The sequence below is a fragment of the Ramlibacter sp. G4-7 genome (genome assembly GCF_057784995.1).
Genome location: NZ_JBYNTT010000006.1, coordinates 222,550 through 279,816, shown reverse-complemented (window position 1 = coordinate 279,816; position 57,267 = coordinate 222,550). Strand labels below are relative to the sequence as shown.

Here is a 57,267-nt window from a genome sequence, read left to right as displayed (position 1 = left end):
CCGCCGCCACCGCCGCCGCCGCCGCCGCCACCACCGCCACCGCCGGGACCACCGCCGCCGCCGGGACCACCGCCGCCGGGGCCACCACCGCCACCGGGGCCACCACCGCCACCGCCAGGGCCTCCGCTGCTTCCGGAACTGCCGGACGACCCCGAGCTGCCGGACGTGCCGCTGCCCGAACTCGAACCGCTCGAGCCACTGTTGCCGCTGCTGCCGCTGTTCCCGCCGGGCCCGCTGGACCCGTGTCCGGAGCTCGAACCGTGCCCTGACGCGCCGCCCGCCGGCCCGCTCGGCCCGCCCGGGGAAATCTGGACCCGGTCGATCACGATGCGCCGCTCGGCATCCATGCGTCCGCTCACGCGGACGAACTGGTTGACCGCCAGGCCGGCTGCACCGCCGCCCAGGACTTGCGCCCCGGCGTCGAGTTGCACGCTCTCCTGTCCGAGGCGCATGGAGCCCGCATCGAGTTCCTGCACGTAGCCTTCGAGCACCACCTGGCGCACGAGGCCGATGTCGTCGCGCGGCGCCGCGGTCGCCAGCGTTTGCGCGAGCACGCTGGTCCCGTCCCATGGACCAGCCACCCGCACCGGCTGGCCGCGCACCAGTCCGGGCGGTGCCGTGCCCGCGTCGAGGCGGACGAGCGTGCCGTTCACTTGGATCGCGTCCGCGCCGATCGCGGTCACGCGCCCGGAAACCTGCGCCAGGCGTGGCGCAGCAGGGGGCAGGGCCTCGACGCTCGTCGCGGTGAGCACGCCATCCGCCTGGCGGTGCCCGCTGATGCGCACCCACTCGCCGGTGCGCACGGCGAGCGGCGTCCGCACGCTGACGTCCTGGCCCAGAACCCGGATCGTCTGGCCCCCGTTTTCGATCGCATCGATCGGGCCGACGAGGGCGTGCCGCACGACGATGGATTCGGCGCGCAGGTCCTTGCCTTCGCCTGCGGCGCGCACGGCGACCACCTGGCCCACGGCGAGTTCGCTGGCGGAGCTCGGCTGCCCGTTGTCGGACACCGGCGTGTCGCGATCGAACTGCACCTCCAGCCCGTTGACGCAGATGCTGGCGAAGCCGGTGATGACGCCCACGATGCCCGTGCCTCCGATGCCGCCGCCGGGGGTGCTGGCGCCCGCCGTCACTCCGGTTCCCCCGATCCCGCCGCGCCCCCCTCCCGCGCCACCGCCGCCCCCGGTTCCACCAATCCCGCCGGCACCGCCGGCACCGCCGGTGCCTGTGCCGCCGGTGCCGCCCGCGGCCGACACCGCGGCCGGGTTCACCCGCGACCCACCCGAGCTGCAGTTGTCCTGGGCCGCCGCGGGCAGGGCCAGGCCCGCGCAGAGCAGGGCGCTGCACAGCGCCGCGGCGAGACGATGCGGCCGCCGGGTGCTCATTTCGACGCCTTCTTGCGCGCTGGCGCGCGCGTGGGCTTGGATGCGGCGGCTTTTCGGCCGGCGCGTGGAGCAGCCGGCGCGCTTGCGTCCGCCGTCTCGGCGTAGAAGTACACGCCGAACGTCATGCGTTGGCGCGGCAGCGAAGTGGTCCCGCCACGCTTGGCAAGGGACAGCGCGTTCTTGTTGACGGCCACCAGCGTGTCCATTCCGAGCGTGCTTGCCTGCCGCGCGAGCTGCGCCACGGCGTCCGCACTCAGCCCGTCGTAGTGCACGCTGCGCTCCAGGAACGGCGGTTCGCCACCCAGCAGGTTGTGCGCGGCGGCGGCTGCATGGTCGTGGACGTTGTGGCCGAAATAGAAGCTCATCTCGTCGAAGCCCTTGCTGGGGACGAAGGCGCCGGCATGCAGGCGCAGGAGGCCATCGTCGTCGATGTTCACGACGCCCAGGCGCAGCCACTCGTCCAGCACCACGCGCGGCCGGATGTCGCGATTCACCCGCGCCACCAGCGCCTCGAAGGACAACTCCGCCCCCTCGCTCGCGAAGCGGGCCAGGGGCCGGGGCTGCCCTGCTTCGTCCACATAGGGAGCGGCCCCCATCCACTGTGCGACCACTTGCGCGCCAAGGGAGATCACCTCGGGCATGGTCTCTTCACCCGATTCCAGCACTTCGCGCAGGCGACTGACTTCCTTGCGATGCACGCCGGAGACGAGGCTCACGCGGCTGTCGGTCGGCACCTTGCCGTCCAGCCGGAAGTCCCGGTCCGCCACTTCGACGAACAGCGACTTCAGGAGTTCGCTGGCATAGGTGAACGTGATGCCGCGCGCGAGCATGAGCTTCACCAGCGGACGCAACGCATGGCGCAGCGCGCGGGTGAGCGCGCGCGGCGGTGCGGCATGGGACGGTGAGCTCTCGGGCATATCGCTTCGGGCAGGTGACGACGATCCGGCCAGGCCGGGTGCGTGGGAAATTGTCACACAAGAGTTTTGGACGTGGGAAAAAATCCCACCTATTGTTGGCCCCAGGTGTGGGAAATATTCCCACGCCGGCAGAGGCGAACGGGGTTTGCCGAGGGCAGACCGGTTCGAAACGGCTTGGGTCCTGACAGGAGATAGACATGATCGGCTTGAGGAAGATGGCAGGCAACGGACTCGTTGCGTTGACCTTGTGCGTGTACGCGGCCTCCGCACTGGCGCATGGCGGCGGCGGTGGCGGTGGCGGGGGTGGTGGAGGAGGAGGCGGCGGCGGCGGCGGCGGCGGTAGCGCGGGTTCCTCCGGCAGCGCGGGGAGTTCGGGCAGCTCGGGGTCCTCGGGCAGCTCCGGGTCTTCGGCAAGCTCGGGCTCGTCGGGGAGTTCGGGCAGTTCGGGCAATTCAGGCGCTTCGGCAAGCTCCGGTTCCTCCGGGAATTCAGGTCCGTCGGCAAGCTCGGGTCCGGGCAGTGGCGGCACGGGCAGCGTGGGTGGCGGCCATGGCGGCGGCCACGGCGGCGGCCACGGGGCGGACGATGCGGCCGGTCACGGAGCAGCCGGCCACGGCATCGGCCACGGCGCGGACGACGCGCCAGGTCACGACGCGGCCGAGGCCGGCGGCCACGGCGTCGGCCATGGTGCCGACGACGCGGCAGGGCATCGCTGATCCAGCGCAAACTTCCACGCCGGACCCCGGGAACGCCGACAGGCTGTCCCGGGGTTTTTCCTTGCGGCAGCGGCCGTGCTGGCGCGGCGCGTGGGACCTAGGTCCAATTCGACGCGAAGCGGCGAGTCCGAACAATGCACCGGCGGAGCGCGCGCCCGGGCGCGGCCGCCAGCACCATTCCTTTCACAGCCAACGTCCCCTGGAGGGCTCATGCAACGACGCACGTTCCTCATCGCCGGTCCTTCGCTTGTCGCCGTGGGCACGCACGCCCACGCACAAGGGGACAAGAGCGCCAAGCAGTCCGAGATCAAGAAGAAGGCCATGCAGGCCCTCGACGACTTCTACAAGGCCGATCCCAAGCTCAAGGACACCGTGGCGAAGGCTCCCGGGTTCGCGGTGTTCACCACGTACGGACTCAGCTTCGGCCTGGGCGGTGCGGGCGGCAAGGGCATCGCGCACGACAACAAGACCGGCAAGGATACGTACATGAACATCGGGCAGGCGAGTGCGGGCCTGCAGCTGGGTGCATCCAACACCCGCTACCTGTTCGTCTTCGACAGCCAGAAGGCCCTGGCCGACTTCATCGAAAACGGCTGGGACGCCTCCGCCGGCGCCGCCGCCGGCGTCGGTGCGGGCGGCAGTGCGGCGAACGTCGGAGCCGGCGCCGGCAACGTGCAGGGAGGCCGGTTCTTCGCGCTGACGAAGTCGGGCCTGCAGGCGGGCGCTGCCGTATCGGGCCTGAAGGCCTGGAAGGACGGCGACCTGAACTAGGCCGCCGGGCGGCGGCACGGCGACTGGGACGTCCCCGCGCTTCCCTTCGCCCCAATTGGCCGCCGCGAGCAGGGCCTGCACAGTCGTGCAGGCCCTCCCATGCGATTCCTGCTCGCCCTCCTGCTCGCGGTGTTCGCCGGCGCGGCGCCGGCGGCAGACGCACCGGCGCCGGACGAGGCCGTCCTCTCGGTCTGGAACCGGCCGGTCACCGTCTTCCGCAGCAACTTCCTGGGTGTTTCCCCCGCCGAGCGGGCCCGGCGCGCCCAACGCGCCATCGAGGAGTCGTTGGCGGCCGGCGGCCCCGGCGCAGTGACGGTGCAGCAGGAACCCCAGGGTCGCGTGGTCCTGGTCGACGGCACCATGGTCCTCCTGCTCACCCCGGCCGACGTGGACCCGCTGCGCGGCGAGAACCTCGACCGGGCGACGCGCGCCACGGTGGCGGCGCTGGCGCGCGTCATTGCGGAAACGAACGAGGCGCGGGACCGCGGGCGGCTGCTGCGCGCCGCGGCGTTCGCGCTGGGGGCCACGGCGCTCTACTTGCTTGCGGTCTGGATCGTGGTGCGCATCCGCCGCGCCTTGTTCGCGCGCACGGGCGCCTGGGTGGACGCGGCCGCGTCACACACGACGGTCGCGCGCTCGCCCTTGTGGCAGGGCCCGCGGGTGCAGCGGGCGGCCCAGTGGCTGCTGCGGATCGCCTCCTGGCTGGTGCTGCTGCCCCTGACCTACGAATGGCTGGTGTTCGTGCTGGAGCGCTTCCCGCAGACGCGTGCCGCCGGCGAGCAACTGGGCGCCTTCGTGCTGGGCGTGGGCGAGCGCATCGGCGGCGGCATCGTGCATTCGCTGCCCGACCTGGTGGTTGCGGCGGTGATCTTCCTGCTCGCGCGCGCGGCCGTCGGCCTGCTGCGGCCGGTGTTCGACCGCGCGGAGCAGGGGGTCGCCCAGCCCGCATGGCTCGACCGCGACCTGGTGCGGCCGACGCGCCGGCTGGTGAACCTGGCGGTCTGGCTGTTCGCGGTCGTCATGGCCTATCCCTACCTGCCCGGGTCGCAGACCGAGGCCTTCAAGGGCATGTCGGTGCTGGTCGGCCTCATGGTCACGCTGGGCGGCTCCAGCCTCTTCGGGCAGGCGGCCAGCGGCATGATCCTGATGTACACGCGCACCATGCGCAGCGGCGAGTACGTGCGCGTGGGCAGCACCGACGGAACCGTCGTCGGCGTCGGCACGTTCACCACCCGCATCCGCACGGGGCTGGGCGAGGAGGTGACCTTGCCGAACGCGGTGGTGATGGGCAGCGTCATCTGCAATTTCTCGCGCGCAGCCGAAGGGCCGGGCTACATGGTGGAGACCGGCGTCACCATCGGCTACGACACGCCCTGGCGCGAGGTGCAGGCGATGCTGCTGGAGGCGGCGCAGCGCACCCCGGGCGTGCTGGCGCAGCCCGCGCCGCGCGTGCTGCAGCGGGCGCTGGGCGACTTCTACGTCGACTACCGGCTGGTGTGCCAGGCAACGCCCGAGACGCCGCAGGCGCGCGCCGACCTGCTCGCTGCGCTGCACGCCAACGTGCTGGACGTGTTCAACGAACACGGCGTGCAGATCATGTCGCCGCACTACATGGCAGACCCCGCGGAGGCGAAGGTGGTGCCGGCGGGGCGGCGCCATGGCGGGCCGGCTGCGGGTGGGTCATAGCCGGGGCGCGTCGCCTGCCTCGGCCTGCCGGCCGAGGCCCACGTGTGCTACGGTCGGGCATAAGGGTTAAACCCCGGCGCGGGGGTGGTGGCCCCTCCTAGAATCTGCTGCATTGCAATACGCAGGACCCCGGTCCCGCCAGGAGCCCCGTTCGTGACGAGCAAGAAAGCCAACGGCCAGCCGAAGCCGGCCCAGCGCGTGATCAAGAAGTACCCGAACCGGCGGCTCTACGACACCGACACGTCCACCTACATCACGCTCGCGGACGTGAAGCAGCTCGTGATGGACGCCGAGTCCTTCGTGGTGCGCGACGCCAAGACCAACGAGGACCTCACGCGCAGCATCCTGTTGCAGATCATCCTGGAGGAAGAGGCCGGCGGGGCGCCCATGTTCAGCGAGGCCGCGCTGGCCAACATCATCCGTTTCTACGGCCACGCCATGCAGGGCTTCATGGGCAGCTACCTCGAGCGCAACGTGCAGGCGTTCACCGACATCCAGAAGCAACTCGCCGACCAGACGAACACCTTCACGCCGGAGATGTGGACGCAGTTCATGAACATGCAGAACCCGCTTGCCAGCGGCGTGGGCACCTACGCGGAGCAGTCCCGGGCCATGTTCGAGAAGATGCAGCAGCAGATGCTCGGGGCGTTCGGCATCAAGAAGTGACCCGCGGGCGGCAATCCGGACGGGGCCTGCCGCGCCCGCGATCCGGGGGATCCCGTCGCCGAGCCGGGTCATAGCCCGCCCCCCGAGCCCGCGCAGCCAGGGTCTGGGACAATAGTGGGATGAGCGACATCCTCGCGGCGGACGCCCCCGCCTCTGCCGTGCCCAAGGTGGGCTTCGTCAGCCTGGGCTGCCCCAAGGCCCTCACCGATTCCGAACTGATCCTCACGCAACTGAGCGCCGAGGGCTATGCCACGTCCAAGACCTTCGAGGGCGCGGACCTGGTGATCGTCAACACCTGCGGCTTCATCGACGATGCGGTCCGGGAGAGCCTCGACACCATCGGCGAGGCACTGGCGGCCAACGGCAAGGTGATCGTCACCGGCTGCCTGGGCGCGCGCGCGGGCGACAAGACGGACAACATGGTTCGCGAGGTGCACCCCTCCGTGCTGGCCGTGACCGGCCCGCACGCGACGCAGGAGGTGATGGACGCGGTGCATGCCCACCTGCCGAAGCCGCACGACCCGTTCGTGGACCTGGTGCCGGCCGCGGGCATCAAGCTCACGCCCAGGCACTACGCGTACCTGAAGATCAGCGAAGGCTGCAACCACCGCTGCACCTTCTGCATCATCCCGTCCATGCGCGGCGACCTGGTCAGCCGGCCGATCGGCGACGTGCTGAAGGAAGCGAAGGCGCTCTTCGAAGGCGGCGTGAAGGAGCTGCTGGTGGTGAGCCAGGACACGTCGGCCTACGGCGTGGACGTCAAGTACCGCACCGGCTTCCACGAAGGCCGCCCCGTGCGCACGCGCATGCTGGACCTGGTGCAGTCGCTCGGCGAACTGGCGGAGCCTTTCGGCGCCTGGGTGCGGCTGCACTACGTGTACCCGTACCCGCACGTCGACGAGATCATCCCGCTGATGGCGCAGGGCCTGGTGCTGCCTTACCTGGACGTGCCGTTCCAGCACAGCCACCCGGACGTGCTGCGCCGGATGAAGCGGCCCGCCAGCGGCGAGCGCAACCTGGAGCGCATCGCGCGCTGGCGCGAGATGTGTCCCGAGCTCGTGGTGCGCAGCACCTTCATCGCCGGCTTTCCGGGCGAGACGGAGCAGGAGTTCCAGCACCTGCTGGACTTCGTGCGCGAGGCGCAGATCGATCGTGCGGGCTGCTTCGCCTACAGCCCGGTCGAAGGCGCGGCCGCCAACGAGCTGCCCGGCATGCTGCCGCAGCAAGTGCGCGAGGAACGCCGCGCCCGCTTCATGCAGGTGGCGGAGCAGGTCTCGGCCGAACGGCTCAAGCGCCGCGTGGGCGCGACCATGCAGGTGCTGGTGGATTCCGCGCCGGCGCTGGGCCGCAAGGGCGGGGTGGGCCGCAGCTATGCGGACGCGCCCGAGATCGACGGCACCGTTCGCCTGCTGCCGCCGCAAAAGCTCAGCAAACGGCTGGCCGTGGGCGAGTTCACGCAGGCGCGCATCGTGGCCACCGACGGGCACGACCTCGTGGCCGAGCCCATCTGAGCACCATCGTCCCCATGCGACAAAGCCGCCCTCGGGCGGCCTTCCATCCTCAATATCTCCACTACAAACAACAAAGCCGGCGATGCCGGCTTTATGATGCCTCCCGGTGTTCCGAGAGTTGGTGCCCAGGAGAGGACTCGAACCTCCACGATGTTACTCGCTAGTACCTGAAACTAGTGCGTCTACCAATTCCGCCACCTGGGCATTTCAGGAAAAACAAGATTGTATATCAAAAACGTAGAGCGAAACAATGGTGCCGGCCTCCTCGATGAGATCGAGGGCGTGATCCAGGGACACCGCGATGGCCACGGATACGTGGCGCGCGACGACGGCGAAGCCGACATCTACCTTCCACCCAACGAGATGCGCGCGGTGCTGCACCGCGACCGCGTGCGCGCGCGCATCGTGCGGCACGACCGCAAGGGCCGGCCCGAAGGCCGCGTGGTGGAGATCATCGAGCGGCCGCCGCATCCCATCATCGGCCGCCTTCTGCACGAAAGCGGCGTCTGGCTGGTGGCGCCGGAAGACAAGCGTTACGGCCAGGACGTGCTGATCCCCAAGGGCGCCACGGGGCTGGCCAAGGCAGGCCAGGTGGTCGTGGTCGAACTCACCGAGCCGCCCAGCCTGTATGGCCAGCCGGTGGGCCGCGTGAAGGAGGTGCTGGGCGAGGTCGACGACCCCGGCATGGAAATCGAGATCGCGGTGCGCAAGTACGGCGTGCCGCACGAGTTCTCCGAAGCCTGCATCGCGCAGGCCCGGTCGCTGCCGGACAAGGTGCGCCCGCAGGACCACAGGGGCCGCGTCGACCTCACGGACGTGCCCCTGGTCACCATCGACGGCGAGGATGCGCGCGACTTCGACGACGCGGTGTACTGCGAACCGGCCAAGGTGGGCCGCGGCAAGGGCTGGCGCCTGCTGGTCGCGATCGCCGACGTGAGCAACTACGTGGAGACCGGCGGCGCGCTCGACATCGATGCCTACGATCGGGCGACCAGCGTGTACTTCCCGCGGCGGGTGATCCCCATGCTGCCGGAGAAACTATCGAACGGCCTGTGCTCGCTGAACCCCGAGGTCGAGCGGCTGTGCATGGTTTGCGACATGCTGATCACAGCGGCCGGCGAGATCCACGCTTACCAGTTCTATCCCGCCGTCATGTACAGCCATGCGCGCATGACCTACAACGAGGTCGCCGCGATCCTGGGCAACACGCGCGGGCCGGAAGCGGTGCGGCGCAAGGAACTGGTGCCGCACTTCCTGAACCTGCACGACGTGTACCGCGCGCTGCTCAAGGCGCGCAACGCGCGCGGCGCCGTGGACTTCGACACGGTGGAGACGCAGATCGTCTGCGACGAGAACGGCCGCATCGAGCAGATCGTGCCGCGCGTGCGCAACGACGCGCACAAGCTGATCGAGGAGGCGATGCTGGCGGCCAACGTGTGTTCGGCCGACTTCATCCAGCAGGCCGAGGTCCCCGGCCTGTACCGGGTGCACGAGGGCCCGACGCCGGAGAAGAAGGAGATCCTACGCACCTACCTCAAGACGATGGGCGTGGGCGTGACGATCTCCGACGACCCCACCCCGATGGAGTTCCAGAAGATCGCCGCGGCCACCAAGGACCGCCCGGACGCGCAGCAGATCCAGACCATGCTGCTGCGGTCCATGCAGCAGGCGATCTACACGCCGTACAACAGCGGCCACTTCGGCCTGGCCTACGAGGCCTACACGCACTTCACCAGTCCGATCCGCCGTTATCCGGACCTGCTGGTGCACCGCGTGATCAAGGCGATCCTGGCCAAGGAGCGCTACCAGCTGCCGGCGCTGCCGACGCCGGGCGAGGCGCACGAGAAGCTGGCGCGCCGCCTGGCCAGCCGGGTGGCGCCGCCCACGCAGAAGCCGCGCCCCAAGGTCGTCGCGTCGCCGCGCGAGATGCAGGCCTGGGAAGCCGCGGGCCTGCACTGCAGCGCCAACGAGCGCCGGGCCGACGAGGCCAGCCGCGACGTCGAGGCCTGGCTCAAGTGCAAGTACATGCGCGACCACCTCGGCGAGGAGTACTCGGGCGTGGTCACCGCGGCCACGTCGTTCGGCATCTTCGTCACGCTGGACGCGATGTATGTCGAGGGGCTGGTGCACATCACCGAGCTGGGCGGGGAGTACTTCAAGTTCGACGAGGCGCGGCAGGAACTGCGCGGCGAGCGCACCGGCATCCGCTACGCCATCGGCACGCGGCTGCGCGTGCAGGTCAGCCGCGTGGACCTGGACGGACGCAAGATCGACTTCCGCTTGGTGCGCGAGGACGAGGAGTTCCTGGCGCGCGCGATGAAGGAAAAGGGCGTTGCTGCCGGCGAGGCGCCGAAGGCCACCGCCAAGCGCGCTGCGAAGAAGGCGGCGGGCAAGATCGCCAAGGCGCCCAAGCAGGTCGTGCGCGCCGCCAAGAAGGCGGCGGCCAAGGCCAAGCCGCCGCGCAAGACGCGCCGTTGATCACGACATGACCAAAGAGGAGACTTCCATGGCAAACACGCAGGCGGCCGGCAAGGTCGCGATCGTCACCGGTGGCGGCACCGGGATCGGCAAGGCCGCGGCGCTGGCCTTGCTCGGAGCGGGCTGGCGCGTGGCCCTGGCCGGCCGCCGCCCCGAACCGCTGCAGGAGGTGGCGAAGGAGTTCGGCGAGCGCGTGCTTGCCGTACCGACCGACATGACGGACCCGGACGCCGTGCGCGCGCTGTTCGACCAGGTCGTGAAGGCCTGGGGCCGCGTGGACCTGTTGTTCAACAACGCCGGCCGGGGCCTGCCGGCCAGCCCGTTGGAAGACATGTCCGTGGCGGACTGGAAGGCCGTGGTGGACACCAACCTCAACGGCATGTTCTACGGCATCCAGAACGCCTTCCGCGTGATGAAGTCGCAGCAGCCCATGGGCGGCCGCATCATCAACAACGGCTCGATCTCCGCCCACGCGCCGCGGCCGCACTCCATTGCCTACACGGCCACCAAGCACGCCGTGTCGGGGCTGACCAAGGCAGCCTCGCTCGACGGCCGCCGCTACGACATCGCCGTGGGCCAGATCGACATCGGCAACGCGCTGACGGAGCTGGCCGCGCGCATGGCCAAGGGCGTGCCGCAGGCCAACGGCGAAATCGCGGTGGAGCCGCTGATGGACGTGGGCATCGTCGGCCAGTCGGTGCTGTACATGGCCAGCCTGCCGCTGGAGGCGAACGTCCTGTTCCACACCGTGATGGCGACCAAGATGCCGTTCGTGGGGCGGGGCTAGGCCCGATCGGCGGGGTTCGCTTCGCTCACCTTCCGCGGCGGCCGCCGCGCCGCCCTGCATGCAGGGTGGTGGTGAGCCGGCGCAGCGGCGAACCCCTTCGTTCACGCCCAGCGTGAGGCCAACGCCGCCGCCGTCAACGGCTCATCCTGCGGCCACCGATCCGCCGCCAACCCGTGCAGGTACGCGGCCGCGCTCGCGGCCTCGAAGGCATCTTCCCCGTTGGCCAGCCTGGCAGCGACCATGCCCGCCAGCACGTCGCCCGTTCCCGCGATCGCCAGGCGCGCGTTGCCCGTCGGGTTGATCCGCACGCGCCCGTCGGCTGCCGCGATCACCGTCCCTGAACCCTTCAGGAGCACGACGGCGCCGTAGCGCCGCGCAAGGTCCCGCGCGGCCGCGAGCCGGTTCGCCTGGACCTCGGCGGTCGGCAGTTCCAGCAGGCGCGCCGCCTCCAGCGGGTGGGGGGTGAGCACCGTCGGTGCTGCGCCGCGCCCGCGGGCTTCCAGCAGCGCCTGCCCCTGCGCATCGGCCGCGATGGCGTTGAGGGCATCCGCGTCGAGGACCAGCGCCCGCGCGTGCAGCACGCCCGGCAGCGCCGAGCGCACCGCATCGCCGCCGCCGCAGCCGCAGGCCACGGTCATCTCGGCGAACGCGAGGCTGTCCCAGGGGCGCACCATGAGATCCGGCTGCTGCGCGTCCAGTGCGGCCGCCGCGGGATCGAGGAAGCCCACGTACACGCGCCCGGCACCGTGGTGCAGGGCCGCGCGCGCGCAGAGCAGGACGGCCCCGGCCATGCCGGGCGCGCCCCCGATGGCGGCGACGTCGCCGTAACTGCCCTTGTGGCTCGCGTGCAGGCGCTGCGCCACCGCAGGCGGGGCGCAGAGCTGGGCGACGGGAGCACCGGCCGGGTCCACCTGCAGGTCCTCGAACCAGACCTGGCCGGCCGCATCGCGCCCTTGCGCCGTGAAGAGGCCGGGCTTGAGCGCCAGCAGTGCCAGCGTGTGGTCGGCGCGGACGCAATGGGTGGCATGGCCCGTGTCGGCATTCAGCGCCGAGGGCACGTCGACGGCGAGCACCGGAGCCGCCCCTGCGTTCATGCGCTCCATCCACCGCAGCAGCGCTCCTTCGGGACTGCGCGTCGCGCCGATTCCCAGCAGCGCGTCGATCGCGAGGTCGAAGCTGGCGGGAGGGTCCGCTGCGAAGGCCACGCCCGCGGCGCGCGCGCGCAGCAGCGAGGCGCGCGCGTCGTCCGGTGCGCGGGCTTCCTCGCCCAGCCAGGTCACGACGGGGTCCTTGCCCCAGCGTTTGAGGTGCAGCGCCGCTTCGAAGCCGTCGCCCCCGTTGTTGCCGGGACCGCAGGCGATCCAGACCGTGCGCGCGTGCGGCGCGACGGCCAGGGCGAGCCGGGCGACCGCGAGGCCCGCACGCTGCATGAGCGTGTGCGGGGGCAGGGCGCCGGTGGCACGCTGCTCGAGGCGGCGGATGGCCGCGACGTCGTGGAGGGGCCAGGGCCGGTCGGGCGTGACGCGCTGCATGCGGGGGATTGTGAACGAGCGGCCGCGGGTGAAGTGGTGGGCTTCGCTGCGCTCCCCTGCCGGCGCCGCCACCCTAGGTGGCGAGGCGCTCCACGCCCAGGCCCTCGAGGTCCACCTCCGGCGCCTTGGCGCCCATCAGGTCCGCGACGGCGCGCGCGCTGCCGCAGGCCAGTGCCCAGCCGCTGGAGCCGTGGCCGATGTTGATCCAGACGCCGGGGATGCCGGTGGCGCCCAGCACGGGCGGGCCGTCCGGCAGCATGGGGCGCGCGCCCTTCCACTCCTGCACGGCCGCCCCCGTGTTGGCCAGCTGCGCGGCGCCCGGGAACCAGTCGTGCAGCACCTTGTAGAGGGTCTGGATCGCGCCCGGCCGCTTGTGGCTCGGCTCGCCGCCGATCTCGGCGCTGCCGGCGACGCGCACCCGGTTGCCCAGGCGCGAGATCGCCACCTTGTAGCGGTCGTCCATCACGCCGCTGCGCGGCGCGTTCAGCGGCTCGCGGATGGGCGCGCTGATCGAGTAGCCATGCACGGCGGCCAGTGGAATGTGCAGGCCCACCGGGCGCAGCAGCGAGGCCGACGCCATGCCGCTGCACACCACCACCGCATCGAAGCGCTGCGCCGCGGGAACCGCATCGCCGCCGCGCGTGATGCGCAGCACCGTGGGCTGGGCGGTGTCCAGCGGCGCGACCGAGCAGTTGAACTCGAAACGGGCGCCCATCGCCTGGGTCTGGTTCTTCAGCAGCAGGGCGAACTGGCGGCAGTTGCCCACCTGGTCCTCGGGGAGGTGGATCGCGCCGGCGAAATCGGTGTCCGGGTTCAGCGCCGGCTCCAGGCTGCGTGCCTTCTCGGCGTCGACCTCCTGGAACTTCACGCCCGCGTCGCGCAGCACCTGCAGGCCCGCCTGCACCATCTTGCGGTCCTTGTCGGAGCGCAGCAGCACCATGTAGCCCTGCGAGCGGTCGTATTCGAGCTGCAGGTCCTCGGTCAGGCGGTCGAGCCGGGCGCGGCTGTAGAAGGCCAGGCGCTGCAGCCGCGCGCGGTTGGCGAGGTAGGTGTCGAGCTCGCACGCGCGGCGCCAGCGCATCATCCAGCGCACTTCGTGCGCGGCGAGGGGCCAGCACAGGCGCACCGGCGCATGGCGGCTGAACAGGTAGCGGGCCACCTTGCCCGTCATGCCGGGCGCGGCCCAGGGGGTGACGTAGCCGGGGGCGACCACGCCGGCGTTGGCAAAGCTCGTTTCGAGCGCGGCGGCGCCGTGTCGTTCGAACACGGTCACCTCATGGCCGTCGGCGGTCAGCTCGTACGCTGTGGTCACGCCGATGATGCCGGCGCCCACGATGGCGATTTTCATCAGTTCGGGAGGGCGGAAGACAGCAGATGTTCGATCTGCAGGGAGAGGTTCAGGACCGTATCGTCGCGCATCGCGCCGTGCCACGCCATCAGGCCCACGGGCAATTCGCCCGGAGCGTGGCAAGGCAGCGACAGCGCGCATCCATCGAGCATGTTGACGACGCTGGTGTTGCGCAGCAGGAGCGCGTTGGTGCGGAAGAAGGCCTCGTCGCGTTCGGCGCCGGGGGCGATGTCCGCGATGGCAGGGGCCACCATGGGCACGGTGGGAGACAGCACCGCGTCGTAGCCGGCCAGGGCCTCTTCGACTTCGGCGATCCAGGCGCTGCGCGCCTGCTGCAGGTCGATGTATTCCCAGGCCTTCATGTGGCCGCCGCGCTCGATGCGCACGCGCACGCGGGGGTCGTAGTGGCTGCCTTCCTGGGCCAGCAGCTGCCGGTGCCAGGCGTAGCTCTCGGCCGCCGCGAAGCCCCCGGTGGCCTGGAGGCTGCCCAGGTCCTGGATCTGCGTGAGCGCAATCTCCTCGACGTGCGCACCCGCGGCGCGCAGGACCCCGACCGCGCGCTCGAAAGCGCGGGCGACGGTGTCGTCCAGGCCGTCGAGCATCTGCGTGCGCGCGATCGCCAGCCGGCAGGCGGACAAGGGCTTGTCGCTGCGCGCGACCCGGCGGCCGGCCAGGATCTCGTGCGCCAGGATCGCGTCGCGCACCGAGAGCGTCATGGCGCACACCGTATCGAGGGTGGCGGACAGCGGATAAGCCCCTTGCAAGGGCGTCAGGCGCGCGGTGTTCTTGAACCCCACGATGCCGCAGAGGGCCGCGGGGATGCGGATCGAGCCGCCCGTGTCCGAGCCCAGGGCGAGGAGGGCGGATCCGTTGGCCACCGACACGGCGCCGCCGGAGCTGGAGCCGCCGGGAATGCGGGGCGTGCCGGCGTCGCAGGGGTTGGCGGGGGTGCCGTGGTGCGGATTGATGCCGACGCCGGAGAAGGCGAACTCGCTCATGTTGGTCCGGCCCACGACCACCCCGCCGGCGGCGCGCAGGCGGGCCACGGACAGGGCGTCGGACGCAGCCGGCTTTGCGTGCTTCAGGGCCACCGAGCCCGCGGTGGTGACCTCGCCGGCGCAGTCGAACAGGTCCTTCACCGACACCGGCAGGCCTGCCAGTTCCGTGGCGGGCGCGACGCGCTGCGCCTCGGTGCGGGCCGCGTCGAAGCGGGTCTTCAGGAAGGTGTGGCGGGCGGCGGGCGCACTTGCTGCCGCCTCGGCGGCGGCAATGGCGTCGACGGCGCTGGCCTGTCCCGCGCGGATGCGCTCTCGGGTGCTGTGGAGGTCGGGGAGCGGCATGGATGAGGCAGGGGTGGCGGAGAGGGGCCTGTGCTAGAATCTCGCGGTTTTGCGGGCGGCACGCGCAGTTGCGGTGCACGTTGTCGGCAAGACAAATCGCGGATCCCGCCCCTCGAGGTGTCGCAAACGAACCGTTGCGATTCAGGCCGGGATTCTAGACCCAACCTTCGGAGCTCCCCAATGACCGTATCCATGCGTGAAATGCTGGAAGCCGGTGTCCATTTCGGACACCAGACGCGCTTCTGGAACCCCAAGATGGCCCCGTTCATCTTCGGCCATCGCAACAAGATCCACATCATCAACCTCGAAAAGACGTTGCCGATGTTCGAGGAGGCGACCAAGTTCGCCCGGCAACTCGCCGCCAACCGCGGCACCATCCTGATGGTGGGCACCAAGCGCCAGGCGCGCGAGCTGGTCTCGTCGGAAGCCGGCCGTGCCGGCATGCCCTTCGTGAACCAGCGCTGGCTGGGCGGCATGCTGACGAACTTCAAGACCGTGAAGACCTCGCTCAAGCGCCTGAAGGACATGAAGGCCCAGCAGGAAGGCGGCCTCGAGGCCATGTCGAAGAAGGAACAGCTGATGTTCCAGCGCGAGCTGGACAAGCTGGAGAAGGACATCGGCGGCATCCAGGACATGAACACCCTGCCAGACGCGCTGTTCATCGTCGACGTGGGCTACCACAAGATCGCCGTCGCCGAGGCCCAGAAGCTGGGCATCCCGATCATCGCCGTGGTGGACTCCAACCACTCGCCCGAGGGCATCGACTACGTGATCCCGGGCAACGACGACTCCGCCAAGGCCGTGACGCTGTACGTGCGCGGCATGGCTGACGCCATCCTCGAGGGCAAGAACAACGCCGTCAACGACGTGCAGCGCGCCGTCGCCGAGGGCAGCGACGAGTTCGTCGAGGTCAAGGAAGGCGCTGCCTCCTGATCTTCCGGCCCCGAGCCGCGACAGAGGGGGCTTTCGGGCCCCCTTTGCACAAGAAGATCCAACTGAACAGACACCGATAGAGGAAAAGATGGCTGCAATCACCGCAAGCATGGTCGCCGAACTGCGCGCCAAGACCGACGCCCCGATGATGGAGTGCAAGAGGGCCCTGACCGAGGCCGCCGGCGACATGGACAAGGCCGAGGAAATCCTGCGCGTGAAGCTGGGCGGCAAGGCCGCCAAGGCCGGCTCCCGCGTGACCGCCGAAGGCGTCGTCGCCGCTTCGATCGAAGGCACCACCGGCGCCCTGGTCGAAGTCAACTGCGAAACCGACTTCGTCACCAAGAACGACAGCTTCCTGGCGATGGCCCGTGCCGCCGCCGAACTGATCGCCAAGAACAAGCCGGCGGACGTCGCCGCGCTGGGCGCGCTGGCGTACAGCCAGGACGGCTTCGGCCCGACCCTGGAAGACGTGCGCAAGGGCCTGATCGGCAAGATCGGCGAGAACATGAGCTTCCGCCGCTTCAAGCGCTTCGAAGGCGGCAACAAGCTGGTGAGCTACCTGCACGGCACGCGCATCGGCGTGGTGGTCGAGTACACGGGCGACGAGGTCGCCGCCAAGGACGTGGCGATGCACGTGGCCGCGATGAAGCCGGTGGCGCTGTCGTCGGCCGACGTGCCCGCCGACCTGATCGAGAAGGAACGCAACGTCGCCACCGCCAAGGCCGCCGAATCCGGCAAGCCGGCCGACATTGCCGCCAAGATGATCGAGGGCTCCGTCCAGAAGTACCTCAAGGAAGTCTCGCTGCTGAACCAGGCGTTCGTGAAGAACGACAAGCAGACGGTCGAGGCCATGCTCAAGGCCGCCAACACCCAGGTGAAGGGCTTCACCCTGTACGTGGTGGGCGAGGGCATCGAGAAGAAGGCCGACGACTTCGCCGCCGAAGTGGCGGCCCAGGTCGCCGCCGCCAAGCAGGCCGCCTGAGGCCGACCTACGGCGTCCGGGAGAGCCCTCCCGGAGGCCGTCGGCCGATCCGCCCCGTTACACTCACCGAAGTTCCAAGGAGACCCGTTCCCATGCCCGCCCAGCCAGCCCACAAGCGCATCCTGCTCAAGCTGTCCGGGGAGGCCCTGATGGGCGACGACGCCTTCGGCATCAACCGCGCGACCATCGTGCGGATGGTGCAGGAGGTCGCCGAAGTGGTGAACATGGGCGTGCAGGTCGCGGTGGTCATCGGCGGCGGCAACATCTTCCGCGGCGTCGCCGGCGGCTCGGTCGGCATGGACCGGGCGACCGCCGACTACATGGGCATGCTGGCCACCGTGATGAACGCGCTGGCGCTGTCCGACGCGATGAACAAGCAGGGCCTGGTGTCGCGCGTGATGTCGGCCATCAACATCGAGCAGGTGGTCGAGCCCTACATCCGGCCCAAGGCGCTGCAGTACCTGGAAGAGGGCAAGGTCGTGATCTTCGCCGCCGGTACCGGCAACCCCTTCTTCACCACCGACACCGCCGCCGCCTTGCGCGGCGCGGAGATCGGCGCCGAGATGGTGCTCAAGGCGACCAAGGTGGACGGCGTGTACTCCGCCGACCCGCAGAAGGACCCTTCCGCGGAACGCTATTCCCGCATCAGCTTCGACGAGGCCATGGCGAAGAACCTGGGCATCCTGGATGCGACCGCCTTCGCTCTGTGCCGTGACCAGAAGCTGCCGATCAAGGTGTTCTCGATCTTCAAGCACGGCGCGCTCAAGCGGGTGGTGCTCGGCGAGGACGAGGGCACCCTGGTGTACGCCTGATCGGCGCAAGAGAGGAGACGACAGAAATGGCAACGATCCCCGAAATCAAGCAGACGACGCAAGTCAAGATGGACCAGACCATCGCCGCGTTCAAGACCACCTTGTCCAAGATCCGCACCGGCCGCGCCAACCCGGGCCTGCTGGACACCGTGCACGTCGACTACTACGGCTCCTCGGTTCCGATCTCGCAGGTGGCCAACGTCTCGCTGCTCGACGCGCGCACGATCTCCGTGCAGCCCTGGGAAAAAGGGCTGGGTGCCAAGATCGAGAAGGCCATCCGCGACAGCGACCTGGGCCTCAACCCCGCGTCCATGGGCGACCTGATCCGCGTGCCGATGCCGCCGATGTCGGAGGAGCGCCGCAAGGAGATGACCAAGCTGGTCCGGCACGAAGGCGAGAACGCCAAGATCGCGATCCGCAACCTGCGCCGCGACGCCAACGAGCACGTGAAGAAGCTGGTCAAGGACAAGGTCGCGACCGAAGACGACCACAAGCGCGCCGAAGGCGACGTGCAGAAGGCGACCGACAAGCACATCAACGAGATCGATTCGCTCGTCGCCGCCAAGGAAAAGGAGATCATGGAGGTCTGACCTCCATGTCCGCATGACCAGCAAGAAGCCGCGCGCCGTCCCGCATCACATCGCCATCGTCATGGATGGCAACGGCCGCTGGGCCACCAAACGCTTCCTGCCCCGGGTCGCCGGGCACAAGAAGGGCGTCGACGCCTTGCGCGCATGCGTGCGCCATTGCGGCGACATCGGCGTGAAGGTGCTCACCGTCTTCGCCTTTTCCTCCGAGAACTGGAACCGTCCGGCCGAGGAGGTCTCGGGGCTGATGGAGCTGCTGGCCGCCGCGCTCGCGCGCGAGGTGCCGCAGCTGCAGGCCGAGGGCGTGCGCATCCACTTCGTGGGCGAGCGCCGGGCCTTGTCGGAAAAGGTGCGCACCGGCCTGGCGCAGGCCGAGGCGAGCACGGCCGGCAACGAGCGGCTGGTGCTGAACATCTGCTTCAACTACGGCGGGCGCTGGGACATCGCCCAGGCCGCGGCGCAGCTCGCCGCGCGCGGCGAGCCCATCACCGAACAGGCCCTGGACCGCGCCATGGCGCTGGCGCACGTGCCGGACCCGGACCTCGTGATCCGCACGGGCGGGGAACTGCGCATCAGCAACTTCCTGCTCTGGCAGGGCGCCTACAGCGAGCTGTACTTCACCGACAAGCTCTGGCCGGAGTTCGATGCCGCCGCCGTGGACGCGGCGATCGCCGAGTACAGCCAGCGCGAGCGCCGCTTCGGCAAGACGTCCGAGCAGGTCGGCGCGCAGGCCAAGGACTCGGGCCGCAAGGCGGCCTGAGGCACGCGATGCTCAAGCAGCGCGTCATCACCGCCATCGTCCTGCTGGCCATCCTGCTGCCGGCGCTGTTCTGGCACACGCCGGAGCCCTTCCTGGGCATCACCCTGGTCCTGATCGCCGCCGGCGGCTGGGAGTGGGGACGCCTCAATGGCCTGTCGCAGGGGCTGAACGTCGCGCTCGGCGTGATCACGCTGGCGCTGTGCGCCGGGACCTGGGCGCTGGGGTGGCCGCAGAACCCATCGGTCATGCTGTGGCTGGTGGTGGGCGCGCTGTGGGTGCTCGCCGGTGCCGCGCTGGTCAAGGGCGGCGTGGACGGGTGGCCGCGCATTCCGCGCGGGGTGCGCGTGGTGGGCGGCGTGCTGGCCCTGGTGCTCGCCTGGCTGGCGATGGCGCAGGCCCGCGTCATCGGCGTCAACTTCCTGCTGTCCATCCTGGTGCTGGTGTGGGTGGCGGACATCTTTGCCTACTTCGCCGGCCGCGCCTTCGGCGGCCGCTTCACGCAGCGCAAGCTGGCCCCGGTCATCAGCCCGAAGAAAAGCTGGGAAGGCGTGTGGGGCGGCATGGCCGGCGTGGTGGTGCTGGCCATCGCCTGGACGCTGGCCGACCAGGCCGCGCACGCCGCGGTGCCGTCCCTGTACTCCCGGCTCGCGTCGCTGAACTGGCTGGTGCTGGTGCTCGCCGCGGTCTTCCTGGGCGCCATGAGCGTCGTCGGCGACCTCGCCGAATCGCTGGTCAAGCGCAGCGCCGGCATCAAGGATTCGAGCCAGCTCCTGCCCGGGCACGGCGGCGTGCTGGACCGGGTCGATGCCCTGCTGCCGACGCTGCCCCTGGCGATGATGCTGGCCACCCTGGCCACCGCCCTGGCCTCGCGATGAAGCAGCGACTCGCCGTCCTCGGGTCCACCGGTTCGATCGGGGCCAACACGCTGGACGTGGCCGCCCGCCATCCGGAGCGCTTCGAGGTGTTCGCGCTCAGCGCCGCTTCGCAAGTGGACACCATGCTGCAGCAGTGCCTGCAGTTCCGCCCGGCCTTCGCCGTGATGGCGCAGGAGGACGCGGGCCGTGCGCTTGCCGCCCGCATCGAGTCCAGCGGATTGAAGACGCGCGTGCTCTGGGGCGCCTCCGCCCTCGACACGGTCGCCGGCCACGAGCAGGTGGACACCGTGATGGCGTCCATCGTCGGTGCCGCCGGGCTGTCGTCGTGCATCGCCGCGGCCCGCGCGGGCAAGAAGCTGCTGCTGGCGAACAAGGAGGCGCTGGTGGTCGGCGGCGAGCTGTTCATGGCCGCGGTGCGGCAGGGCGGGGCGCGCCTGCTGCCCATCGACAGCGAGCATTCGGCCATCTTCCAGTCGCTGCCCGAAGACGCGGCGACGTGGGACGCGCGCGTGGAGAAGATCATCCTCACGGCCTCCGGCGGGCCCTTCCGCACCCGCGAACCCGCCACCCTGCGCGAGGTGACGCCGGAGCAGGCCTGCGCCCATCCGAACTGGGTGATGGGGCGCAAGATCTCGGTCGACTCGGCCACCATGATGAACAAGGCGCTGGAGGTGATCGAGGCGCGCTACCTGTTCGGCCTGCCACCCGAACGGCTGCAGGTGGTGATCCATCCGCAAAGCGTCGTCCATTCGATGGTGCAGTACCGCGACACCTCCGTGGTGGCGCAGCTGGGCACCCCCGACATGCGCGTGCCGATCGCGTTCGGCCTCGCCTGGCCGGAGCGGGTCGCCTCCGGCGCGCAGCCGCTGGACTTCGGCACGCTGGCCGACATGAGTTTCGAATCGCTGGACAGCCGCGGGCACCGCGCGCGCTTCCCCGGGCTGCAGCTCGCGTGGGACGCGCTGGCCGCGGCGCCGGGAACCACCGCGGTGCTCAATGCCGCCAACGAGATGGCGGTGGCGGCCTTCCTGGAGCGCCGCATCCGCTTCGACCAGATCCACTCGGTAAACCTTGCAACTTTGGAAGGGGTGGTCCCTTCCAAGCCGCAATCCCTGCAGGACCTGCTGGCGCTGGACGCCGCGGCCCGCCGCGAGGCGGACCACGCGATCCGGAGGCTGGCGGCCTGACGGAGGAGGGAAACCCATGCTCACCGTCGTCGCCTTCATCGTTGCCCTGGGCTTGCTGATCGCCGTCCACGAGTACGGCCACTACCGCGTCGCGGTCGCCTGCGACGTCGAGGTCCTGCGCTTCTCCATCGGCTTCGGCAAGGTCCTGTACCGCTGGAAGCCGCGGCGTCCCCGTCCCGGCCAGGACACCGAGTTCGTCATCGGCGCCTTCCCGCTGGGAGGCTACGTGAAGATGCTGGACGAACGCGAAGGGCCGGTGGATGCCGCGGAGCGCGAGCGCGCCTTCAACACCCAGCCCCTGAAGTCCCGCGCCGCGATCGTGGCCGCCGGGCCGATCGCGAACCTGCTGCTGGCGATCCTGCTCTATGCGGCGGTCAACTGGATGGGCGTGGAAGAACCGCAGCCCGTGCTGGGCTCGCCCGTCGCCGGCTCCATCGCCGCGGAGGCCGGCCTGCGCGGCGGCGAGCGCGTGCAGTCCGCCGCCTTCGAGGGGGACGAGGCGCAGCCGCTGCGCTCGTTCGAGGAGCTGCGCTGGCTGCTCACGCGCGGCGCGCTCGATGGCCGCGACCTGCGCCTGGTGCTCGCGCGTGACGGCGCCAGCCGCGGCGGCGAGGTGCTGCTGCCGCTGTCCCGGCTGGACGCGAGGGACGCGGATGCGCAGCTGATGCGCAAGGTCGGCATCGTCGCGCCGTGGAGCCCGCCGGTGCTGGGCGAGATCATGGGCGGCGGCGCCGCCGAACGCGCGGGCCTGCGCAAGGGCGACACCGTCCTGCGCGTGGACGGCAAGGAAGTGGGCGACGCGCAGCAGCTGCGGGACCTGATCCGCGCCAAGGTGCAGGGCGGCCGCGGCGTGGCCTCCACCTGGGACATCGACCGCGCGGGACAGCGCCTGCAGGTGCCGGTGACGCCCGACTTCGTGGCCGACCCCGCCGGCGGGGTCGGCGTGGGCCGCATCTCCGCCTACGTGGGCGTCCCGCCGGCCATGGTGACGGTGCGCTACGGCCCGCTCGACGGCCTGTGGAACGGCGCGGTCCGCACCTGGGAGGTGTCCGCCCTGACGCTCAAGATGATGGGGCGCATGGTGATCGGCGAGGCCTCGGTGAAGAACTTGAGCGGCCCGCTCACCATCGCCGATTACGCGGGCAAATCCGCGAGCCTCGGCCTCACGCAATACCTGCTGTTCCTCGCCTTGATCAGCGTGAGCCTCGGCGTGCTGAACCTGCTGCCGCTGCCGGTCTTGGACGGTGGACACCTGATGTATTATCTTTGGGAGGCCGTCACGGGCAGGAGCGTCTCCGACGCCTGGATGGAGCGCCTTCAGCGCGGTGGCGTGGCGGTGCTGCTGGTCATGATGTCGATCGCCCTGTTCAACGACGTCGCCCGGCTCTTTGGTTAGACAACAAGATGGCAGCTGCCGCCCCGCGGTGACGGCATCCGTCCCGCCGGCGCCTTTCCAGAATCAATGAAGAAACATTTCAAGCGCTTCCGCGTGCGCACCGTCTCGGCTGTCGCGGCCCTCGCATTCGCCGCGAACGCCTGGGCCGTCGACCCCTTCACGGTGCGCGACATCCGGGTCGAGGGCCTGCAGCGGGTGGAGCCCGGCACGATCTTCGGCTCGCTGCCGTTTCGCGTCGGCGACCAGTACACCGATGACAAGGGCTCGGCCGCGATCCGGGCCCTGTTCGCATTGGGCCTGTTCAAGGACGTGCGCCTGGAGACCCAGGGCGACGTGCTGATCATCGTCGTCGAAGAGCGGCCCACGGTGGCGGACGTCGACTTCTCCGGCACCAAGGAATTCGACAAGGACACGCTGAAGAAGGCCCTGCGCGACATCGGCCTGACCGAGGGCCGCCCCTTCGACCAGGCGCTGGCCGACCGCGCCGAGCAGGAACTCAAGCGCCAGTACATCAACCGCAGCCTGTACGGCGCGGAGGTGGTGACCACGGTCACGCCGATCGAGCGCAACCGCGTGAACCTCACGTTCACCGTGACCGAAGGCGATCCGACCAAGATCCACGACATCACCTTCGTGGGCAACCGCTCCTTCAGCGCATCGCAGCTCAAGGGCCTGATGGACCTGAGCACCGGCGGCTGGCTGACCTGGTACACCAAGTCCGACCGCTATTCGCGCACCAAGCTCAATGCCGACCTGGAGGCGCTGCGCTCCTTCTACCTGCAGCGCGGCTTCCTCGAGTTCCGCATCGACTCCACGCAGGTGGCGATCTCGCCGGACAAGCAGGACATCAGCATCACCATCAACATCACCGAGGGCGACCGCTACGTCGTCTCGGGGGTGCGGCTGGAAGGCGACTACCTGGCCAAGGACGAGGAGTTCAAGTCCCTGGTGAAGATCAAGCCGGGCGAGCCCTACAACGCGGACCAGGTCACCGAAACCACCAAGGCCTTCACCGACTACTTCGGCAACTTCGGCTACGCCTTCGCCCAGGTCGAGGCGCGGCCGGAGATCGACCGGGCCAACAACCGCGTGGCGTTCGTGCTGGTCGCGGACCCCTCGCGCCGCGCCTACGTGCGCCGCATCAACATCGCCGGCAACAACCGCACGCGCGACGAAGTGATCCGCCGCGAGTTCCGCCAGTTCGAGTCGAGCTGGTACGACGCCGAGAAGATCAAGCTCTCGCGCGACCGCGTGGACCGCCTGGGCTTCTTCAAGGAAGTAGGCATCGAGACCAGCGACGTGCCGGGCGCGCCGGACCAGGTCGACCTGAACATCAACGTGCAGGAGCGCCCGACCGGCAGCCTGCAGCTGGGCGCGGGCTTCTCCAGCGCGGAAAAGCTGGGCCTGTCCTTCGCCGTCAAGCAGGAGAACGCCTTCGGCACGGGCAACTACCTGGCCGTCGAGGTCAACACCAGCAAGTACAACAAGACGATCGCGTTCAACACGGTCAACCCGTACTTCACCCCGGACGGCATCTCGCGCACTTTCGACCTCTACCACCGGTCTTCGCGTCCCTACGAGAACCAGGGCGGTGACTACCGGCTGGTCACCTCCGGCCTGGGGTTGCGCTTCGGTGTTCCCTTCAGCGAGAAGGACACCGTGTTCTTCGGGGCCGGCCTGGAACGCACCGAGATCGTCGAGGGAACGAACATCCCGGCGGCCTACCTGGCCTATGCCGCGCAGTTCGGCGCCAAGAGCAACACGCTGCCCCTGACCATCGGCTGGTCGCGCGACGACCGGGACAGCACGCTGGTGCCCACCAGCGGGCGCTTCCAGCGCTTGTCGGGCGAGTGGGGCGTGGCGGGCGATGCCCGGTACCTGCGCGGCAACTACCAGTACCAGCAGTACGTGCCCCTGAGCAAGGCCTACACCCTGGCCTTCAACGGCGAGCTCGGCTGGGGCAAGGGGCTCAGTGGACAGCCCTTCCCGGTCTTCAAGAACTTCTATTCGGGCGGCCTCGGGTCGGTCCGCGGCTTCGAGCAGGGGACCCTGGGCCCGCGCGACGTCACCGGCGCCTCCATCGGCGGCCCGCGCAAGATCACGCTGAACGCGGAGGTGCTCACGCCCTTCCCGGGGGCGGGCAACGACCGCACGCTGCGCATGTTCGCCTTCATCGACGTGGGCAACGTGTTCGGCGAGAACGAGAAGTTGACGGCGAGCGAGCTGCGCGCCTCCGCCGGCCTGGGGCTGTCCTGGCTGTCCCCGATCGGCCCCCTGCGCATCGCCTATGCCCAGCCGGTGCGAACGCAGCCTGGCGATAGAATCCAGAAATTCCAATTCCAGATCGGGACATCGTTCTGATGAAGTATCTGACCCGTCCATGGCTGCTGGTCCTGCTGGGTGCACTGGCGTTCGGCGCCCAGGTGCGGGCGGATGAATTCCGCGTGGGCTTCGTCAACACCGACCGGATCTTCCGCGAGGCCAACTCCGCCAAGGCGGCGCAGGCCAAGCTGGAACAGGAGTTCTCGCGCCGCGAAAAGGAACTGAACGACCTCGGCGCCGGCCTCAAGACGGCCTCCGAGCGTTTCGAACGCGAGGGCCCGACGCTGCCCGAGTCGCAGCGCGCCCAGCGGCAAAAGCAGCTGATCGACCAGGACCGCGAGTTCCAGCGCAAGCGCCGCGAGTTCCAGGAGGACCTCAATGCGCGCAAGAACGAGGAGCTTCAGCAGGTCCTCGACCGCGCCAACCGCGTGGTGCGCCAGGTCGCCGAGCAGGAGAAGTACGACCTGATCCTGCAGGAAGCCGTCTACATCAACCCCAAGCACGACATCACCGACAAGGTGATCAAGGCTCTCAACACCGCCCGGTGAGTCCGGGCGCGCACATGGCGCTGCAGCTCGGCGAGATCGTGGCGGCCCTCGGCGGCGAACTGCACGGGGACGCCAGCCTGGCCATCGAGGGGCTCGCCCCGCTCGAGTCGGCCGGGCCCCGCCACCTGAGCTTCCTCAGCAACCCGCGCTACCAGCCGCAGCTCCAGGCCTCCGGCGCGGGCTGCGTCATCGTGGCGCCGGCGATGCGCGACGCCGCGCTCGCCCGCGGCGCCTGCATCGTCACGGAAGATCCTTATCTTTACTTCGCCCGCGCGACCCAGCTGTGGAAGCGTGCCCATGCCCGGCCCGAGCCCGCGCCCATCCATCCCAGCGCGGTGATCGATCCCGAAGCGGTGCTGGGCGAAGGCGTGCGCATCGGCCCGCACTGCGTGGTGGAGCGCGGCGCGCGCATAGGCGCGGGAACCGTGCTCAAGGCGCGCGTGCACGTGGCCGAGGACTGCAGCGTCGGCGAGCGCTGCGTGCTGCATCCGGGCGTGGTGATCGGGGCCGACGGCTTCGGCTTCGCGCCCTCGCCCCAGGGGTTCGTGAAGATCGAGCAGCTCGGCGCGGTGCGCATCGGCGACGACGTGGAGATCGGCGCCAACACCTGCATCGACCGCGGCGCCCTCGCCGACACGGTCGTGGAAGAGGGCGTCAAGATCGACAACCTCGTGCAGATCGGGCACAACTGCCGCATCGGCCGGCACACCGTGATCTCCGGCTGCACCGGCATCGCGGGCAGCGCCACCATCGGTGCGCACTGCATGATCGGCGGCGCCGCCATGATCCTGGGCCACCTCACCATCGCCGACAAGGTGAGCATCTCGGCCGGCTCCTTCGTCGCGCGCTCCATCGGCAAGCCCGGCCTCTACACCGGCATCTTCCCCATCGACGACAATGCGTCCTGGGAGAAGAACGCAGCCACCCTCAAGCAGCTGTACACCTTGCGCGAGCGCCTCAAGGCGCTGGAAAAGAAACTGTGAACCCGTCCATGGACATCCACCAGATCCTGAAGAAGCTGCCGCACCGCTATCCGTTCCTGCTGGTGGACCGGGTGCTGTCGGTCGACCCCGGCAAGTCGATCAAGGCGCTGAAGAACGTCACCATCAACGAGCCCTTCTTCGGGGGCCACTTCCCGCACCGGCCCGTGATGCCGGGCGTGCTGATGCTCGAAGCCATGGCGCAGACGGCCGGCCTGCTGGCCTTCGCCGGCGACGCGGGCGGGCGCGACGCGAATTCCGTCATCTACTTCGCCGGCATCGACGGCGCGCGCTTCAAGCGCCCGGTGGAGCCGGGCGACCAGCTGATCATGGACGTGGAAATCATTCGCCACAAGGCAGGCATCTACAAGTTCAAGGGCACCGCGCGCGTGGGCGAGGAGATCGCTTGCGAAGCCGAGCTGATGTGCACCATGCGGACGGTCGCTTGAGCGCATGGCAAAGATCCACCCGACCGCAATCGTCGATCCGAAAGCGGAGCTGGATGGCAGCGTCACCGTCGGGCCGTACACGCTGGTCGGCCCGCACGTGAAGGTGGGGGCCGGCACGACGATCGCCGGCCACGTGGTGCTCGAGGGCCACACGACGCTGGGCCGCGACAACCGCATCTTCCAGTTCGCTTCCATAGGCGCCGCCAACCAGGACAAGAAGTACCAGGGTGAGCCCACCGAGCTGGTGATCGGCGACCGCAACACCATCCGCGAGTTCACGACGCTGCAGGTCGGCACGGTCCAGGACAAGGGCCGCACCACCATCGGCGACGACAACTGGATCATGGCCTACGTGCACGTTGCGCACGACTGCATCGTCGGCAGCAACACCACGCTGGCCAACAACGCCACGATGGCCGGCCACGTGGAAGTGGGCGACTGGGTGACGGTAGGCGGCCTCACGGGCATCCACCAGTTCGTCAAGGTGGGCGCCCACGCCATGCTCGGCTTCCAGAGCGCCGTGTCGCAGGACGTGCCGCCCTTCATGCTGGTGGACGGCAACCCGCTGGCCGTGCGCGGGGTGAACGTCGTCGGACTGCGCCGGCGCGACTTCAGCGCCGAACGGATCGCCGCCGTCAAGCAGATGCACAAGCTGCTGTACCGCGAGAACCGGACGCTGGACGACGCCCGCGCCGCCATTGCCGCCCTGGCGCAGTCCACGCCCGAGGCGGCCGAGGACATCGCGCGCATGGTCCGCTTTCTCGACGCCGCCACCCGCGGCATCGCGCGCTAGGACATGGCCGGGAGTGCTCCGCGCGCCGCGCTGGTCGCGGGCGAAGCTTCGGGCGACCTGCTGGGCGGCCTGTTCCTGCAAGGCATGCGCCAGCGCTGGCCGCAGCTGCAGTCCGCCGGCATCGGCGGGCCGCAGATGGCGGCGCAGGGCTTTGAGGCCTGGTGGCCGTCGCACAAGCTCTCGGTCAGCGGCTACGTGGAGGTGCTGCGCCACCTGCGCGAGATCCTGGGCATCCGCGATGCCTTGCGCGAGCGGCTGCTCAAGGACCGCCCCGACGTCTTCATCGGCGTCGATGCGCCCGACTTCAACCTGGGGCTGGAGGCGCAGCTGCGCGCCCGCGGCATCCGCACCGTTCACTTCGTCTGCCCCTCGATCTGGGCCTGGCGCGCGAAGCGCGTGAAGAAGCTGCAGCGCGCCTGCGACCACGTGCTGTGCATCTTTCCCTTCGAGCCCGAGCTGCTCGCCAGGCACGGCGTGCCCGCCACCTACGTCGGCCATCCGCTGGCCAACGTCATCCCCATGGAGCCGGACCGGGCTGCGGCGCGTCGGGCCCTCGGCTTGCCGGCGCAGGGGGAAGTCATCGCCCTGCTGCCGGGAAGCCGCGGCTCCGAGGTCGAGGCGATGACGGGCCGCTTCCTGGCCGCGGCCGCGCTGCTGCAGAAACAGCGCCCGCAAGCCTGGTTCGTGCTGCCCGCCGTGCCGGCGCAGCAGTCCAGGATCAGCGCCATCGCCCGGTCGGGCCCGGGGCCGCGGCACCTCACCATCGTCACGGGGCAGTCGCATGCCGCGCTCGCCGCCTGCGACGTCGCGCTGGTGGCCAGCGGGACGGCGACGCTGGAGGCGGCGCTTTTCAAGCGTCCCATGGTCATCTCGTATGCAACCCACTGGCTCACGTACGCGCTGATGAAGCCGCGGCACCTGCAGCCCTGGGTGGGACTGCCGAACATCCTGGCCGGCGAATTCGTCGTGCCGGAGTTGCTGCAGTCCAACGCAAAACCCGAGTTGCTCCGCGGGGCGCTTGCGGATTGGCTCGATGCGCCTGAGAGAATGCGGGCCGTGCAGGAGAAATTCAGGAACATGCACGTCCTGCTCCAGCGCGATACCGCGACCCTCGCCACCGATGCCATCGAAAAAGTCCTCTCCCGCTAGCCGCCAGAACCGCCTGGACTGGGATCCGGTCGGCTTGCGGGCCGGCGTGGACGAGGCGGGCCGCGGGCCGCTGGCCGGCCCGGTGGTCGCCGCTGCGGTGATCCTGGACGATTCCAGGCGCATCCTGGGCCTGGCGGACTCCAAGATCCTCACGGCCCTGACGCGCGACCGCCTGTACGACAAGATCCGCGAGAAGGCCTTGTGCTGCTCCGTCGGCTCGGCCAGCGTGCAGGAGATCGACGACCTGAACATTTTCCACGCGACCATGCTGGCCATGCGGCGCGCCGTGGAAGGCCTGCGCCTGAAGCCGGTGAAGGTGCTGGTGGACGGCAACCGCCTGCCCAAGCTGGACGTCCTCTCGGAGGCGATCGTCGGCGGCGACGCGAAGGTCAAGTCCATCTCGGCGGCCTCCATCATCGCCAAGGTGACGCGGGACCGCATGCTCGCCGAACTGCACGACCAGTTTCCGCAGTACGGCTTCGCCGCCCACAAGGGCTACAGCACGCCCGAGCACCTGGAAGCATTGCGCCTGCACGGGCCCTGCATCCACCACCGCAGGCATTTCGCGCCCGTCGCGGCGCAGTTCGCGACGGAAGAGGGCGCCACCATCTCGGTCCAGGTGCAGTGACCGAAACCGGGCCCCAGTTCGTCCATTCGCGCGACAACCCGCTGCTGAAGGACCTGCGCAAGCTCGCGCAGGACAGCAGCGCCTACCGCAAGCAGGGCCGCATCTGGCTGGAGGGAGACCATCTCTGCCGCGCGGCGCTGCAGCGCGGCCAGCGGCCGACCCTGGCCGTGTTCCAGGCGTCCTGGTACGACCGCGTCGGCCATGAGTGGTCAGCCGCCGGCGGCAAGACGGTGGTGATCGAGGACGCGCTGTTCGACACCATCAGCGCGCTGGAATCGCCAGGGCGGATGGGCTTCGTGCTGCCGCTGCCGGCGGCGCAGGAGCTGGACCCCGACGCGTCCACGGTCGTCCTGGATGGCCTGCAGGACGCCGGCAACGTCGGCACCATCCTGCGCAGCGCGGGCGCCTTCGGCTTCCGCCAGGTGCTGGCGATCAAGGGCACGGTGGCGCTGTGGAGTCCCAAGGTGCTGCGCGCGGGCATGGGGGCGCACTTCGGGCTGCGGCTGGTCGAAGCCCTGGCGCCCCCGCAGCTCGAAGCGCTGAAGGTTCCGCTGCTGGCGACCAGTTCGCACCAGGGCGAATACCTGCACCTGGCGAAACTTCCCTGGCCGTGTGCGTGGGTGCTGGGGCACGAGGGCCAGGGCGTGAGCGCGGCGCTGGCGGGGAAGGCTTCGGCCTTCGTGCGGATCGTGCAGCCGGGCGGCGAAGAGTCGCTCAACGTGGCGGCCGCGGCGGCGATCTGCCTGCACGCGAGCGCGGCGGCGGCGTTCCGCGGGCCGACCTAGGACTGCTGGTCAGTCGCCGGTCCGCCGAGCGCTTGCGCGATGCGGCGCGCCACTGCGGCGCCGGCGGCGCGCTGCTCTCCGGGCACGTCGCCCAGCACCATCAGGAGTTGCGCATCGCTGGCGAACGATGCCGCGACCTTCGCGCAGCGTTCCCGCTCCGCGTCGACCGCTGCGCGGACGGCGACCGCCATGTTGTCGTGGCTGTAGGGAAGGGGCCCCTCCACCGGGCCGTGCGACGCCCCCGCCGACGCTTGCTGCCGCGCGATGGCGCGTGCTTCGTCCTTCATGTGTTTCGCCCACTCGTTGCGCTGTGCCGGGTCGCTCATGCTGCTGTGCCTTTACCTTTGTCCTTGACTTCGCCTTCGCCGGCCGCGGCACGCGGCAGCGAAACGGTGAAGGTCGTTCCCGCCGCTTGCGTGGACTCCAGCTGCAGGGTGCCGCCGTGCGCGCGCACGATCTCGCGGCAGATGTACAGGCCCAGGCCGAGCCCGCTGCTGTGCCGCCGCTGCCCGTCCTCCCCCTGGCGGCCGCGCTCCATCGGTTCGAAGATCCGCTCCTGGTCCTCCGGGGCGATGGGCTGGCCGTCGTTGTGCACGGAAAAGCAGACGCCGTCCGGCGCCGCCCACATCCGCACCGTGATTTCGGCCTCGCGCGAGCCATAGAGCAGGGCGTTTCCGAGCAGGTTGGACAGGAGCTGGCCGACGCGGCCCTCGTCCCAGCTGCCGTCGAAATCGCCGGAGCCTTCCAGCCGCAGCGTCCTCGAGGGGTGCCGCACCTGCGTCTCCTGCACCACCTTGGCCAGTTGATCGGCCAGGTTGCCGGGCAAGCGCAGGATCGGCATCGCGCCGTCGGCCTGGGCGCGGGTGAAGTCGACGACCTGCTCGATGATGCCGCCGATGCGAACGGCGGCATTCTTGATGGGCGCGGCCGTCATGGCCGCGAGCTGCCCGGAGCGCACCAGGTATTCGACGCTCATCACGATGGTGCCCAGGGGGTTGCGGATATCGTGGCCGAGCACGCCGATGAACAGGTCGGTGGCGGTCTTGGTCTGCCGCGTATACCTGCCCACCGATTCGGCGATGGCCTGGTCGATGGCTTCGTTGAAACGGGTGAGGTCCGTCAGGTCCTGGGGCGTGGCGCCTCCGCCCTGCGCGGCCCAGATCTTCAGCACGCTCGCCCGCAGCGCGCGGTATTCGGTGATCATGGCGTCGACGGCAAACCCGGCGTGCATGCGGAAATCGGCGTGCGTCTCCGCCGGTGTCGCAAACCTGCTGCGGGGAGCCTGCCCCTTGCCCTTGGCGTCCTGCTGCGCCGGGGACTGCGGCCGGGCGAGATCGGCGGCGATGGTGCTGAGGATCTCGGCGGCGTGGTCGCGCAGTGTCGCCGCGTCCAGCGCCTTGCCCTCGTGGCTGACGGTGGCCGCGAATTCGTCCCAGGCGAGCAGGATTTCGCTCGCATGTCTGCGCAGGAAATCGGCAAGGCGGGGCCGCCCGGGCAGCGTGGCCGCGACCCGCGAGCGCTGGCGCCCGGTGGACGAAGACGAAGTGACGATGGGGGAAAGACGCATGGCTGCACCTCGGATGGCGGTGCAGAGGCAACCTGAGCGGGCTGGGGACCCATCGGCTTGAGGCACTACGGGAAGCCGAATCAGCGAAGGCCCAAGTGTACGCCTGGCGGGTCTGCGCGCGCATGTTACAGCGGGCGCCGCAGCTGCAGGAGGAGGCAGTGACCCTGCACCGGCAGCGGTGGGGGCTCGCGCTATAATCAGCGGCTTTCCCGCAAACCCCTGCGTACGCCTAGCGCATCCAGCCACTCCCCCGACAAAAGCAACATCGAGAGCCGTGCTTTCGGTCGCGTCTAGGGCGTACCCGCATCCACGGAGAACCCAGTGCTTTCGTCGCTTCAGGGAGCTTTCCCGCCCGCCATCCTGGCGCTCGCAGACGGCACGGTCTTTATCGGCAGCTCGGTCGGTGCCCCCGGCGCCACCACCGGCGAGGTCGTGTTCAACACGGCGCTCACCGGTTACCAGGAAATCCTGACGGACCCGAGCTACGCCCACCAGATCGTCACGCTCACCTATCCGCATATCGGCAACTACGGCGTCAACGCCGAGGACGTCGAGGCGAGCAAGGTGTACGCCGCCGGGCTGGTCATCCGCGACCTGCCGCTCATAGCCTCCAGCTTCCGTGCCGACATGAGCCTGCAGCAGTACCTGCAGCGCGAGAAGACCGTCGCCATCGCGAACATCGACACCCGCAAGCTCACGCGCCTGCTGCGCACCAAGGGCGCGCAGAACGGCTGCATCCTGGGCCTGAAGCAGGGCCAGGAAGCCACGCCGGCTGCGGTGGACGAAGCGGTAGCCAAGGCGCGCGCCGAGAAGTCCATGGCGGGCCTGGACCTCGCCAGGGAAGTGACCGTGGACAAGCCCTACGACTGGGAACAGACCGAGTGGCAGCTGGGCGCCGGCTACGGCCATCTGGAGAACGCGAAATACCACGTCGTGGCTTTCGACTACGGCGTGAAGATGAACATCCTGCGCATGCTGGCCGAGCGCGGCTGCAAGGTCACCGTGGTGCCGGCGAAGACGCCCGCGGCGCAGGTGAAGAAGCTCAAGCCCGATGGCGTGTTCCTCTCCAACGGGCCCGGCGACCCCGAGCCTTGCGATTACGCGATCGAAGCGACCCGTGAGCTGATCGAAGAGGGCTACCCCACGTTCGGCATCTGCCTGGGCCACCAGATCCTGGCGCTCGCCTCCGGCGCGAAGACCTTCAAGATGAAGTTCGGCCACCACGGCGCCAACCATCCGGTGAAGGACCTGGACACCGGCCGCGTGAGCATCACCAGCCAGAACCACGGTTTCGCGGTGGACGAGAAGACGCTGCCGGCGAACCTGCGGGCCACGCACGTTTCGCTGTTCGACGGCACGCTGCAGGGACTCGCGCGCACCGACAAGCCGGCCTTCTGCTTCCAGGGACACCCGGAAGCCTCGCCGGGTCCGCACGACATCGGCTATCTCTTCGACCGCTTCACCGGCCTGATGGACGAGAAGAAGAAGTAATCATGCCCAAGCGCCAAGACATCAAGAGCATCCTCATCATCGGCGCCGGCCCGATCATCATCGGCCAGGCCTGCGAGTTCGACTACTCCGGCGTGCAAGCCTGCAAGGCGCTGCGCGAGGAGGGCTACAAGGTCATCCTGATCAACTCCAACCCGGCGACGATCATGACGGACCCGGCCACCGCCGACGTCACCTACATCGAGCCGATCACCTGGCAGACGGTGGAGAAGATCATCGCCAAGGAGCGCCCGGACGCGATCCTTCCCACCATGGGCGGCCAGACCGCGCTGAACTGCGCGCTGGACCTGTGGCGCAACGGCGTGCTGCACAAGTACAAGTGCGAGCTGATCGGCGCGACCCCCGAAGCGATCGACAAGGCGGAAGACCGCCTGAAGTTCAAGGAGGCGATGACCCGCATCGGCCTCGGCTCCGCGCGTTCCGGGATCGCCCATTCGATGGAAGAAGCCTGGGAAGTGCAGAAGGCGGTGGGCTTTCCCACCGTGATCCGCCCCAGCTTCACCCTCGGCGGCACCGGCGGCGGCATCGCCTACAACCCGGAAGAATTCGAGACGATCTGCAAGCGCGGCCTGGAAGCCTCGCCCACCAGCGAACTGCTGATCGAGGAGTCGCTCCTGGGCTGGAAGGAGTTCGAGATGGAAGTGGTCCGCGACAAGAAGGACAACTGCATCATCGTCTGCTCCATCGAAAACCTGGACCCGATGGGCGTGCACACGGGCGACTCGATCACCGTGGCCCCCGCGCAGACCCTGACCGACAAGGAATACCAGATCATGCGCGACGCCTCGCTGGCGGTGCTGCGCGAGATCGGCGTGGACACGGGCGGGTCGAACGTGCAGTTCTCGATCAACCCCAAGGACGGTCGCATGATCGTCATCGAGATGAATCCGCGCGTGTCGCGCTCCTCGGCGCTGGCCTCCAAGGCCACCGGCTTTCCGATCGCCAAGGTCGCCGCCAAGCTGGCCGTGGGCTACACGCTCGATGAACTGCGCAACGACATCACCGGCGGCGCCACGCCGGCCTCGTTCGAGCCCTCGATCGACTACGTGGTGACCAAGATCCCGCGTTTCGCCTTCGAGAAATTCAAGGACGCCAACGACCGCCTGACCACGCAGATGAAGTCCGTGGGCGAGGTGATGGCCATGGGCCGCACCTTCCAGGAGTCCTTCCAGAAGGCCCTGCGCGGCCTGGAAGTCGGCGTCGATGGCCTGAACCAGAAGACCACCGACCGCGAAGTGCTGGAAAAGGAACTGGGCGAGCCCGGTCCCGAGCGCATCTGGTACGTGGGCGACGCCTTCGGCATGGGCCTGTCGGTCGACGAGGTGTACGACCTCACGAAGATCGACAAGTGGTTCCTGGTGCAGATCGAGGAGATCGTGAAGATCGAGCTCGACCTGGACAAGCTGGTGGAAGGCAAGGGCGCTGCCGCCCTGGACGCGATCGACGCGCCCACCCTGCGCGCACTCAAGCGCAAGGGCTTCTCCGACCGCCGCCTGGCCAAGCTGCTCAAGACCACCGACAAGGCGGTGCGCGAGCGCCGCAAGGCGCTGAACGTGCGTCCGGTGTACAAGCGGGTCGATACGTGTGCGGCGGAATTCGCGACCAACACCGCCTACATGTACTCGACCTACGAGGACGAGTGCGAGGCCGAGCCGACCGACCGCAAGAAGATCATCGTGCTGGGCGGCGGTCCCAACCGCATCGGTCAGGGCATCGAGTTCGACTACTGCTGCGTGCACGCCGCGCTCGCCCTGCGCGAGGACGGCTACGAGACCATCATGGTCAACTGCAACCCCGAGACGGTCTCCACCGACTACGACACCTCCGACCGCCTGTACTTCGAGCCGCTGACGTTGGAAGACGTGCTGGAGATCGTGGACAAGGAGAAGCCCACCGGCGTGATCGTGCAGTACGGCGGCCAGACGCCGCTGAAGCTGGCGCTCGGGCTGGAACGCGAAGGCGTGCCGATCATCGGCACCTCGCCCGACATGATCGACGCCGCCGAGGACCGCGAGCGCTTCCAGCAGCTGCTGGTGCAGCTGGGCCTGCGCCAGCCGCCCAATGCCACCGCACGGACCGAGCCCGAGGCGCTGCAGAAGGCCGAGGCCCTGGGCTATCCGCTGGTCGTGCGTCCCAGCTACGTGCTGGGGGGCCGCGCCATGGAGATCGTGCACGAGCAGCGCGACCTCGAGCGCTACATGCGCGAGGCGGTGAAGGTGTCCAACGACTCCCCCGTGCTGCTGGACCGCTTCCTGAACGACGCGGTCGAGTGCGACGTGGACTGCATCGCCGACAGTGCCGGGCGCGTCTTCATCGGCGGCGTGATGGAGCACATCGAGCAGGCCGGGGTGCACTCGGGCGACTCCGCGTGCTCGCTGCCGCCGTACTCGCTGTCCCAGGCGACGGTGGACGAACTGAAGCGCCAGACCGCGGCCATGGCCAAGGCCCTGAAGGTCGTCGGCCTGATGAACGTGCAGTTCGCCATCCAGGAGAAGGACGGCCAGGACGTGATCTTCGTGCTGGAAGTCAACCCGCGTGCGTCGCGCACCGTGCCCTACGTGTCCAAGGCGACCGGCATCCAGCTGGCCAAGGTGGCCGCACGCTGCATGGTCGGCAGGACGCTGCAGGAGCAGGGCATCACGAAGGAAGTGACCCCGCCGTACTTCAGCGTCAAGGAAGCCGTGTTCCCCTTCGTGAAGTTCCCGGGCGTCGACACCATCCTCGGCCCCGAGATGAAGTCCACCGGCGAGGTGATGGGGGTGGGCAAGACCTTCGGCGAGGCCTTCGTGAAGAGCCAGATGGGCGCCGGCACCAAGCTGCCCAAGCCGCAGGATGCCGAGGGCAAGTCCACCGGCAAGGTGTTCCTGACGGTGAAGAACAGCGACAAGCCGCGCGCGGTGGAAGTGGCGCGCCAGCTCCACGCCATGGGCTTCCCGCTGATCGCCACCAAGGGCACGGCCGCCGCGATCACCGCCGCCGGCATTCCCTGCGAGACGGTCAACAAGGTCACCGAAGGGCGGCCGCACGTGGTCGACATGATCAAGAACAACGAGATCGTGATGGTGGTGAACACGGTGGAAGAACGCCGCAACGCCATCGCCGACTCGCGGGCCATCCGCACCTCGGCGCTGGCCGCCCGCGTGACGGCGACCTTCACGACCATCGCGGGAGCCGAGGCCGCCGTGGAGGGCATGAAGTCCATGGAGAACCTGGACGTCATTTCCGTCCAGGAAATGCATGCCCAGCTGGCCTGAGGCGGGGCGAGACGTCCGGCGGCTGCCGGTTTTATAATCAGTCCGACACCAGAACCGCCGAGCGGCAACGTTCGGCGGTTTCGTTTTGCAGGAGACACAGCCTCATATGGCCACCACCATCCCCATCACCACTCGCGGCGCCGAGAAGCTGAAGGCCGAACTGCATCGTCTGAAGACGGTGGATCGCCCCGGCGTGATCCAGGCGATCGCCGAAGCCCGTGCGCAGGGCGACCTGTCGGAGAACGCGGAGTACGACGCGGCCAAGGACCGCCAGGGCTTCATCGAGGGCCGCATCCGCGAGCTCGAAGGCAAGCTGGCGGCCGCCCAGGTCATCGACCCGTCTTCGCTCGACGCGGGCGGCCGCGTCGTGTTCGGCGCGACCGTGGAACTGGAGGAAGAGACCTCCGGCGAAACCGTCAAGTACCAGATCGTTGGCGAGGACGAGGCCGACCTGAAGCAGGGCCTCATCAACGTGTCCAGCCCGATTGCCCGCGCCCTGATCGGCAAGGAAGAGGGCGACACCGCGGAAGTGCAGGCGCCCGGCGGCACCAAGCGCTACGAGATCGTCGCCGTCAACTACGTGTGATGGACTGGAAGCGGCGGCTGGTGGTGCTGGCGGCAGCCCTGTGGTGGGGCAGCCTGTCCGCCATCGGCTTCCTGGCCGTGCCGCTGCTCTTCGCCAACGCCCCCTCGCCAGCGGTCGCCGGCACCCTGGCGGGCAAGCTGTTCAGTGCGCAGTCCTGGGTGGCCCTGGGCTGCGGGTTCGCCCTCCTGGTCGGTGCACGGGAGCCGGACGGCACGGCCAGGATCAACTGGGCCGGGGGAGCCGTGGCCTACGTGCTGCTCGGGATGCTCGCGGCTCTGCTTCAGGAGTTCGCGATCGCGCCGCACATCCTCGCGCGGCAGGACCTGGCCTTCTGGCACTCGGCCGGCACGGCCGCTTACGCGGCGCAGTGGCTGTGTGCGCTGGTCGTGCTTTGCAAGCTCACTCCGCCCGCGTCTTCTTGACCGACTTCTGCTTGGGCTTGGACTTCTTCACGATGCCGCCCGTGGTCAGGCGCTGGTTGCCCAGCACCCGGACCTTGCGCACCTCGGGGCGCTGCCCGCCACGGCTGGAGTTCTTGATGACCTTGTATTCGCGCGGGCCCGGCTTGCGGTCCTCGTCCTCGGCCTTGGTTTTGACGGGCTTGGGCCGCCACAGGACCAGGAGCTTGCCGATGTGCTGGATCGGCGCGGCATTGAGTTCCTCGGCAAGCTGCTGGAACATCGCTTCGCGCGCCTCCCGGTCATCGCCCAGCACGCGGACCTTGATCAGGCCGTGCGCGCTGAGGGCGGCGTCGGTTTCCTTCTTGACGGCGGGCGTGAGGCCGTCGTTTCCTATCATCACCACCGGGTCCAGGTGGTGGGCTTCGGCCCGGTGGACCTTGCGGTCCTGCACGGAAAGTTGAATGGCTGCCATCCCCCTATTATCGGACCGACCATGAAGGTGAAGACGAAAAGCAAGAAGGTCAACAAGGCGTGGTTGAACGACCATATCAACGACCCTTACGTGAAGCTCGCCCTGAAGGACGGCTACCGCGCCCGTGCGGCCTACAAGCTCAGGGAGATGGACGAGGCCCTGGGCCTGCTCAAACCCGGCCAGGTGGTGGTGGACCTGGGCTCCACGCCCGGTGCGTGGAGCCAGTACGTGCGCCGCAAGCTGGCGCCGGAGGGCGCCGCGGCGGGCGTCCTGGACGGCCAGATCCTTGCCGTGGATATCCTGCCCATGGAGCCGATCGAGGGCGTGACCTTCATCCAGGGCGATTTTCGCGAGCCCGAGCCGGCCGCGCAGCTTGCTGCCGCACTCGCCGGCCGCAAGGCGGATGTCGTCGTTTCGGACATGGCGCCCAACCTCTCGGGCATTGCTTCATCCGATGCGGCCCGCATCGCCCACCTCGTCGAGCTCGCCGTGGACTTCGCGCAGGCGCACATGAAGCCGGAAGGCGCGCTCGTGTGCAAGGTGTTCCACGGCAGCGGCTACAGCCAGCTCGCCAAGCTGTTCAAGGACAAGTTCCGGACCGTGAAGCCGATCAAGCCGAAGGCCTCGCGCGACAAGTCGTCCGAGACCTTCCTGGTCGGCATCGGGCTCAAGGCCCGGTGACTCAGGCCGCGCGCGGCGGCGGCTTGCGGTCCAGGTGCTCGATCATCGAGACGATCTGCCGCGGGTCCGCGAGCGTCGGCGCCATGCCCCAGCGCCGGTACGGATCGTTGCCGATGCGCACCATGCCCACGTGCCGGCCGTCCTGCTGGTCTACCGCGGTGTCGGGGTCGTAGAAGCCGAGGGCATAGCGAAGGCGGTGCACGTCCGGCGGCTCTCCGGTCAGGAACAGCCACCCCGGCCCCACGTTGTGCACCTTGGCGTAGTGCGCCAGGTCCTCCGGCGAGTCCTGCTCCGGCCGCAAGGTGAGCGAGTACATGAAGATGTCCTTGCCGACCCGGTCACCGAGCATCTGCTGCACCTGCACGAGGTTGAAGGTGCTTGGTGGACAGGTGTTGTTGCAGGCGGCGTACATCATCGTCACGAGGACCAGCTTGTCGTGCACGAGGTCGTCGTAAAAGCGGACCGACTTGCCCGTGTGGGTCTTCAGCGGCACGTTGGGGATGCCGCTGTCCGGGAGCCGCTGCGGCAGCGCGGCCGACTTGACCGGCTCGTCCGGGCCGTACAGCAGGGCGCTCGTGAGGCCAGTGAGGGCAAATGCGCCCATCGTGGCGATTTCCAGTCTGCGCGTGATCATGGTGGGTCTCCTTCGGTGCGCAGGGCTACACGATGTCCCACCGGACCATCATGGCGTGGTCCTCGTGGGTGAGGTTGTGGCAATGCATCAGGTACTTGCCCTTGAAATCGCGGAACCGCAGCAGCACGCGGACCGTCATCGCCTCGCCCAGGACGTAGACGTCCTTGCGTCCGCGTTCGTGCGGCGGGATCGGCACTGCGACGCCGTTGACCGTCTTGCTCAAGATGATCCCTTCCTCGAAATGGATGTGGATCGGGTGCTGCCAGCCGTTGTCGGGGTTCACCAGTTCCCAGATCTCCGCGCTGCCTTCCGTCGGGGCAGCGGAAGTCTGGAATACGTTGAAGAAACCATTGTTCACGGACCACATGCCGCCGGAGCGCGCGAAGACGAAGCGGCGCACGGGCAGGGTGGCGAGTTCCGAGGCGCTGGGCAGCGGCCGGAGCGGGCGCAGCAGTGCGGGTACCTGGCTCATGTCCGGCTCCGGCGGGTTGCGGTCAATCACGAACTTGAGCACGCGCGTGCCGGGCGCCTGGGCCTTGTCCGGCCGCCGGGTCGAGGTTTGCTGCAGCAGGTTCACGAGGTACAGCTCCGTACCCAGGGGGAAGCGCCCGAAGTCGATGATGATGTCTGCCCGTTCTGCCGGCGCGAAGCGGATGCTGGCCTGGTTGGTCAGTGGGGCCGGCAGCAGGTTGCCGTCGTTCGCGATGTAAGTGAAAGGGTAGAGCGCATTGGCGGACCTGTTCTGCAGCGCGATCTCGTAGAAGCGCGTGGGTCCGCCATTGAGCAGCCGGAAACGGTACTTGCGGCGGGCCACCTTGAGTACCGGTTCGATCTTGCCGTTGACCAGGATCTTGTCGCCCAGCACGCCTTCCGGATTGAGCTGGTCGAAGGTGAGCTGGCCATTCACGTCGAAGCGACGATCGGCGAACAGGAGGGGGTAGTCGTACGGGCCGCTCGGGAGCTTCAGGCCGGTCAGCTCGCTGCCGGTGTCCAAACTGTCGTAGATGTTGCAGCGGCCAGCGAGTCCCTTGAGCACGTTAGGCGCGGTGACGCCCTCGGTGTGGTCGTGGTACCAGAGCGTGCCCAGCGCTTCCCGGGGGTCGCCCAGGCTGGTGAGGCCCATTTCGTTGAAGCCCGCGTACAGGTTGGGGTAGAAGTGATCGTGGAAGCCGCCGACACCGGTCAGCGTTGGCCCTTTCTTCGTCGCACTGTAGTAGTCGCCGGTGAAGCCATCGCTTTCGGACGGCGTGTGCATGTTGTGCAGGTGCGTGGTGATCTCGGGGGAGCCGAAACCCGCATGGAACTGCGGCAGCTGGTTGTAGATGCGGCACAGGACGGGCTCGCCGTAGCGCATATGCAACGTCGGCCCAGGGGTGGTCGCCGCGGTCATGTTGGGTCCCTGGTATCCCCAGATCGGCTGCGGCGGATAGTACGGGTTGTCCCCGTTGAAGCGCCACGACGGGTTTTCCTTGACGATCAGCTGGTGGAAGACTGCGTCCCTGGTGGTCCGGCTCGTGGGACCGCAGATGTCGAAGTAGCGCTGATGCTCCGCACGTCCGATCTCGCCACCCACGGTGTTCGCCAGCAGCGTCGGGCTCGGATCCAGGGCGGTCACCGGGGTTAGCGGCGTATCCTGCTCCGGCAGGTATTCGACCCAAGGCGTCGTCGGCGGACTCGGGGGGAGCACCGGCGGAAGCTGTGCTTCCGTCTTTCGTGGCGTCAGCACCATGGGTGCGGTAACAGCCACGACCGAGGCCTTCAGGAGGCCGCGTCGACCGACCCGGGACGATCCGGGTTCACTGGGAGTGAGATCGTGGTTCGTCATGGGGTACCCCTCTCGACTGGGAAATGCCGGAACGCCGTCACATCTGCCGCCCTGCCCTGCGCAGGGTGGTCGTGACCGGCTCGACCAGGTACTGCAGGGCCGTCTGCTTCGATCCCTCGATGTAGACCTCTGCGGACATGCCTGCCTGGAGCTTGAAATCCTCCATCGACGCGATCGACTTGGCGTCCGCGAGGATCAGTGCGCTGTAGTAGGGTTCACCGTTCTGGCGGTCGACGAGGCGGTCGCCCGACAGATAGGTGACCTTGCCGTCGATCATCAGGGTGTTGCGGTACTTGAAGGCGGTGAACTTCACCCGGGCCGCCTGCCCCAGATGCACGTTCGCAATGTCTTCGGGGCGGATGTGCGCCTCGAGCATCAGCGCGCTGTCACTCGGGACGATGTCGGCGATCGAGTCCCCGGGCTTGACCACCGCGCCGGGCGAGGTGAACTTGAGGTCGATGATTTCGCCGGCGGCCGGAGCGACCACCACCTGGCGGGTCGCGGCATCCGAGGACTTGCGTTGTTCCTGTTCGATCTCGCTGAGGCGTTGCACGGTGCTCTTGAGCTGGTCGCTCGCCGCCTTCACGTAGTCGTTGCGCGCTGACTGGATTTTCAGGTCGAGCTCCACCAGGCGCTGCTGGGCACGGGCGAGCTCCGTACGTCTTTCCTCGAGCTTGGCGCCGTAGTCCATCACGACGGCTTCCAGCTGCGAAATGCGGCTGGAGGAAATGAAGCCCTCCTTGATCAACCCGCGGTTCGCTTCCAGGTCGCGGCGCTGGAGCTCGAGGGACTTCTCCGCCTGGCCGATCTGGGACCGCACGGCGGCGATCTCATGTTCCACGCGTTCCCGCTGTGTCCGCATCAGGGAGGTGGCGCTGTCCAGGGAGTGGCGCTGCGCGCGGAAGAGGGCGCTTTCCTTCGCGAGTGCCTGTTCGATGCGCGCGTCCTCCCGTGCTGCTTTCGCGAGCTCCGCCGGAAAGTGCAGCGCCCCGAGCGACTGTTCGGCCTCGAAGCGGGCGACAGCGGCGCGCTCGATCTGGACGCGGTAGTCCAGGCGGTTGCGCTCGGCATCGACGCGCACGTCGCCGAGGACCAGAACCGCCTGGCCAGCCTTCACCTGCTGGCCGTCACGCACCAGGACCTCGCGCACGGTGCCACCTTCCAGGTGCTGCACGGGCCGGCGATTGAGGTCCACTTTCACCACGGCCGGGGCCACCACGGCCATCGCAAGCGGAGCAAACGTCATCCAGGCGGCTATGGGCAGCACGGCGCCGAGGATGATCCAGCTGCCCGCGCGCACCAGGCGCCGGGCGTGCTCCTGGCTCGTGCGCTGGGCGGAGGGGGAAGGGAGGAGGGTGGCAGTACGCATGTTGTCGGTCCTTGCGCCGTCAGGCGGCCTTGCGTTCCACGGCGGCCTGGGCCTGACGCTGCATTTCCTTCATCACTTCGCCGGCCGGCCCGAATTGCTGGATGCGTCCCGCAGCGAGCAGCATGATCTTGTCCACGTGGGCGATGAGCGACGGACGGTGGGTGACCACGACGGTCGTCACTCCGGCACTGCGCAGGGCGCTCATGGCCTGCGCCAGCGCGGCCTCGCCGGCGCCATCGAGGTTGGAGTTCGGCTCGTCGAGGACGACCAGCTGGGGATTGCCGAAAAGTGCCCGCGCGAGGGCCACGCGCTGGCGCTGGCCAGGGGAAAGCCGTGCGCCATGCTCCCCCACGGGCGTGTCGTAGCCGTGCGGCAGCGTGAGGATCAATTCGTGCGCGTTGGCCCGCATCGCGGCAGCGACGACCGCCTCGGAGTCCACCTTGTCCAGTCGCGCGATGTTGTCCGCCACGGTTCCGTCGAAGAGTTCGACGTCCTGCGGCACGTAGCCGATGTGGGGCCCGAGCTCCTGGCGCGGCCAGTTGGCCATGTCGGCGCCATCGAGCCGCACGCGTCCGCTGCTTGGCGCCCAGACGCCGGTCAGCAGGCGCGACAGGGTGGACTTGCCGGCGGCGCTCGGCCCGACGATGGCCAGGGCTTCGCCCGGGGCGAGAGAGAAGGTGATGTTGGCCAGCACCGGCGTGTCGCTGCCCGGCATGCGGAACGAAACCCCTTCGGCTGCCAGCCTGCCTTCGGGGCGGGGCAGTGCGACCCGTGGATCGGTGCGCTCGAAGTCCTTCGCCAGCTCGGACAGGCGCCCGAAGGCGGCGCGCGCCTCGATCAGCACGCGCCAGCTGCCGACCAGCTGTTCAATCGGCTGCACGGCGCGGCCCAGGAGGATGCTGGTGGCGATCATGATGCCGCCCGATGCCTGATGCGCGAGTACCAGGTAGGCACCCAGAGCCAGCATGAGGATCTGGATGGCCTGTCGCACGATCTTGGTACCCACCGTGAAGGCCGCGGTGCTGCGGCCGGCGCTGGTCTGCTTGCCGGCAATCTGGTTCTGCAGCCCGCGCCACTTTGCCAGCAGCCGGTGCGTCATGCCCAGGGCCTGCAGCACTTCGGCGTTGCGAAGGGAGCTCTCCACGTACTGCGAGGAGCGGCGGCCTTCCCTCTGGAGTTCTTCGAGTGACCGGCGGCTCAGGCGATCGTTGAGCCAGGCCAGTGCGAGCATCAGCAGCGCCGCCCCGGCCGCACCCATTCCGAGGTAGGGGTGGAACATCCAGATCACTGCGACGTACACCACAACCCACGGCGCATCGAAGACTGCGATGAGGGCGTTGGCGGAGAACATGGCGCGCAGGGACGCCACGTCCCGGATGCCGTCGATCCTCATGCCGCCGGCCGCGCGCGCCGCCCGTACCACGATGGCATTGACCACGGGCGGCGAGAGTTGCTCGTCCAGCAGGTTTCCCAGCACGTTCTGCAGGCGGGTGCGAACGTAGTCCAGGAACATGAGGATCAGCAAAACCACGCCGGTGCCGGCGAGCAGCACGATCAGCGTTTCGCGGCTGTTGGCGGAGATCACCCGGTCGAACACCTGCAGCGTGAAGAACGCCGGAACGAGGTACAGCAGGTTGATGACGAAGGAAAACGCAGCGATGGCGCCCATCAACGGCCGGAGGTTCGACAAGAGGTTGTTCATGGTCTTCGCTCGCTGGGTCGATGGGCTGTTCGTGTGCGGATTACTGCACTGTGGAGGGTGCCTCGGAGGTCGTGGACGCCGCGGCCGCTTCCAGCGCTTTCACGCGCCTGCGCAGCTGTTCGATGGCGAGCAACTGCTCCGCGTAGGTGCGCGTGAGCTGCTGCGTGATGTCCACCAGCCCGTGGATCGCGATCGCCAGTTCGTCTTTCTTGGCGTTCACGAGGTTCATTCGGTTCATGACGAGCGTCGCCACTTCGCGCGGATCGGACACCGCACGGTGGGTGGGTTGTCTCTGGTCTGCGGGTTTGCTTGTCGGGGCATTGCCTGCCTGCGCGGTGCTCGGTTCGGTTTGGCTCGGTTGCATGCTCATATCGTCTCTCCTTCGGGTTGACTGGAAGGGCGCCTTCATGGGAACTGCGGAGTGCAGTCCCATGAAGGTGCCGTGGTTTGCTTCAGGGGGCGAGGATGAAGTCGGCCGACGTGATGACGTTGGTCCCGACTCCATCGACGCCGAACACCGCGATCGTGTCCGTCCCGATGGTCACCAGCGTGTCGAGGCCGCCGATGCCGTCCAGTTGGGAAAGGGTGATCGACACCGAGCCGCCGAAGGTCGCGGCCGTGATGCCCAGCGCGCTGATGTCCATCCGGTCCTGCCCGCCGGCCACGTCGGCATCGAAACCTCCCGTAATGGTGTCCTGGCCGAAGGACGTCCGGAAGATGAAGATGTCGTTGCCGATCCCTCCGTTGAGCGTGTCGTTGCCGAGGCCGCCATCGAGGATGTCATTGCCACCCAGCGCGGACAGCACGTCGGCATCGCTGCCGCCGGTGAGGACGTTGTTGGCGGCGTTGCCGGTGCCGCTGAAGGGGCCCGCTCCGACGAACGCCAGGTTCTCGATGTTGATGCTGGTGATGGTGAAGGACGCTGCGAACGAACGCACTTCGTCGGTACCGCCGGCGGCCGCTTCGACCACGGTGTCGGTGGTTTCATGCACGAAGTAGGTGTCGTTGCCGAGCCCACCGGTGAGGGTGTTCACCACGCCGAGCGCACTGGTCAGCGTGTCGTTGCCGCTGCCCGTCACCACGTTCTCGATGCCGGCGATGGAACTGAATCCCGACGCCGTGCCCGCGTCGAGGTTCACCGTCACGTTCTCCGTCGCCCCGGCATAGGTCAGGGTGTCGGTGCCTGCCAGCAGGTTGGCCGTGACTGCCTCGACGCTGTTGAGGGTGTTGCCCTGCACGCTGGTGAGCACCCCGCCGGAGATCACGGCGGTCAATACGTCACCGACGCTCGTCCCCGTGATGTTCATCGTGTCGGTGCCCGCACCGCCGTTGACGATGTCCGCGCCGTCGCCGATGGTGTAGTTGACCGTGTCGTTGCCGCCGCCGGCATTGATCGTGTCGTTGCCGCCCAGGCCCGCCAGCACGTCGTTGCCGCCGCCGCCGTTGATCACGTCGGCAACCACGCTGCCGGTGCCGGTGAAGTTACCCGCGCCGGTGAACGTCAGGATCTCCGCGCCGGTGTTCAGGAGCGAATAGGCATTGCTCAACGAGCGCACCTCGTCCGTCCCACCACCGGCCAGTTCGACGACCCGGTCGGTCGCTTCGTGCACGACGTAGAGGTCATCGCCGGCGCCGCCGACGAAGGTGTTGGCCACGCCCAGCGCGCTGGTGAAGCTGTCGTTGCCGCTGCCGCCGGTGACATTCTCGATGCCCGTGATCGACGTGAAGCCCGACGCGGTGCCTGCCCCCAGGTTCACGGTGACGGCGCTGGTGGAACCGGCGTACGTCAGGGTGTCGACGCCGTCGCCGAGGTCGGCTACGACGGATTCGATCCCGCTCAAGGTGCCGCCAGCGACGCCGGTGAGCGCGGTGCCGGTGAGGGCGACCACCAGTGTGTTGGCCGCGGTCGTCCCGGTGATGCTCAGGGTGTCCGTGTCGGCACCGCCGGCGATGGCGTCGGCGCCGTCACCAACCCTGTAGACGATCGTGTCGTTGCCGAAGCCGCCATCGATCTGGTCGTTGCCGGCTCCGCCGACCATCGTGTCGTTGCCACCGAGGCCGGACAGCACGTCGGCGCCGGTGCCACCGGTGATGACGTTGGCAGCCGCATTGCCGGTGCCGGTGAAGGCGGCCGTGCCGATGTACGTCAGGTTCTCGATGTTGATGCTGGTGATGGTGTAGGCCGCCGCCAGCGAACGCACTTCGTCGGTGCCGCCGCCGGCCGCTTCGACCACCGTGTCGGCGCTTTCATGCACGACGTAGGTGTCGTTGCCGGCGCCGCCCGTGAGGGTGTTCACCACGCCGAGAGCGCTAGTCAGTGAGTCGTTGCCGCTGCCGGTCACCACATTCTCGATGCCGAGAACGGAAGTGAAGCCGGAGGCGGTGGCCGTCCCCAGGTTGACCGTCAGGTTCTCCGTCGCCCCGGCATAGGTCAGGGTGTCGGTGCCACCGAGCAGGTTGGCCGTGACGGCTTCGACGCTGTTGAGGGTGCTGCCTTGCACGCTGGTGAGCACGCCGCCGGAGATCACGGCGGTGAGCACGTCGCCGGCGGCGGTCCCGACGATGTTCATGGTGTCGGTACCGGCACCGCCTAGGACCGTGTCGGCGCCGTCGCCGATCGTGTAATTGATGGCGTCGTTGCCGGCACCCGCATCGATCGTGTCGTTGCCTCCCAGACCGGCCAGCACGTCGTTGCCGTCGCCGCTGGTGATCACGTCGGCGACGACGCTGCCGGTGCCCGTGAAGTTACCCACGCCGATGAAAGTCAGGCGCTCCGCCCCGCTGTTGAGGATCGAGTAGGTGTTGGCCACCGAGCGCACCTCGTCCGTCCCGCCGCCGGCTAGTTCGACGACGCGGTCGGTCGATTCATGAACGACGTAGGTGTCGTTGCCTGCCCCGCCGGTGAACGTGTTGACCACGCCGAGAGCGCTGGTGAAGGAGTCGTTGCCGCTGGTGCCGATGACGTTCTCGATGCCAGCGACCGACGTGAACCCCGAGGCGGTGCCCGCGCCCAGGTCCACGGTCACGGGGGCCGTGGAGCCGGCATACGTCAACGTGTCGGCGCCGGCGCCCAGGTCGGCAGTGATCGATTCGATGCTCGTGAGGGTGCCACCCGCCACGGACGCCAGCGCCGTGCCGTTGAAGACCACTGCCAGCGTGGTGGCCGCGGCGTTCCCCAGGACACGCAGCGTGTCCAGCCCCGTGCCGCCGTTGACCGTATCGGCGCCCTGCCCAACGGTGTAGTTGATGGTGTCGTTGTCGTTCCCGCCGTTGATGATGTCGTTGCCGGCACCGCCATCCAGCGTGTCGTTGCCGTCCAGGCCGTTGAGGGTGTCGTTGCCGCCGGCGCCATTGATGTCGTCCTGGCCTGCATTGCCGCCCAGCACCTCGTTGGCTACGGTGCCCACGATGAGATCTCCGGTCACGATGGTCCCGGGCGAAACCACCGTGTGCGTGTTGCCGCCGTTGTCGGTATAGGTGACGGCGACCTGCAACTGCCGGTTGACCTGTGCCTGGGTCGGCGTGAACGACGTGCCGGTCGCGCCTGCGATGTTGGTGAAGGTGCCACCGCCAAAAGCTTCGCTTTGCTGCCACTGGTAGTGGAACGTCACGCCCACAAGGCCATCGGCGTCCGTGATCTGGTTGCTGACTGTCAGCGTCTGGCCTTCGGTCGGCGTGGAATCCGAGATCGTGAGCGTTCCGCCGGGAAGACCGTCGAACACCGGGTCGGTGGCGGCCGAGAACACGGTCTCCAGGACACCATTGGCGTCCTGGTAGAAAGCCTTGACGCGGAGCGCGAGGCCGACCTCGTTCGCCCCGGGTGTGAACGTGGCGCCCGTGGAGATCAGGTCGCCTGCAGGCGTCGTGATCAGGATGTCTTCGAAGATGCCCGATCCCGGCACCAGCTCAACCTGCCAGACGTACGAGATCGGGCCGGTGATGGCGCCGGTCCCCGGATTGTCGAAGTCCAGCACGTCCTCGGCTGACACGGTCAGGACGCGGCCAGTCGCCGGCGTCGTATCGCTGATCCTCAGGGCGCCATCGGGCATCGAGTTGGAGAAATCGAGGATGAACGCCGTGTCGGCGAACTGCAGTCGCTCGACGTTGGTGAGGCGGTCGACGCCGTCGATGCCGCCTTGGTGGTCGACGGTGGTCACCCCGTTGACGGTGCTGATCAAGTACTCGCCGATCAGGCCGCGGTACACGACCGTGTCGTAGGCCGCGGGCGCCGCGACGAGCTGCCGGGTGATCACGAGTTGCCCCGGGTTGATGAGGCCGGAGAACACGTCGGCCTCCAGATCGCGCATCGTGTCCACGCGGCGGATCTCGGGGCCGGTGCCGTCGGAGTTGGCGTGCACGCTGATGTACACGTCCAGCCACATGTCGCCGTCGATCAGGTCATCGCCACCGCGGCCTTCCAGGATGTCGCTGCCGCCGCCGCCCAGGATGATGTTGCCCGAGCCGAAGGACGTTGCGCCGAGGCCCACGAACTCGTGCAGGCCGTCGATGAGGTCGAACTCGGTGAGCACGCTGCCGTATGCGCCGGCCACCAGGAGGGCGCCTGCGTTCAACTCGTCGCCGATCAGCACGTCGCTGAACATGGACCCGGACATGCCTTCCGTCGTGATGAAGCGCGTCTGCGTCTGCAACTGGGACCCGGGCAACATGCCGGACGTGTTGGAGATGCGGATGTTCATGTCGGCATACATGCCCTCGGTCGGGTGCGTGAACACCGCCCAGTCGAAGCCGGAGAAGCCCGCGTAGCGGTCGATCTGGCCGCCCATGCCCACCATGATGTCGTCGCCGCCCTCGCCATCCATGCGGTCGGACATGCCGCTGCCCATGAAGACGTCGTTGCCCCGCACGAGGTCGCGCCCCAGGACGTCGAAGTTGTCGCCCGCGGCGCCGTCGGCCGTGCCTTCCTGGATCCAGTCGTCGCCTTCGTTGCCGAACGTGAACTCGTTGCCGGTGCCGGACAGGATGAAGTCGTTGCCCGGGCCGGCGATGACCTCGGTCGCGTCGTTGCCGGAGAAGATGAAGTCGTTGCCGTGACCGGCGATCACGAGCTGGAGGCCGCTGCCGGCGTGGATGGCGTCGTTGCCGTCGCCGCCCTGCAGGTTGTCGTCACCGAACAGGTTGGTGATGATGTCGTCGCCCGCGCCGCCGCGGATCTGGTCGTTGCCGGCACCGCCATCGAGCCGGTCGTTGCCGCCGTCGCCCCAGAGCGTGTCGTCCCCTTCGCTGCCGATCAGGATGTCATCGTCGTCCGTGCCGCCGAGCACGACGTGATCCGGTCCGGTGTAGTGCAGGTAGTTGGTGTCGCTTCCGGGGGTGTCCGGGTTGTCCCGGATCACCAGCGGAACGTCCGCAGTCGGGTCCGTCGGGTCGGCCCGGCCGTCCCCACCCAGGCCCGTGAACTGGACGGCCTGGTTCACTTCCAGCGTGAACGCGGGGGTGTCGAACACGAGGCCCGGCAGGTGCTTCACGTCCGTGTTCGCCATGATGAGGCGCGCGAAGCTGTTGCCTTCCAGTTCCGACTGGAAGTTCAGGCTGGCCGTGCGTTCCAGGTAGTAGAAGCGGTCGCCGTTCTGCAGGTCCTCGAGCTGGTTCTCGAAGACGAAGTTGAACGTGGAGCCAAGCAGGCCACCGAAGGGCGTCTGTTTCTCGGCCAGGCCGCCGATCCAGAGGTCGATGTCGTCCACGCCCGTGCGCGTGGCGCCGTTGGCGGCGTTCGCCCAAGCCCCGGTGCTGTTGAGGAAATCGAGGCGGTCGGCCGGCGCGCCGGCGCCGCCGAGCACCAAGGCCACCGCGGCGGCGCGCTTGTCGGCGAGCGTGCTCGCGCTCGTGATGCTGGAGTGGGTGCCGTATGCCGCGATGAAGTTCACCAGCGATGCCGCGTGCTTCAGGCTGCCGGTCAGGTCGGCCCAACTCGTGTAGGGCTTGACGGTGACGTCGCCTGACATCTCGTAGAGCTGGGCGCGCGACTGGTTCAGGCTGGGTACGCCCGCATCCCGCCCGCGCATCAGGTTGAGGGTGGGGAGGTCGAGCGGCAGGCCGAGCAGGTTGTTGCGTAGCGCCTCGGTCACGAATTCATCGATCTCGTTGCCCTGCTGGCGCGTCAGGCCGCGGATGACCGCACTGGCGGCCGCCGCGTCCGTCGCACCGCCGGAAGTGAATTCCAACGGGTTCAGGAACGCCTCGATCAGCCCGGTCTGCTGGTTTCCGGCCAACGTGGGATTCCCGTCACCGACGACGTTGAAATTGGCGTCGTAGCGGTCCACCGTTTCCGTCAGCATCGAGTGGCCGAACCGGTACACCACGTGGGCGAACTCGGCCACGATCGCGGGGTTGATCGTGCTCTCGTAGTTCTGGCCTTCCGGCAGGAACGGATCGATGTTCGGCGACACCCGGCGCGCGAACTCCTCGAACACGAGGTGCTGGTATTGCATCTCGGTCGTGAACCGCGCCGCCTGGAACAGCCGCTCGCCGTTCCACGAGCCGTCGGGCATGTGCCACTGGGCGATGAAGGCCGGATCGTTCGAGGCGTTCACCATCGCCTTGACGTAGTCGACCAGCCGGTTGTGTTCGGCATGGAAGATGAAGTGCACCGTGGTGAGGCCGATGTTCTCGTTGCCGCGGCCGTCACCGGTGATGAAGTGGGCGTTGAGAAGTTCGTCGTCGTACGTGGCGTTCTGGCCGCCGGGACCCGGGACGATGACATTGCCCGCGACGTTGTCCGCATCCGGCGCAAGCTCGCCGGCGGCGTTGAAGACGGGCGCCGCGTTGTGCGCGATGTCATTCAGGAAGGCGTGACCCGACCGCCCGACGATCGCGCCCCCGGGCAGGTTGTGGATGTCCAGCCCTGCGGCGGTACCTTCGATGAGCCCCAGGTTGGTCACGACTTGCGCGAAGCCGTGCGCGCCGGGAATGAACTTGCCGTACGCGTCCACGGCGAGCAGCGGCACGTCCAGGACGTCGGCGTCGGTCAGCTTGAGGCCAAGCATGCTCAGGGCCTGCGCTTTCACCTCGGCCCAGTTGCCGATGCCGCCGTGGGCGCCGTCGAGCAGCTTTCCGGTGGACATCGTCACCTCGCTGCCCGGGGGGCCGACGCGGACATATTCACGCAGGAACACCTGGTGCGAGGCATTCGAGGTGTAGGTCTGGTTCTGGTCGACGAAGGGCGTCGTCTCGTTGTTGTGGAAGTGCCTGTCGTCGGCCGTGCCGAACACGCCGTCGGCGCCCGCCTGCACGGCCGTGTTGTCCGCGCGCGTGAGCACCATGAAGCGTTGGTTGACCGGCAGGTCGTCGCCATTGCCGAAAATGCCGTCGGCGCCGGCCACCAGGGGGTCGTCCGCCTGCAGCGGCACGAAGATCGCGCCGTTGTTGGCCTTGTCGACCAGGTCGAGCCCGTGGTCGAAGAACTGGCCGAAGAAGGTGAACCAGGAGTTGAACGGCGCGGACAGGCCTGCGTCCGGGGTCGTGTTCGGGATGTAGAACACCTGGCGGTCATCGGCCGTTCCGAAGACGCCGTCCAGTCCAGGACTTACCACCGGGGTGGCGCCACCATTCGCATCGACCGCCGCTGCGTTGCCCGCCGTTTGGTCCACGATCAGGTTGGAGATGATGCGCGGGTCGGCGTCCACCACGTTGGCCCCGGGCCCGGTTGTGGCGTAGTTCGTGTTGGTGATTCCGAACAAGTTGTCGCCGTCCAGGTCGTTGCGGAATACCTGGTTGAGCAGCAGCGGGAAGTCCTGGTCCGAGGCCCCGAACAATTCCTGCCCGGGCACGATGTTGTTGAACGAGCCGTCCACCGTGCGCAGGCCCCAGGCCAGGCGCTCGTTGGGAATCAGCGTGTGCAGGTCGACCGAAGGCGTCCCGTACGAGCCGGAATGCTTTTCGGCGATGATGATCTGGTCGAGGATGAACTGCAGGTCCGACTGGATCAGGTGGATGCCGGGGGTGGTGACATCGGTGGCCACCGGCGCGGGTCCGGGAGGCGGCGGCGGCGCGACGGCGCCGGCGACGGCCGCGGTGCCCGCTGAATACGCGTTCTCCAGCACGCCGTGTCCGTCCTTGTAGACAGCGCGCACGCGCAGGGCCAGGCCGTTCTGGGCTTCGGTCACCGTGAAGGTCGGGCCGGTGGCGGACTCGCGGTTGCCCAGGGTAGCAGTGACGATGTCCTGGAACACGCCGGAGCCGGCGACCGACTCCATTTGCCAGAAATACGTGATGGGCGCTCCTGCGATGGAGCCGCCGCTGTCGGCGTCGGTGACCGTCCCGGTGGACACACTGAGCACCTGCCCCACCTGGGGTGTTCCATCGCTGAGCGACAGGAGGCCGACCGGCCCGGCGTTCAGGCCTTCGTTGCCCGCCAGCACCACCGCCTCGTCGTTGAACTGCAGCCGCTCGATATTGAGCAGGGTGTCGATGCCATCACCGAGATTGACCGTCAGGGGCCGGGCGTGCGTCACGATGAGGCGACCGTCGGCGCCGGTCGAGAAGTCGTACTCGGCCCGGTTGCCCGAGAACAGGGCGGTGTCGAAGTTGAAGCTGCCGTTTCCGGGCAGGATCTCGCGCACGATCTGCAACTGGCCGGGCTTGAGAGCGCCGGACAGCATTTCGTCCACCAGTTCGGTCATGCTCTGCGCGCTGCGGATCTCCGGGCCGGTGCCGTCCGCGTTCTGGCGCACGCTGATGCGCACGTTCAGCCAGCGGTCGCCGTCGATGATGTCGTCGTCACCCCGCCCTTCGAGCAGGTCGCTGCCGTTGCCGCCGAGGATGATGTTGCCGGCGACAAACGAGGTCACGCCGGAGCCGAGGACGGCCTGCAGCCCCGAGTAGAGGCTGACGTTCGTGAGCGTGGGGTCCAGCGCCGCGGGGCTGCCGGTGATATGCAGCACGAAGTCACTGTCGCCCCGCAGGTAGTCGGCGAAGTTCGAACCCGTCAGGCCTTCGACTTCGGCGAAGCGGTCCATGACGCCCTGGTTGGACGGCGTGGGCGCGACGCCCGCACGGGCGTTGATGAAGAGGTCGGCGGTCACGCCGAAGGGATCGGCCGCGTAGCTGCCCCAGTCGAAGCCGCCGCCGCCCGCAAAGTTCTCCTGGCCGTCGGACATCACCATGATGTCGTCACCGCCCTCCCCCTCGCCCTCGTCGAAGCCGGGGCCGGTGATGAAGACGTCATTGCCCTTGACCGTGCCCAGGCCGAGCGGGTCGAAGTTGTCGCCGCCGGCGCCGTCCTGGGTGCCGATCTCGATCCAGTCGTCGCCCTCGTTGCCCAGGGTCGGCAGGTTGAGCTTGGAGCCGAGGATGAAGTCGTTGCCCATCCCGCCGAAGGTCGTGGAGATGTCCTCGCCGGTGATGATGAAGTCGTTGCCGTCACCGCCGAACAGGATCTGGGGCACCGCGATGCCGCCGGGGCCGCCGTGGATCACGTCGTTGCCGGCGTCGCCGTGGATGACGTCGTCGCCGCCGATGTCCGTGATGATGTCGTCACCCGCCCCGCCGTGGATGATGTCGTTGCCGAAGCCGCCTTCCAGGCGGTCGTTGCCGTCGTCGCCGTAGAGGGTGTCGTCACCTTCGCTGGAGATGATCGTGTTGTTGGCGCTCGTGCCGCCCAGGACCACGTGCTCGACGCCGGTGTAGCGCAGGTAGTTCGTGTCGACGCCGGGAGTCGACGGGTCGTCGCGGAACACCACTTGCTCCAGATCGGCGCCGAGGGGATCGGCCCTTCCGTCGGCGCCGAGTCCCGTGAACTGGTGGCTCCGGTCCACCTCGAGGGTGTAGGCCGCGTTGGCGAAGACGTCGCCCGGCAAGTGGGTGGCGTCCGTGTTGAGGGTGATCAGGTCGGCGAAGCTGTTGTTCTCCAGCTCGATGCCGAAGTGCATGCCCGCGGTGCGCGAGAGGTAGTAGAAGCGGTCACCGTTCTGCAGGCTTTCGAGTTGCGTCTCGAAAATGAAGCCGAAGGTGGAGCCCAGCATGCCGCCGAAAGGCATCTGCTTTTCGGCGAGGCCGCCGATCCAGAGGTCGATGTCGTCGACGCCGGTGATGGTGGAGCCGTCGGCGAGGTTGGCGTAGATGCCGGTGCTGTTCAGGAAAGCGAGGCGGTCGGTTTCGTCGGCGGTAAAGGTTCGATCCGTGTTGGTCACGGAGTCGTGGATCACCGCACTGCCGCCGAACACGAGGGCAAGGGCGACGTCCCGCATCTCGTCGACGGTGTCCACGTCCGGGGCCTGCAGCGCAGCATGCTTGCCGTAAGCGGCGATGAAGTTGACGACCGACGCCTGGTGCTTCAGGTTCTGCGTGAGGTCGAACCAGCTCGTGTACGGCTTGAGCTGGCTGTCGCTGGTCATCTGGAAGAACTCGCGCCGCGCTTCGTTCAACGTGGGCACGCCCGTGTCGCGCCCGCGCGCGATGTTGATCGCGGCCAGGTCCAGCGGCAGGCCGAGCAGGGTGTTGCGCACGGCGTCGGTGACGAACTCGTCGATCTCGTTACCGGCCTGGCGCGTCATGCCGCGCACGATGGCGCCGGCGGCGGCTTCGGGGGAGAGGGTGTTGTTGTTGTTGTAAGCGACGGGGTCCAGGAAGGCGTCGAGCAGCGTGAGGTTGCTCGAATTGAAATTCGCGTCGAACCGGTCCACGGAGTCCGTGAGCATGGTGTGGCCCACGCGGTACATCGCGTGCGCGAACTCGCCCATGATGGCGGGGTCGATCGTGGCGTCGTAGCCGGTCGGCGCCAGGAATTCGTTGATGCCGGGATGCAGCTTGCGGGCGAATTCCTCGAACACGAGGTGCTGGTATTGCATCTCGGTCGCGAAGCGAGCCGCCTGGAACAGCCGCTCGCCATCCCAGGAGCCGTCGGGCAGCTGCCACGACGCGATGAAGGCCGCATCGCCGGTGGCCAGGACCGTCGCCTTGATCGCGTCGACCTGGCGGTTGTGCTCCGAGTGGAAGATGTGGTGCACCGAGGTCAGCGCGATGTTCTCGTTGCCGCGGCCGTCGCCGGTGATGAAATGCCGGTCCAGCAACTCGTTGTCGTAGGTGCCCGCCGGTTGCGGGCCGGTGTTGATCACGCCATCGGCGTCCGCCACGAGGCCGGCGCCGGGTGCAGCGGAGTGCGCGATGTCATTCAGGAATGCGTGGCCCGTGCGCAGCGCGGCGGTGGCGTCCACGGGAGTGGTCAGGTTGGCGACGGAAACCCCGGGCGGCGGGCCTGCGCTGGTCACCAACTGCGGCATGCCCGTGGCGAGGTCCGGGATGAAATTGCCGTACGGATCGACGAGCACCATCGGCAGGTCCAGCACGTCCATGTCGTCGAGCTGGATTCCGAGGACGTTGGCGGCCTGGAACTTCACGTCGGCCCAGGTCGGCAAGCCGCCGTCGGAGTGATTGAGCAACTCGCCCGTGGCAACTGGCCGGCCGCCCACGAGCACGTACTCGCGCAGGAAGAACTGGTGCGAAGGATGCGAGGTATAGGTCTGGTTCTGGTCGACGAAGGGCGTGGTGGCGTTCGTCGGGTTGCCGGCGGCGTCCTTCGTGACGCGGGAGACGACCATGAAGTTGGTCGGGCTGAGGGGGTTGTACAGCGGGTCGTCCGGCTGCAGCGGCATCATCACGAACTCGGCGGAGCTCTTGTTCACGAGGTCCAGCCCGTGGTCGAAGAACTGGCCGAAAAAGGTGAACCAGGAGTTGAACGGCGCCGACAGGCCCGCGTCGGGCGCGATGTTCGAGATGGTCAGGGGTGTGCCCGGCGGGATGATGTTGCCGTCCAGGTCGCGAAGCACACCGCCCACGAGGGTGCCGAACCCGCCGTCGACGAAGGCCTGGACCGCCGCCGGGTTGTTGCTGGTCGTGTCGGCGACCAGGTTGCTGATGATCCGCGGCTGCGGATCGACCACGAGGCCCGCGCCGTCATAAAGCGGCGGCGGATCGGGCGGGACGAAGGTCGGGAACGGTTGGTCGGCCGCGCCAAACGTGGAATCGATCAGGTTGTTGTACGAGCCGTCGACGGTGCGCAGTCCCTGTGGCGAGAACACGTCCGGAACCAAAGCCGTGAGGGCCCCGCCCGCAGCATGCGCCTCGGCGATCAGGATCTGCTGGAGGATGAATTCGAGATCACTGCGAATGAGGCTGGCCATTTGGTTTTCTCCTGGGTGCCGAACGTGGCGATTCAGCGGATGCACGGTTGAAAGGCAAAACGACCCCCTGCCGCCCGTGGGGCTGGCATTCGGCAGGACCCCCTTGGTCCGCTAGGGAGTTCGCAGGATCAGGTCAAGCGCGCGGCTGCGGGCGCCATCGGTGCCGCCGCCGTATGCCGAAGCTCGGCCGCGGGGCGGCGGAGAGCAGGAGGCACGGGACCGTGCAGGAGGGGAGCGTCGCGCCCGGCCCAGTAGGGGGCAGACTGACGCAGCGGGTACCCGGCTGGGCAACACCGTTCAAGGGATCCTGGGAGAGGTAGGATCCATGCTCGCAGGGGCAGGGGCGGGATGCGATGGAGTGCACGCCGCCGCGCCGGCGAAGACGCGGGGATCGCGCAGGAACCTCGCTGACGAAGCGGGTTTGCATGACCTCCTCCATGGAGTCAAGCCCTGGGGCTTGCCCCTGCTTGTAATCATTTACTGGTTCGAATCTCCCACCGGCTGCCTGGTTGGAATTGCCGGCCTATTCGAGCGAGACCGATGTGGCGTATCGGTCGTGCCGTTATAAATTTGTACGTGGCGCTATTCCACAGTGGATTCAAAAGTTTACATGTTTCCCTGTGACTACCCATTTATTTGTATTTAGTTACATTAAGTGACTATCAAAAACTTGGGAAACATCTTGTAGCTAGTTATTAAGTACTCAATTCCGACGGGTGGCTGTGTGGGAATGCCAGAAGTGGATTCTGGTTGTAATCGCCAGAACAAAAATGTTGCTTGGGCCGTGCCCCTGCGGTTACAGGTCAA

At 68.3% G+C, this 57,267-nt stretch carries 42 protein-coding genes and 1 tRNA gene; 27 read left to right on the top strand and 16 right to left on the bottom strand.

The features are described from left to right. The 3 genes from AC3EGR_RS10925 to AC3EGR_RS10915 form a co-directional block, all read right to left on the bottom strand. Positions 1 to 1,385 (bottom strand): DUF5666 domain-containing protein (locus AC3EGR_RS10925; RefSeq protein WP_488546500.1); only part of this gene is annotated, 1,385 nt, incomplete at its 3' end. Beyond that, positions 1,382 to 2,302: a DUF6502 family protein gene (locus AC3EGR_RS10920; RefSeq protein ID WP_488546499.1), complete on the bottom strand. Its 921-nt coding sequence runs from the start codon at positions 2,300 to 2,302 to the stop codon at positions 1,382 to 1,384. The genes AC3EGR_RS10920 and AC3EGR_RS10925, both read right to left, overlap by 4 nt. Positions 2,303 to 2,790: 488 nt before the next feature. Continuing rightward, positions 2,791 to 2,988 carry a hypothetical protein gene (locus AC3EGR_RS10915; protein ID WP_488546498.1) on the bottom strand — a complete coding sequence of 66 codons (198 nt, stop codon included), beginning with the start codon at positions 2,986 to 2,988 and terminating at the stop codon, positions 2,791 to 2,793. A gap of 240 nt (positions 2,989 to 3,228) precedes the next feature. On the opposite strand from AC3EGR_RS10915, the gene AC3EGR_RS10910 reads away from it, so the two are divergent. The 4 genes from AC3EGR_RS10910 to rimO all read left to right on the top strand — a co-directional run bounded on the left by AC3EGR_RS10910 (position 3,229) and on the right by rimO (position 7,652). Then, positions 3,229 to 3,789, top strand: coding sequence for a YSC84-related protein (locus AC3EGR_RS10910; protein WP_488546497.1), 561 nt, complete (start codon positions 3,229 to 3,231; stop codon positions 3,787 to 3,789). 99 nt (positions 3,790 to 3,888) lie between these two features. Further along, entirely contained in the window at positions 3,889 to 5,475 is a 1,587-nt protein-coding gene (locus AC3EGR_RS10905) for a mechanosensitive ion channel family protein (protein ID WP_488546496.1), read from the top strand. A gap of 153 nt (positions 5,476 to 5,628) precedes the next feature. After that, entirely contained in the window at positions 5,629 to 6,141 is a 513-nt protein-coding gene (gene phaR / locus AC3EGR_RS10900) for a polyhydroxyalkanoate synthesis repressor PhaR (protein ID WP_488546495.1), read from the top strand. A gap of 119 nt (positions 6,142 to 6,260) precedes the next feature. Further along, positions 6,261 to 7,652, top strand: a complete 1,392-nt coding sequence (rimO, locus tag AC3EGR_RS10895) for a 30S ribosomal protein S12 methylthiotransferase RimO (protein WP_488546494.1) — start codon at positions 6,261 to 6,263, stop codon at positions 7,650 to 7,652. Positions 7,653 to 7,771: 119 nt separating this feature from the next. Here rimO and AC3EGR_RS10890 read toward each other — a convergent pair. Beyond that, a tRNA-Leu gene (locus AC3EGR_RS10890) sits at positions 7,772 to 7,856 on the bottom strand. A gap of 78 nt (positions 7,857 to 7,934) precedes the next feature. Between AC3EGR_RS10890 and rnr the strand changes: the two genes are divergently transcribed. Further along, positions 7,935 to 10,130 carry a ribonuclease R gene (rnr, locus tag AC3EGR_RS10885; protein WP_488546493.1) on the top strand — a complete coding sequence of 732 codons (2,196 nt, stop codon included), beginning with the start codon at positions 7,935 to 7,937 and terminating at the stop codon, positions 10,128 to 10,130. A gap of 28 nt (positions 10,131 to 10,158) precedes the next feature. Continuing rightward, positions 10,159 to 10,917: an SDR family oxidoreductase gene (locus AC3EGR_RS10880; RefSeq protein WP_488546492.1), complete on the top strand. Its 759-nt coding sequence runs from the start codon at positions 10,159 to 10,161 to the stop codon at positions 10,915 to 10,917. A 101-nt stretch (positions 10,918 to 11,018) separates the two neighbouring features. On the opposite strand, the gene AC3EGR_RS10875 is transcribed toward AC3EGR_RS10880, so the two are convergent. The 3 genes from AC3EGR_RS10875 to AC3EGR_RS10865 all read right to left on the bottom strand — a co-directional run bounded on the left by AC3EGR_RS10875 (position 11,019) and on the right by AC3EGR_RS10865 (position 15,137). Then, positions 11,019 to 12,449, bottom strand: coding sequence for an NAD(P)H-hydrate dehydratase (locus tag AC3EGR_RS10875; RefSeq protein ID WP_488546491.1), 1,431 nt, complete (start codon positions 12,447 to 12,449; stop codon positions 11,019 to 11,021). A 73-nt stretch (positions 12,450 to 12,522) separates the two neighbouring features. Then, positions 12,523 to 13,797 carry a D-amino acid dehydrogenase gene (locus tag AC3EGR_RS10870; RefSeq protein WP_488546490.1) on the bottom strand — a complete coding sequence of 425 codons (1,275 nt, stop codon included), beginning with the start codon at positions 13,795 to 13,797 and terminating at the stop codon, positions 12,523 to 12,525. Then, on the bottom strand, positions 13,797 to 15,137 hold the full coding sequence (locus tag AC3EGR_RS10865) for an amidase (protein ID WP_488546489.1): 1,341 nt from the start codon (positions 15,135 to 15,137) through the stop codon (positions 13,797 to 13,799). Before AC3EGR_RS10865 ends, AC3EGR_RS10870 begins: the two co-directional genes overlap by 1 nt. A 180-nt stretch (positions 15,138 to 15,317) precedes the next feature. On the opposite strand from AC3EGR_RS10865, the gene rpsB reads away from it, so the two are divergent. From rpsB to AC3EGR_RS10785, 16 genes are all read left to right on the top strand, one after another. Further along, positions 15,318 to 16,070, top strand: coding sequence for a 30S ribosomal protein S2 (gene rpsB, locus AC3EGR_RS10860; RefSeq protein ID WP_488546488.1), 753 nt, complete (start codon positions 15,318 to 15,320; stop codon positions 16,068 to 16,070). Between the two features lie 88 nt (positions 16,071 to 16,158). After that, complete coding sequence (tsf, locus tag AC3EGR_RS10855; protein ID WP_488546487.1) at positions 16,159 to 17,052, top strand: translation elongation factor Ts; 894 nt, start codon at positions 16,159 to 16,161, stop codon at positions 17,050 to 17,052. A gap of 92 nt (positions 17,053 to 17,144) precedes the next feature. Beyond that, the gene (gene pyrH, locus AC3EGR_RS10850) at positions 17,145 to 17,864 is read left to right on the top strand and encodes a UMP kinase (RefSeq protein ID WP_488546486.1); all 720 of its coding nucleotides are present in this window, start codon (positions 17,145 to 17,147) and stop codon (positions 17,862 to 17,864) included. A 26-nt stretch (positions 17,865 to 17,890) separates the two neighbouring features. Then, positions 17,891 to 18,454: a ribosome recycling factor gene (gene frr, locus AC3EGR_RS10845; protein ID WP_488546485.1), complete on the top strand. Its 564-nt coding sequence runs from the start codon at positions 17,891 to 17,893 to the stop codon at positions 18,452 to 18,454. 13 nt (positions 18,455 to 18,467) lie between these two features. After that, positions 18,468 to 19,211, top strand: coding sequence for a polyprenyl diphosphate synthase (uppS, locus tag AC3EGR_RS10840; RefSeq protein ID WP_488546484.1), 744 nt, complete (start codon positions 18,468 to 18,470; stop codon positions 19,209 to 19,211). A gap of 8 nt (positions 19,212 to 19,219) precedes the next feature. After that, positions 19,220 to 20,086, top strand: a complete 867-nt coding sequence (locus AC3EGR_RS10835; protein WP_488546483.1) for a phosphatidate cytidylyltransferase — start codon at positions 19,220 to 19,222, stop codon at positions 20,084 to 20,086. After that, positions 20,083 to 21,273 carry a 1-deoxy-D-xylulose-5-phosphate reductoisomerase gene (ispC, locus tag AC3EGR_RS10830; RefSeq protein WP_488546482.1) on the top strand — a complete coding sequence of 397 codons (1,191 nt, stop codon included), beginning with the start codon at positions 20,083 to 20,085 and terminating at the stop codon, positions 21,271 to 21,273. The genes AC3EGR_RS10835 and ispC overlap by 4 nt, the downstream gene beginning before the upstream one ends. A gap of 16 nt (positions 21,274 to 21,289) precedes the next feature. Next, on the top strand, positions 21,290 to 22,669 hold the full coding sequence (gene rseP, locus AC3EGR_RS10825; RefSeq protein WP_488546481.1) for an RIP metalloprotease RseP: 1,380 nt from the start codon (positions 21,290 to 21,292) through the stop codon (positions 22,667 to 22,669). A 66-nt stretch (positions 22,670 to 22,735) separates the two neighbouring features. Then, positions 22,736 to 25,030, top strand: a complete 2,295-nt coding sequence (bamA, locus tag AC3EGR_RS10820; RefSeq protein WP_488546480.1) for an outer membrane protein assembly factor BamA — start codon at positions 22,736 to 22,738, stop codon at positions 25,028 to 25,030. Further along, the gene (locus tag AC3EGR_RS10815; protein WP_488546479.1) at positions 25,030 to 25,539 is read left to right on the top strand and encodes an OmpH/Skp family outer membrane protein; all 510 of its coding nucleotides are present in this window, start codon (positions 25,030 to 25,032) and stop codon (positions 25,537 to 25,539) included. The genes bamA and AC3EGR_RS10815 overlap by 1 nt, the downstream gene beginning before the upstream one ends. 14 nt (positions 25,540 to 25,553) lie before the next feature. Beyond that, positions 25,554 to 26,522 (top strand): UDP-3-O-(3-hydroxymyristoyl)glucosamine N-acyltransferase, encoded by a 969-nt coding sequence (gene lpxD / locus AC3EGR_RS10810; protein WP_488546478.1) that lies wholly within the window; start codon positions 25,554 to 25,556, stop codon positions 26,520 to 26,522. An 8-nt stretch (positions 26,523 to 26,530) separates the two neighbouring features. Continuing rightward, entirely contained in the window at positions 26,531 to 26,968 is a 438-nt protein-coding gene (gene fabZ, locus AC3EGR_RS10805) for a 3-hydroxyacyl-ACP dehydratase FabZ (RefSeq protein WP_488546477.1), read from the top strand. A gap of 4 nt (positions 26,969 to 26,972) precedes the next feature. Next, positions 26,973 to 27,761 (top strand): acyl-ACP--UDP-N-acetylglucosamine O-acyltransferase, encoded by a 789-nt coding sequence (gene lpxA, locus AC3EGR_RS10800; RefSeq protein WP_488546476.1) that lies wholly within the window; start codon positions 26,973 to 26,975, stop codon positions 27,759 to 27,761. Positions 27,762 to 27,764: 3 nt separating this feature from the next. Beyond that, the gene (gene lpxB, locus AC3EGR_RS10795; protein ID WP_488546475.1) at positions 27,765 to 28,910 is read left to right on the top strand and encodes a lipid-A-disaccharide synthase; all 1,146 of its coding nucleotides are present in this window, start codon (positions 27,765 to 27,767) and stop codon (positions 28,908 to 28,910) included. Further along, on the top strand, positions 28,882 to 29,538 hold the full coding sequence (gene rnhB / locus AC3EGR_RS10790; RefSeq protein ID WP_488546474.1) for a ribonuclease HII: 657 nt from the start codon (positions 28,882 to 28,884) through the stop codon (positions 29,536 to 29,538). The genes lpxB and rnhB overlap by 29 nt, the downstream gene beginning before the upstream one ends. Continuing rightward, positions 29,535 to 30,323, top strand: a complete 789-nt coding sequence (locus tag AC3EGR_RS10785) for a TrmH family RNA methyltransferase (RefSeq protein WP_488546473.1) — start codon at positions 29,535 to 29,537, stop codon at positions 30,321 to 30,323. Before rnhB ends, AC3EGR_RS10785 begins: the two co-directional genes overlap by 4 nt. On the opposite strand, the gene AC3EGR_RS10780 is transcribed toward AC3EGR_RS10785, so the two are convergent. Continuing rightward, a complete protein-coding gene (locus AC3EGR_RS10780) occupies positions 30,320 to 30,649 on the bottom strand; it encodes a hypothetical protein (protein WP_488546472.1) in 330 nt (109 codons plus the stop codon). The genes AC3EGR_RS10785 and AC3EGR_RS10780 overlap by 4 nt on opposite strands. Further along, positions 30,646 to 31,890 carry an ATP-binding protein gene (locus AC3EGR_RS10775; protein ID WP_488546471.1) on the bottom strand — a complete coding sequence of 415 codons (1,245 nt, stop codon included), beginning with the start codon at positions 31,888 to 31,890 and terminating at the stop codon, positions 30,646 to 30,648. Before AC3EGR_RS10775 ends, AC3EGR_RS10780 begins: the two co-directional genes overlap by 4 nt. A gap of 321 nt (positions 31,891 to 32,211) precedes the next feature. Here AC3EGR_RS10775 and carA point away from each other — a divergent pair, with 321 nt between their 5' ends. The 4 genes from carA (at position 32,212) to AC3EGR_RS10755 (ending at position 37,661) form a co-directional block, all read left to right on the top strand. After that, positions 32,212 to 33,381 (top strand): glutamine-hydrolyzing carbamoyl-phosphate synthase small subunit, encoded by a 1,170-nt coding sequence (carA, locus tag AC3EGR_RS10770; protein WP_488546470.1) that lies wholly within the window; start codon positions 32,212 to 32,214, stop codon positions 33,379 to 33,381. Positions 33,382 to 33,383: 2 nt separating this feature from the next. Further along, on the top strand, positions 33,384 to 36,653 hold the full coding sequence (gene carB / locus AC3EGR_RS10765; RefSeq protein ID WP_488546469.1) for a carbamoyl-phosphate synthase large subunit: 3,270 nt from the start codon (positions 33,384 to 33,386) through the stop codon (positions 36,651 to 36,653). Positions 36,654 to 36,759: 106 nt separating this feature from the next. Next, on the top strand, positions 36,760 to 37,239 hold the full coding sequence (greA, locus tag AC3EGR_RS10760) for a transcription elongation factor GreA (protein ID WP_488546468.1): 480 nt from the start codon (positions 36,760 to 36,762) through the stop codon (positions 37,237 to 37,239). Continuing rightward, positions 37,239 to 37,661: a DUF4149 domain-containing protein gene (locus AC3EGR_RS10755; RefSeq protein ID WP_488546467.1), complete on the top strand. Its 423-nt coding sequence runs from the start codon at positions 37,239 to 37,241 to the stop codon at positions 37,659 to 37,661. The genes greA and AC3EGR_RS10755 overlap by 1 nt, the downstream gene beginning before the upstream one ends. Here the strand turns inward: AC3EGR_RS10755 and AC3EGR_RS10750 are convergent. Further along, entirely contained in the window at positions 37,639 to 38,112 is a 474-nt protein-coding gene (locus AC3EGR_RS10750) for a YhbY family RNA-binding protein (RefSeq protein ID WP_488546466.1), read from the bottom strand. The genes AC3EGR_RS10755 and AC3EGR_RS10750 overlap by 23 nt on opposite strands. A gap of 21 nt (positions 38,113 to 38,133) precedes the next feature. On the opposite strand from AC3EGR_RS10750, the gene AC3EGR_RS10745 reads away from it, so the two are divergent. Continuing rightward, on the top strand, positions 38,134 to 38,793 hold the full coding sequence (locus AC3EGR_RS10745) for an RlmE family RNA methyltransferase (protein ID WP_488546465.1): 660 nt from the start codon (positions 38,134 to 38,136) through the stop codon (positions 38,791 to 38,793). Position 38,794: 1 nt separating this feature from the next. On the opposite strand, the gene AC3EGR_RS10740 is transcribed toward AC3EGR_RS10745, so the two are convergent. The 6 genes from AC3EGR_RS10740 to AC3EGR_RS10715 form a co-directional block, all read right to left on the bottom strand. Then, complete coding sequence (locus AC3EGR_RS10740) at positions 38,795 to 39,427, bottom strand: SCO family protein (RefSeq protein ID WP_488546464.1); 633 nt, start codon at positions 39,425 to 39,427, stop codon at positions 38,795 to 38,797. Positions 39,428 to 39,452: 25 nt separating this feature from the next. Continuing rightward, entirely contained in the window at positions 39,453 to 41,252 is a 1,800-nt protein-coding gene (locus AC3EGR_RS10735; RefSeq protein WP_488546463.1) for a multicopper oxidase family protein, read from the bottom strand. A 37-nt stretch (positions 41,253 to 41,289) separates the two neighbouring features. After that, on the bottom strand, positions 41,290 to 42,552 hold the full coding sequence (locus AC3EGR_RS10730; RefSeq protein WP_488546462.1) for an HlyD family type I secretion periplasmic adaptor subunit: 1,263 nt from the start codon (positions 42,550 to 42,552) through the stop codon (positions 41,290 to 41,292). A gap of 88 nt (positions 42,553 to 42,640) precedes the next feature. After that, positions 42,641 to 44,323, bottom strand: a complete 1,683-nt coding sequence (locus AC3EGR_RS10725; protein ID WP_488546461.1) for a type I secretion system permease/ATPase — start codon at positions 44,321 to 44,323, stop codon at positions 42,641 to 42,643. A 40-nt stretch (positions 44,324 to 44,363) separates the two neighbouring features. After that, positions 44,364 to 44,693, bottom strand: a complete 330-nt coding sequence (locus AC3EGR_RS10720; RefSeq protein ID WP_488546460.1) for a hypothetical protein — start codon at positions 44,691 to 44,693, stop codon at positions 44,364 to 44,366. Between the two features lie 82 nt (positions 44,694 to 44,775). Beyond that, entirely contained in the window at positions 44,776 to 56,460 is an 11,685-nt protein-coding gene (locus AC3EGR_RS10715) for a peroxidase family protein (protein ID WP_488546459.1), read from the bottom strand. Positions 56,461 to 57,267: the final 807 nt, after the last annotated feature.

What these genes read in the sequence shown, in the direction of transcription:
- AC3EGR_RS10920 (WP_488546499.1), bottom strand. Translation starts at nt 2,302, where the DNA reads ATGCCCGAGAGCTCACCGTCCCATGCCGCACCGCCGCGCGCGCTCACC.
- AC3EGR_RS10915 (WP_488546498.1), bottom strand. Translation starts at nt 2,988, where the DNA reads ATGGCCGACGCCGTGGCCGCCGGCCTCGGCCGCGTCGTGACCTGGCGC.
- AC3EGR_RS10910 (WP_488546497.1), top strand. Translation starts at nt 3,229, where the DNA reads ATGCAACGACGCACGTTCCTCATCGCCGGTCCTTCGCTTGTCGCCGTG.
- AC3EGR_RS10905 (WP_488546496.1), top strand. Translation starts at nt 3,889, where the DNA reads ATGCGATTCCTGCTCGCCCTCCTGCTCGCGGTGTTCGCCGGCGCGGCG.
- rimO (WP_488546494.1), top strand. Translation starts at nt 6,261, where the DNA reads ATGAGCGACATCCTCGCGGCGGACGCCCCCGCCTCTGCCGTGCCCAAG.
- AC3EGR_RS10880 (WP_488546492.1), top strand. Translation starts at nt 10,159, where the DNA reads ATGGCAAACACGCAGGCGGCCGGCAAGGTCGCGATCGTCACCGGTGGC.
- AC3EGR_RS10875 (WP_488546491.1), bottom strand. Translation starts at nt 12,449, where the DNA reads ATGCAGCGCGTCACGCCCGACCGGCCCTGGCCCCTCCACGACGTCGCG.
- AC3EGR_RS10870 (WP_488546490.1), bottom strand. Translation starts at nt 13,797, where the DNA reads ATGAAAATCGCCATCGTGGGCGCCGGCATCATCGGCGTGACCACAGCG.
- AC3EGR_RS10865 (WP_488546489.1), bottom strand. Translation starts at nt 15,137, where the DNA reads ATGCCGCTCCCCGACCTCCACAGCACCCGAGAGCGCATCCGCGCGGGA.
- rpsB (WP_488546488.1), top strand. Translation starts at nt 15,318, where the DNA reads ATGACCGTATCCATGCGTGAAATGCTGGAAGCCGGTGTCCATTTCGGA.
- tsf (WP_488546487.1), top strand. Translation starts at nt 16,159, where the DNA reads ATGGCTGCAATCACCGCAAGCATGGTCGCCGAACTGCGCGCCAAGACC.
- pyrH (WP_488546486.1), top strand. Translation starts at nt 17,145, where the DNA reads ATGCCCGCCCAGCCAGCCCACAAGCGCATCCTGCTCAAGCTGTCCGGG.
- frr (WP_488546485.1), top strand. Translation starts at nt 17,891, where the DNA reads ATGGCAACGATCCCCGAAATCAAGCAGACGACGCAAGTCAAGATGGAC.
- uppS (WP_488546484.1), top strand. Translation starts at nt 18,468, where the DNA reads ATGACCAGCAAGAAGCCGCGCGCCGTCCCGCATCACATCGCCATCGTC.
- AC3EGR_RS10835 (WP_488546483.1), top strand. Translation starts at nt 19,220, where the DNA reads ATGCTCAAGCAGCGCGTCATCACCGCCATCGTCCTGCTGGCCATCCTG.
- ispC (WP_488546482.1), top strand. Translation starts at nt 20,083, where the DNA reads ATGAAGCAGCGACTCGCCGTCCTCGGGTCCACCGGTTCGATCGGGGCC.
- rseP (WP_488546481.1), top strand. Translation starts at nt 21,290, where the DNA reads ATGCTCACCGTCGTCGCCTTCATCGTTGCCCTGGGCTTGCTGATCGCC.
- bamA (WP_488546480.1), top strand. Translation starts at nt 22,736, where the DNA reads ATGAAGAAACATTTCAAGCGCTTCCGCGTGCGCACCGTCTCGGCTGTC.
- AC3EGR_RS10815 (WP_488546479.1), top strand. Translation starts at nt 25,030, where the DNA reads ATGAAGTATCTGACCCGTCCATGGCTGCTGGTCCTGCTGGGTGCACTG.
- lpxD (WP_488546478.1), top strand. Translation starts at nt 25,554, where the DNA reads ATGGCGCTGCAGCTCGGCGAGATCGTGGCGGCCCTCGGCGGCGAACTG.
- fabZ (WP_488546477.1), top strand. Translation starts at nt 26,531, where the DNA reads ATGGACATCCACCAGATCCTGAAGAAGCTGCCGCACCGCTATCCGTTC.
- lpxA (WP_488546476.1), top strand. Translation starts at nt 26,973, where the DNA reads ATGGCAAAGATCCACCCGACCGCAATCGTCGATCCGAAAGCGGAGCTG.
- lpxB (WP_488546475.1), top strand. Translation starts at nt 27,765, where the DNA reads ATGGCCGGGAGTGCTCCGCGCGCCGCGCTGGTCGCGGGCGAAGCTTCG.
- rnhB (WP_488546474.1), top strand. Translation starts at nt 28,882, where the DNA reads ATGCCATCGAAAAAGTCCTCTCCCGCTAGCCGCCAGAACCGCCTGGAC.
- AC3EGR_RS10780 (WP_488546472.1), bottom strand. Translation starts at nt 30,649, where the DNA reads ATGAGCGACCCGGCACAGCGCAACGAGTGGGCGAAACACATGAAGGAC.
- AC3EGR_RS10775 (WP_488546471.1), bottom strand. Translation starts at nt 31,890, where the DNA reads ATGCGTCTTTCCCCCATCGTCACTTCGTCTTCGTCCACCGGGCGCCAG.
- carB (WP_488546469.1), top strand. Translation starts at nt 33,384, where the DNA reads ATGCCCAAGCGCCAAGACATCAAGAGCATCCTCATCATCGGCGCCGGC.
- greA (WP_488546468.1), top strand. Translation starts at nt 36,760, where the DNA reads ATGGCCACCACCATCCCCATCACCACTCGCGGCGCCGAGAAGCTGAAG.
- AC3EGR_RS10755 (WP_488546467.1), top strand. Translation starts at nt 37,239, where the DNA reads ATGGACTGGAAGCGGCGGCTGGTGGTGCTGGCGGCAGCCCTGTGGTGG.
- AC3EGR_RS10750 (WP_488546466.1), bottom strand. Translation starts at nt 38,112, where the DNA reads ATGGCAGCCATTCAACTTTCCGTGCAGGACCGCAAGGTCCACCGGGCC.
- AC3EGR_RS10745 (WP_488546465.1), top strand. Translation starts at nt 38,134, where the DNA reads ATGAAGGTGAAGACGAAAAGCAAGAAGGTCAACAAGGCGTGGTTGAAC.
- AC3EGR_RS10740 (WP_488546464.1), bottom strand. Translation starts at nt 39,427, where the DNA reads ATGATCACGCGCAGACTGGAAATCGCCACGATGGGCGCATTTGCCCTC.
- AC3EGR_RS10735 (WP_488546463.1), bottom strand. Translation starts at nt 41,252, where the DNA reads ATGACGAACCACGATCTCACTCCCAGTGAACCCGGATCGTCCCGGGTC.
- AC3EGR_RS10725 (WP_488546461.1), bottom strand. Translation starts at nt 44,323, where the DNA reads ATGAACAACCTCTTGTCGAACCTCCGGCCGTTGATGGGCGCCATCGCT.
- AC3EGR_RS10720 (WP_488546460.1), bottom strand. Translation starts at nt 44,693, where the DNA reads ATGAGCATGCAACCGAGCCAAACCGAACCGAGCACCGCGCAGGCAGGC.
- AC3EGR_RS10715 (WP_488546459.1), bottom strand. Translation starts at nt 56,460, where the DNA reads ATGGCCAGCCTCATTCGCAGTGATCTCGAATTCATCCTCCAGCAGATC.